This is a genomic window from Actinoplanes cyaneus, assembly GCF_016862095.1.
Lineage (GTDB): Bacteria > Actinomycetota > Actinomycetes > Mycobacteriales > Micromonosporaceae > Actinoplanes > Actinoplanes cyaneus.
The window spans coordinates 1-49,833 of the sequence record NZ_BOMH01000032.1; the positions used below are offsets into that span (position 1 = coordinate 1).

General features: G+C 70.7%; 42 protein-coding genes. 16 read left to right on the forward strand and 26 right to left on the reverse strand.

Annotated features, from left to right (window positions below; all coding sequences use genetic code 11):
- Positions 1–79 precede the first annotated feature (79 nt).
- Together Acy02nite_RS20910 and Acy02nite_RS20915 are read right to left on the reverse strand one after the other, a co-directional pair.
- Entirely contained in the window at positions 80–1,336 is a 1,257-nt protein-coding gene (locus tag Acy02nite_RS20910) for an amidohydrolase (RefSeq protein WP_203743013.1), read from the reverse strand.
- A gap of 227 nt (positions 1,337–1,563) precedes the next feature.
- On the reverse strand, positions 1,564–3,129 hold the full coding sequence (locus Acy02nite_RS20915) for an acyl-CoA mutase large subunit family protein (protein WP_203743015.1): 1,566 nt from the start codon (positions 3,127–3,129) through the stop codon (positions 1,564–1,566).
- Positions 3,130–3,303: 174 nt separating this feature from the next.
- Here Acy02nite_RS20915 and Acy02nite_RS20920 point away from each other — a divergent pair, with 174 nt between their 5' ends.
- Both Acy02nite_RS20920 and Acy02nite_RS20925 read left to right on the forward strand, forming a co-directional pair.
- Complete coding sequence (locus Acy02nite_RS20920) at positions 3,304–5,172, forward strand: serine/threonine-protein kinase (protein WP_203743017.1); 1,869 nt, start codon at positions 3,304–3,306, stop codon at positions 5,170–5,172.
- A gap of 23 nt (positions 5,173–5,195) precedes the next feature.
- Positions 5,196–6,845 carry a phospho-sugar mutase gene (locus Acy02nite_RS20925; protein ID WP_203743019.1) on the forward strand — a complete coding sequence of 550 codons (1,650 nt, stop codon included), beginning with the start codon at positions 5,196–5,198 and terminating at the stop codon, positions 6,843–6,845.
- Between the two features lie 50 nt (positions 6,846–6,895).
- Here the strand turns inward: Acy02nite_RS20925 and Acy02nite_RS20930 are convergent, their stop codons facing one another.
- Positions 6,896–7,585 (reverse strand): GOLPH3/VPS74 family protein, encoded by a 690-nt coding sequence (locus Acy02nite_RS20930; RefSeq protein WP_203743021.1) that lies wholly within the window; start codon positions 7,583–7,585, stop codon positions 6,896–6,898.
- A 350-nt stretch (positions 7,586–7,935) separates the two neighbouring features.
- Here Acy02nite_RS20930 and Acy02nite_RS20935 point away from each other — a divergent pair, with 350 nt between their 5' ends.
- A complete protein-coding gene (locus Acy02nite_RS20935) occupies positions 7,936–8,460 on the forward strand; it encodes an acyltransferase (protein ID WP_203743023.1) in 525 nt (174 codons plus the stop codon).
- A 54-nt stretch (positions 8,461–8,514) separates the two neighbouring features.
- Here the strand turns inward: Acy02nite_RS20935 and Acy02nite_RS20940 are convergent, their stop codons facing one another.
- On the reverse strand, positions 8,515–9,798 hold the full coding sequence (locus Acy02nite_RS20940) for a nucleotide sugar dehydrogenase (RefSeq protein ID WP_203743025.1): 1,284 nt from the start codon (positions 9,796–9,798) through the stop codon (positions 8,515–8,517).
- Between the two features lie 271 nt (positions 9,799–10,069).
- Between Acy02nite_RS20940 and wecB the strand changes: the two genes are divergently transcribed.
- Positions 10,070–11,158: a non-hydrolyzing UDP-N-acetylglucosamine 2-epimerase gene (wecB, locus tag Acy02nite_RS20945; protein ID WP_203743027.1), complete on the forward strand. Its 1,089-nt coding sequence runs from the start codon at positions 10,070–10,072 to the stop codon at positions 11,156–11,158.
- Positions 11,159–11,220: 62 nt separating this feature from the next.
- Here wecB and Acy02nite_RS20950 read toward each other — a convergent pair whose 3' ends face one another.
- Entirely contained in the window at positions 11,221–11,808 is a 588-nt protein-coding gene (locus tag Acy02nite_RS20950) for a hypothetical protein (protein WP_203743029.1), read from the reverse strand.
- Complete coding sequence (locus Acy02nite_RS20955) at positions 11,801–13,180, reverse strand: glycosyltransferase (protein WP_203743031.1); 1,380 nt, start codon at positions 13,178–13,180, stop codon at positions 11,801–11,803. The genes Acy02nite_RS20950 and Acy02nite_RS20955 overlap by 8 nt, the downstream gene beginning before the upstream one ends.
- Before the next feature lie 426 nt (positions 13,181–13,606).
- Between Acy02nite_RS20955 and Acy02nite_RS20960 the strand changes: the two genes are divergently transcribed.
- The 3 genes from Acy02nite_RS20960 to Acy02nite_RS20970 are packed head-to-tail and all read left to right on the forward strand — an operon-like array spanning position 13,607 to position 16,925.
- Positions 13,607–15,220: a glycosyltransferase family 4 protein gene (locus tag Acy02nite_RS20960; RefSeq protein WP_203743032.1), complete on the forward strand. Its 1,614-nt coding sequence runs from the start codon at positions 13,607–13,609 to the stop codon at positions 15,218–15,220.
- Positions 15,217–16,413 (forward strand): glycosyltransferase, encoded by a 1,197-nt coding sequence (locus tag Acy02nite_RS20965; RefSeq protein WP_239175054.1) that lies wholly within the window; start codon positions 15,217–15,219, stop codon positions 16,411–16,413. Before Acy02nite_RS20960 ends, Acy02nite_RS20965 begins: the two co-directional genes overlap by 4 nt.
- Entirely contained in the window at positions 16,410–16,925 is a 516-nt protein-coding gene (locus Acy02nite_RS20970) for a hypothetical protein (RefSeq protein ID WP_203743034.1), read from the forward strand. The genes Acy02nite_RS20965 and Acy02nite_RS20970 overlap by 4 nt, the downstream gene beginning before the upstream one ends.
- Before the next feature lie 149 nt (positions 16,926–17,074).
- Here Acy02nite_RS20970 and Acy02nite_RS20975 read toward each other — a convergent pair whose 3' ends face one another.
- Together Acy02nite_RS20975 and Acy02nite_RS20980 are read right to left on the reverse strand one after the other, a co-directional pair.
- Complete coding sequence (locus Acy02nite_RS20975; protein ID WP_203743036.1) at positions 17,075–18,079, reverse strand: Gfo/Idh/MocA family protein; 1,005 nt, start codon at positions 18,077–18,079, stop codon at positions 17,075–17,077.
- On the reverse strand, positions 18,076–19,179 hold the full coding sequence (locus Acy02nite_RS20980) for a DegT/DnrJ/EryC1/StrS family aminotransferase (protein WP_203743038.1): 1,104 nt from the start codon (positions 19,177–19,179) through the stop codon (positions 18,076–18,078). The genes Acy02nite_RS20975 and Acy02nite_RS20980 overlap by 4 nt, the downstream gene beginning before the upstream one ends.
- Positions 19,180–19,382: 203 nt before the next feature.
- Between Acy02nite_RS20980 and Acy02nite_RS20985 the strand changes: the two genes are divergently transcribed.
- The gene (locus tag Acy02nite_RS20985) at positions 19,383–19,871 is read left to right on the forward strand and encodes an NUDIX hydrolase (RefSeq protein ID WP_203743040.1); all 489 of its coding nucleotides are present in this window, start codon (positions 19,383–19,385) and stop codon (positions 19,869–19,871) included.
- 29 nt (positions 19,872–19,900) lie between these two features.
- Here Acy02nite_RS20985 and upp read toward each other — a convergent pair whose 3' ends face one another.
- Positions 19,901–20,533, reverse strand: coding sequence for a uracil phosphoribosyltransferase (upp, locus tag Acy02nite_RS20990; RefSeq protein ID WP_203743043.1), 633 nt, complete (start codon positions 20,531–20,533; stop codon positions 19,901–19,903).
- 60 nt (positions 20,534–20,593) lie between these two features.
- Between upp and deoC the strand changes: the two genes are divergently transcribed.
- The 5 genes from deoC to Acy02nite_RS21015 all read left to right on the forward strand — a co-directional run bounded on the left by deoC (position 20,594) and on the right by Acy02nite_RS21015 (position 27,453).
- Positions 20,594–21,523 (forward strand): deoxyribose-phosphate aldolase, encoded by a 930-nt coding sequence (gene deoC, locus Acy02nite_RS20995; RefSeq protein ID WP_203743045.1) that lies wholly within the window; start codon positions 20,594–20,596, stop codon positions 21,521–21,523.
- 5 nt (positions 21,524–21,528) lie between these two features.
- Entirely contained in the window at positions 21,529–22,953 is a 1,425-nt protein-coding gene (locus Acy02nite_RS21000) for an aldehyde dehydrogenase family protein (protein WP_203743047.1), read from the forward strand.
- A gap of 61 nt (positions 22,954–23,014) precedes the next feature.
- On the forward strand, positions 23,015–23,827 hold the full coding sequence (locus Acy02nite_RS21005; protein ID WP_203743049.1) for an aldehyde dehydrogenase family protein: 813 nt from the start codon (positions 23,015–23,017) through the stop codon (positions 23,825–23,827).
- Between the two features lie 112 nt (positions 23,828–23,939).
- Complete coding sequence (locus Acy02nite_RS21010) at positions 23,940–24,824, forward strand: SatS C-terminal domain-containing protein (protein ID WP_203743051.1); 885 nt, start codon at positions 23,940–23,942, stop codon at positions 24,822–24,824.
- Positions 24,825–24,840: 16 nt separating this feature from the next.
- A complete protein-coding gene (locus Acy02nite_RS21015) occupies positions 24,841–27,453 on the forward strand; it encodes a transposase (RefSeq protein WP_438820865.1) in 2,613 nt (870 codons plus the stop codon).
- Between the two features lie 660 nt (positions 27,454–28,113).
- Here the strand turns inward: Acy02nite_RS21015 and Acy02nite_RS21020 are convergent.
- From Acy02nite_RS21020 to Acy02nite_RS21040, 5 genes are all read right to left on the reverse strand, one after another.
- Positions 28,114–28,704: a GTP-binding protein gene (locus tag Acy02nite_RS21020; protein ID WP_043512997.1), complete on the reverse strand. Its 591-nt coding sequence runs from the start codon at positions 28,702–28,704 to the stop codon at positions 28,114–28,116.
- A 1-nt stretch (position 28,705) separates the two neighbouring features.
- Positions 28,706–29,086 (reverse strand): DUF742 domain-containing protein, encoded by a 381-nt coding sequence (locus Acy02nite_RS21025; protein WP_203743089.1) that lies wholly within the window; start codon positions 29,084–29,086, stop codon positions 28,706–28,708.
- A gap of 89 nt (positions 29,087–29,175) precedes the next feature.
- Positions 29,176–29,580, reverse strand: a complete 405-nt coding sequence (locus tag Acy02nite_RS21030) for a roadblock/LC7 domain-containing protein (protein WP_014447580.1) — start codon at positions 29,578–29,580, stop codon at positions 29,176–29,178.
- On the reverse strand, positions 29,577–33,092 hold the full coding sequence (locus Acy02nite_RS21035; RefSeq protein WP_203743055.1) for a sensor histidine kinase: 3,516 nt from the start codon (positions 33,090–33,092) through the stop codon (positions 29,577–29,579). The genes Acy02nite_RS21030 and Acy02nite_RS21035 overlap by 4 nt, the downstream gene beginning before the upstream one ends.
- Before the next feature lie 471 nt (positions 33,093–33,563).
- On the reverse strand, positions 33,564–34,685 hold the full coding sequence (locus Acy02nite_RS21040) for an adenosine deaminase (RefSeq protein ID WP_203743057.1): 1,122 nt from the start codon (positions 34,683–34,685) through the stop codon (positions 33,564–33,566).
- Positions 34,686–34,753: 68 nt separating this feature from the next.
- On the opposite strand from Acy02nite_RS21040, the gene Acy02nite_RS21045 reads away from it, so the two are divergent.
- A complete protein-coding gene (locus Acy02nite_RS21045) occupies positions 34,754–35,605 on the forward strand; it encodes a putative RNA methyltransferase (RefSeq protein ID WP_203743059.1) in 852 nt (283 codons plus the stop codon).
- A gap of 15 nt (positions 35,606–35,620) precedes the next feature.
- Here Acy02nite_RS21045 and Acy02nite_RS21050 read toward each other — a convergent pair whose 3' ends face one another.
- The 12 genes from Acy02nite_RS21050 to trpS form a co-directional block, all read right to left on the reverse strand.
- Positions 35,621–36,301, reverse strand: a complete 681-nt coding sequence (locus tag Acy02nite_RS21050) for a DUF4272 domain-containing protein (protein ID WP_203743061.1) — start codon at positions 36,299–36,301, stop codon at positions 35,621–35,623.
- 6 nt (positions 36,302–36,307) lie between these two features.
- Entirely contained in the window at positions 36,308–37,585 is a 1,278-nt protein-coding gene (locus Acy02nite_RS21055; protein ID WP_203743063.1) for a thymidine phosphorylase, read from the reverse strand.
- On the reverse strand, positions 37,582–38,298 hold the full coding sequence (locus Acy02nite_RS21060) for a cytidine deaminase (protein WP_203743065.1): 717 nt from the start codon (positions 38,296–38,298) through the stop codon (positions 37,582–37,584). Before Acy02nite_RS21060 ends, Acy02nite_RS21055 begins: the two co-directional genes overlap by 4 nt.
- Positions 38,299–38,377: 79 nt before the next feature.
- A complete protein-coding gene (locus Acy02nite_RS21065; RefSeq protein ID WP_203743067.1) occupies positions 38,378–39,646 on the reverse strand; it encodes an ABC transporter permease in 1,269 nt (422 codons plus the stop codon).
- A 4-nt stretch (positions 39,647–39,650) separates the two neighbouring features.
- Positions 39,651–40,901, reverse strand: a complete 1,251-nt coding sequence (locus Acy02nite_RS21070; protein ID WP_203743069.1) for an ABC transporter permease — start codon at positions 40,899–40,901, stop codon at positions 39,651–39,653.
- A complete protein-coding gene (locus tag Acy02nite_RS21075) occupies positions 40,898–42,469 on the reverse strand; it encodes an ABC transporter ATP-binding protein (RefSeq protein ID WP_275407299.1) in 1,572 nt (523 codons plus the stop codon). The genes Acy02nite_RS21070 and Acy02nite_RS21075 overlap by 4 nt, the downstream gene beginning before the upstream one ends.
- Before the next feature lie 67 nt (positions 42,470–42,536).
- Entirely contained in the window at positions 42,537–43,631 is a 1,095-nt protein-coding gene (locus Acy02nite_RS21080; RefSeq protein WP_203743071.1) for a BMP family lipoprotein, read from the reverse strand.
- Between the two features lie 377 nt (positions 43,632–44,008).
- Positions 44,009–44,242, reverse strand: a complete 234-nt coding sequence (locus tag Acy02nite_RS21085) for an SCO4848 family membrane protein (protein ID WP_203743073.1) — start codon at positions 44,240–44,242, stop codon at positions 44,009–44,011.
- Positions 44,243–44,264: 22 nt separating this feature from the next.
- Positions 44,265–44,651 (reverse strand): hypothetical protein, encoded by a 387-nt coding sequence (locus tag Acy02nite_RS21090; protein ID WP_203743075.1) that lies wholly within the window; start codon positions 44,649–44,651, stop codon positions 44,265–44,267.
- Between the two features lie 8 nt (positions 44,652–44,659).
- The gene (locus Acy02nite_RS21095) at positions 44,660–45,580 is read right to left on the reverse strand and encodes a YihY/virulence factor BrkB family protein (RefSeq protein ID WP_203743077.1); all 921 of its coding nucleotides are present in this window, start codon (positions 45,578–45,580) and stop codon (positions 44,660–44,662) included.
- A gap of 21 nt (positions 45,581–45,601) precedes the next feature.
- Positions 45,602–46,132 carry a 2'-5' RNA ligase family protein gene (locus tag Acy02nite_RS21100; protein WP_203743079.1) on the reverse strand — a complete coding sequence of 177 codons (531 nt, stop codon included), beginning with the start codon at positions 46,130–46,132 and terminating at the stop codon, positions 45,602–45,604.
- 4 nt (positions 46,133–46,136) lie between these two features.
- Positions 46,137–47,162, reverse strand: coding sequence for a tryptophan--tRNA ligase (gene trpS / locus Acy02nite_RS21105; RefSeq protein ID WP_203743081.1), 1,026 nt, complete (start codon positions 47,160–47,162; stop codon positions 46,137–46,139).
- 136 nt (positions 47,163–47,298) lie between these two features.
- Here trpS and galE point away from each other — a divergent pair, with 136 nt between their 5' ends.
- Together galE and galK are read left to right on the forward strand one after the other, a co-directional pair.
- Entirely contained in the window at positions 47,299–48,273 is a 975-nt protein-coding gene (gene galE / locus Acy02nite_RS21110; protein WP_203743083.1) for a UDP-glucose 4-epimerase GalE, read from the forward strand.
- Positions 48,274–48,337: 64 nt separating this feature from the next.
- On the forward strand, positions 48,338–49,483 hold the full coding sequence (gene galK, locus Acy02nite_RS21115; protein ID WP_203743085.1) for a galactokinase: 1,146 nt from the start codon (positions 48,338–48,340) through the stop codon (positions 49,481–49,483).
- Positions 49,484–49,833 lie beyond the last annotated feature (350 nt).

Sequence of the window (49,833 nt, forward strand, 5' to 3'; positions counted from 1 at the left end):
CGACGATCTGGACCACAGCGGAGGCAGGACATGAAGATCTTGACCTTGATCTTCATGTCCTGCGCGGTGATTCCAGGCGTCAGAACGTTCCGGCGGAGAGGGCTGCCAGCGCGGTGTGGGCCATGACGCGGATGCCGTGGCCGATGCAGCTCTCGTCGACGTCGAAGTCGCCCTGGTGCAGGTCGTGGCGGACGGCCGAGCCGGGGGCCGCGGTGCCGAGGCGGATCATGGAGCCGGGGACGTGTTCGAGGTAGAACGAGAAGTCCTCGCCGCCCATGCTGATCTCGGCCTCGACGACGCGGTCGGCGCCCAGCGCAGCGCCCGCCGCGCCCGCGACGATGGCGGTGGCCATCCGGTCGTTGATCACCGGAGGGACACCGCGGGTGTATTCCACCTCGACCTCGGCGCCGGTCGCGGCGACCACGTCGCGGATCAGCTTGGTGACCATCTCGGGGGCCTCGCGCCAGGCGTCCCTGTTGAGGACCCGAACCGTGCCGCTCAGCTCGCCCGAGCCGGGGATCGCGTTGAACGCCTGGCCCGCGTGGACCGAGCCCCAGACCAGGGAGACGCCGGCGCGCGGGTCGACACGGCGGTCGAGCAGGGCCGGCACGTCCACGATGACCCGGCCCAGCGCGTGCACCAGGTCGGCGGTCAGGTGCGGGCGGGCGGTGTGCCCACCCGGGCCGGAGAGCTTGACGTGGACCGTGTCGGCGGCCGCGGTGAACGGGCCGGAACGGACGCCGACCAGGCCGGACGGCAACTGCGGGTAGCAGTGCAGCGCGTAGATCGCGGCGACGTCCTTGAGCCCGCCGGCGGCGATCACCTCGGGCGCGCCGGACGGGATCGCCTCCTCGCCGGGCTGGAACAGCAGCCGCACCCGGCCGGGCAGCTCGCCGCGCTCGTGGAGCTGGGCCAGCGCCAGGCCGAGGCCGAGCAGGATGGTGGTGTGCACGTCGTGGCCGCAGGCGTGGGTGACCTTCTCGACGGTGCTGCGGTACGGCACGTCCTTGAGGTCGTGCAGCGGCAGCGCGTCCAGGTCGGCGCGGAACGCGATGGCCCGGTCACCCTCGCCGATGTCGCAGATCACGCCGTTGCCGCGGGGCAGCAGCCGTGGCGCGAGCCCGGCCACGGTCAGCTCGCGGGCGATCAGCGCGGCCGTCTCGAATTCGGAGTGTGACCGTTCCGGGTGGGCGTGGATGTGCCGTCGGATCGCTACCAGCTCGGCTCCCCGGGCAGCGAGCCAGCGGTCGAGCCGGCCGGGAAGGGGGTCGGCGCCGGGTTGGGGTTCCGGCCACGCCGTTGCAGCGCCCTCGGGCGCCGTCAGAGCAGTAGTCACGTCGGATACCAGATCACTCTCGTATTTCGTCGGATTTTGCGACGCGCGACAGCTTAATCCGATTTTGGTCACGCTGTGTAACGGTCGGGTAAACATGGCCGGCCCCGATGGTGCGGTGCTGCGGACGGATTCGCGGGACCCGCGGGAGATCGTCCCGGGCCGCCGCCTCCATCAACGGGTAGCGAATCACGGAGGTGACGCGACACACCACCAGTACGTCAGCCGGATCAGAACCGCTCGACCGGCCGGTAGACGCCCCACACCCCGCGCAAGGTGTGGCAGACCTCACCCACCGTTGCACGAAGACGCAACGCCTCCTTCATCAACGGTAGGACGTTGATCGTCCCGGCGGCGGCCTTCGCGAGATCCGCCAGGGCCGCCTGCACCGCAGGGTCGTCGCGCTCGGCGCGCAGCGTCGCCAGCCGGGCCGCCTGGGCCGCCTCGATCGCCGGGTCGACGCGCAGCGGCTCGTACTTCTCCTCGGCGTCGGAGGTGAAGCGGTTGACGCCGACCACCACCCGATCGCCGTTGTCGATCTCGTTGGCGATCCGGTACGCCGACTGCTCGATCTCCGACTTCTGGAAGCCCTGCTCGATCGCGTCGACGGCGGAGCCGTACTCGAAGACGCGCTCGATCAGCGTGGTGGCCTCGTGCTCGACCGCGTCGGTGAGCGCCTCCACCGCGTACGACCCGGCGAACGGGTCGACGGTGCCGGTGAGGCCGCTCTCGTACGCCAGGACCTGCTGGGTCCGCAGCGCGAGCCGAGCCGACTTCTCGGTGGGCAGGGCGATCGCCTCGTCGTACGAGTTGGTGTGCAGCGACTGCGTCCCGCCGGCGACCGCGCCGAGCGCCTGGATCGCCACCCGGACCAGGTTGACCTCGGGCTGCTGCGCGGTGAGCTGCACCCCGGCGGTCTGCGTGTGGAAGCGCAGCATCAGCGACTTCGGATCCTTGGCGCCGAAGTCGTCGCGCATGATCCGGGCCCACATGCGGCGGGCCGCGCGGAACTTGGCGATCTCCTCCAGCAGGGTGGTCCGGGCGACGAAGAAGAAGCTCAGCCGGGGCGCGAAGTCGTCGACGGCGAGACCCGCGGCGATCGCGGCGCGCACGTACTCGATGCCGTTGGCGAGGGTGAACGCGATCTCCTGCGCGGGCGTCGCCCCGGCCTCGGCCATGTGGTAACCGGAGATCGAGATGGTGTTCCACTTGGGGATCTCGGCCCGGCAGTACGCGAACGTGTCGGCCACCAGGCGCAGCGACGGCTTCGGCGGGAAGATGTACGTCCCCCGGGCGATGTACTCCTTCAGGATGTCGTTCTGGATCGTGCCCTGCAGAGCCGACCCCGGGACTCCCTGCTCCTCGGCGACGAGCTGGTAGAGCAGGAGCAGCACCGAGCCGGGCGCGTTGATCGTCATCGAGGTGGAGACCTGGTCGAGCGGGATGCCGGCGAAGAGCTGCCGCATGTCGTCGATCGAGTCGATGGCCACGCCGACCTTGCCGACCTCGCCGTGGGCGATCGGCTCGTCGGAGTCGTAACCCATCTGGGTGGGCAGGTCGAACGCCACCGACAGGCCCATCGTCCCGGCCTTCAGCAGCTGGTGGTAGCGGGCGTTGGACTCGGTGGCGGTGCCGAAGCCCGCATACTGCCGCATGGTCCAGGGGCGCTTGGTGTACATCGTCGGATAGACGCCACGGGTGTAGGGGAATTCACCCGGCTGGTCACTCCCGGCGCTCGACGGCACGTCCTGCGGGCCATAGACCGGCTTGACAGGGAAACCCGACTCTGCGTTCACGAGGTGATCCTAAGGCTCGTCAAGGCTGACCGGGGCGTCCACCGTCGGCCACTCTGCCGCTACCCTGGGTCGTTTCCCGGTGAACAGTCAGGTCGTGACTTTCGTTGCGGCAGGCTTCCGGGCAAGATAGCTGCGTTGGCCCGGCCCCCCTAGACCCCCTCGGTGGCATCCTCAGTGACTCAGATTCCGACGTGGAGCAGCGGTGACGCCGCTTCCCTAGGTGGACGCGCTGCCCCCGGCACCCTGATCGGCGGGCGGTACACGCTGCGCGCCGCGGTGGGTCACGGGGGTATGGGCACGGTCTGGCGCGCGGCGGACACGCTGCTGCGCCGTGACGTGGCGATCAAGGAGGTCATCCTCCCGCCCGGGCTGGCTCCCAGCGACCGTGACGCGATGTACGAGCGGACCATGCGCGAGGCCCGGGCCGCCGCCGCGCTGCAGCATCCCGCCGTCGTCCAGGTCTACGACGTCGTGCACGAGAACGGCCGTCCCTGGATCGTGATGGAGCTGCTGGACGCGCGCAGCCTCGCCGACATGGTGATCGAGGACGGGCCGGTCAACCCGCGGGTGGTCGCCAAGATCGGCATCGCTCTGCTCGGCGCGCTCGAGGTCGCGCACGCGCACGGCGTGCTGCACCGCGACGTGAAGCCGGCCAACGTGCTGATCTGCAACGACGGCCGCTGCGTGCTGACCGACTTCGGCGTCGCGCGGATGCCCACCGACGTCCAGCTCACCACCCCCGGCATGGTGCTCGGCTCGCCGCACTTCATCTCCCCCGAGCGCGCCATGGGTCAGGATTTCGGGCCGCCCAGCGACCTGTTCTCGCTCGGCGTGACGCTCTACACGGCGATCGAGGGGCGTCCGCCGTTCGACAAGGGCGACCCGATCGAGACCATGCACGCCGTGGTCGAGGACCCGCCGGCCCCGGTGCAGCGGGCCGGCTCGCTCACCCCGGTGCTGATGGGCCTGCTGGAGAAGAACCCGGCCCAGCGGATGGACGTGCAGACCGCGCGCACCATGCTGCGCCAGCAGCTCGCCGGGGTGCTGGCCAGCAAGAACCCGCCGCACATGATGACCGACCCGTACTCGGTGGTCACCTCGCCGCGTCCGGTGTCGCCGCCGCCCGCGGCCGAGACGCAGGCGATCCCGCCGTCGGGTCAGATCGGCGGGCGGGCCATGCTCTCGCCCGGCGAGTCGCTCACCGACCACCTGAGCAAGCTGGAGCAGCAGAACTCCGGTGCGGGCCGTCGTCGGGCCCCGGAACCCGAGCCGGCGTTCCCGACCGCGGCCACCAGCGTCATCCCGCCGCAGAACACCTGGCAGCCGCAGAACACCCGGCCGGGCCGCGTGGTCACCAGCCCCGCCGCCAAGCGCCGGATGATGCTGCAGAACGCGACGCAGGCGGTGAAGGACACGACCGGCCGCGCCGCCGAGACGTTCCGGGGCTGGCCGCGGAACAAGCAGCTGGCGGTCGGCGGTGGCGGCGTGGCCGCGCTGCTGGCGATCATCCTGATCTTCTCGCTGACCGGTGGCGACGACAAGACGCCGCAGGCGCAGACCCCGGTCGGCGGGCAGCCCAGCGCCACGCCGGCGGGCGACGTGCAGACGCAGGACTACAAGGGCAACAAGGCCATCTCGGTGAAGGTGCCCGCGGGCTGGAAGCGGACCGCGAACGGCAACTACGTGGACTACATCGACCCGGCCGACAAGCTGCGCAAGGTGCGCGTGCTGGCCGAGCCGGGCAAGGCGACACCGGAGAAGTTCGTCACCGAGATCGCCCCGGCCGGGCTGAAGAAGTCGTCGAACTGCCCGGCCCCGTTCAAGTCGGTCGGGACGAACACCGAGGTGCAGGTCGCCGGGCGCGGCGCCGCCGAGCTGGAGTACACGTGCGGCGACGGTGACGCCATGCGGCACGGGGTCTGGCGGATGACCCAGGTCGACGGGACGATGTACTCGTTCTTCCTGACCACTCCGGCGGCCGAGTTCGCCGACAGCAAGAAGTATTTCGACGCCATGGCGGAGAGCTTCCAGCTCAACCTGTGACGGCTCTGTGCTATCAATCCGTAATGGCACCAGAAGTTGATATTGAGCTGAGGGCGACGGCCGAGGCCTGGCTCGCGGACGATCCGGATCCGGCGAGCCGGGCCGAGCTGCGTGAACTGATCGACGGGCTCCCGGCCACCGCCGCCGAGCTGCGCGACCGGTTCGCCGGCCCCCTCACCTTCGGCACGGCGGGGCTGCGCGGGCGGCTCCGGGCCGGGCCGAACGGGATGAACCTCGCGGTGGTCACCCGCGCCGCGGCCGGCCTGGTCACCTGGCTGGCCGAGCAGGGCGGGCAGGGGCCGCTGGTGATCGGGTTCGACGCCCGGCACGGGTCCCGCGAGTTCGCCGAGCAGACCGCCCGGGTGGCGACAGGCGCCGGCCGTGAGGCGCTGCTGATGCCCGGCGTGCTGCCGACCCCGGTCCTGGCGTACGCGGTGCGTGCCCTGGACGCGGTGGCCGGCGTGATGGTCACCGCCAGCCACAACCCGCCCCAGGACAACGGCTACAAGGTTTATCTCGGGGCTCGGCTGGGCGGTCCGGCCGGCGACGGTGCGCAGATCGTGCCGCCGGCCGACGCGGGCATCGAGCACGCCATCCGCGCGGTCGCGAGCGTCGACGCGGTTCCGCTGGGCGAGGCGGGCACGGTTCTGGATCAGGAGACGGTCGAGGGGTACGTGCGGAGCGCCGCCGCCGTCCTCACTCCGGACGGCCCCCGCGATCTGGCCGTCGCGTACACCCCGCTGCACGGCGTGGGCGGCGAGACCCTGGTCACGGCGTTCGTGGCGGCGGGTTTCGGCGCACCGGCCGTCGTCGCCGACCAGGCCGAGCCGGACCCGGAGTTCCCCACCGTCGCCTTCCCCAACCCGGAGGAGCCGGGCGCGATGGACCACCTCCTCGCGCTGGCCGGCACGACCGGGGCCGACCTGGCGATCGCGAACGACCCGGACGCGGACCGGTGCGCCGTGGCGATTCCGGAGGCGGGCGGCTGGCGTCCGTTGCGCGGGGACGAGCTCGGGGTGCTGCTCGCCGACCATCTGATCCGGCGTGGCGTGCCGGGGACGTACGCCACCACGATCGTCTCGTCGTCGCTGCTGGGGCGGCTGTGCGCGGCGCGCGGCGTGCCGTACGCGGAGACCCTGACCGGCTTCAAGTGGATCGTCCGCGCCGCGCGGGAGCTGGCGTTCGGCTACGAGGAGGCGCTGGGCTACTGCGTCGCCCCGGCCATGGTCCGCGACAAGGACGGCATCACCGCCGCGCTGACCGTCGCGGAGCTGGCCGCCGGGCTGAAGGCCGAGGGCCGCACGCTCGGTGACCGGCTGGACGAGCTGGCGGTCGAGTTCGGGGTGCACGCCACCGACCAGTTGTCGGTGCGGGTGGAGGACCTGGCCGAGATCGGCGCGGCGATGACCCGGGCCCGCAACGCCCCGCCGGCCACACTGCTCGGCGCGCCGGTGACCGAGGTGCTCGACCGGCTCCCGGAGAACGACGTGCTGACGTTCCGCACCGGGGCCGTCCGGGTCGTCATCCGCCCGTCGGGGACCGAGCCGAAGCTCAAGGCGTACCTCGAGGTAGTCGAACCTGTCGGCGACGGTGACGTGGCGGCGGCCCGGAGCCGCGCCTCCGGCGGGCTGACCGCCCTGCGCGCGGAGATCGCGGCCGTGCTCGGCGTGTGATCATCCCAGGGCCTGTCCGCCGAGGCGTGACAGGCCCTGGACTCCTCCAGTCAGCTGTTGGCGACCTTGGGGGTGCCCAGGGCCGCCGAGATGGCCTTGCCCAGAGTGAGGACGACCAGCGCGACGCTGGGACGCACGATCGAGTCCTCCAGGTTGGCGCCACCGGCGAACCCGGCACCGGCCGAGATCGCCTCGAGCCGCTGGTGGGCGCGCTCGGCCTCCTCCGGCGGGAGCTTCAGGGCCGGCTCCATGCGGGCCGCGCAGAGCAGGGTGGCCAGCGCCGCGGTGCGCTCGTCCGGCGGCGCGTCGGTGGTCAGCGCCGTCGTGAGGCGGCCCCGGATCTCGGCCTCGAACGCATGGTCGGTCGTCGGGTAGCGGTGCACGTGGATGTAGTCGAGCTGGGTCTCGTCCACGTCCTTCACCACGCCACGGGCGCACAGGTCCTCCAGGACCCGGGTGCGCAGCCGGTGCCGCAGGCGCTGCAACCACTGGGCGGGGGTGTGCGGCGGGTCGCCGGCCACCTTGGTGAGGACCGCGTCGGCGATCGTGTCCCCGATCGGCGACGAGTCCTTGACCTGCAGGTAACCGTCGACGTAGGCGACCCGGCCCGCCAGCGCGAGATCGATCAGCACAGCCGCGGCCATGCCGAGATCGAGCCCGATCCGGGAGCCGGTCGCCTTACCCGTCTGATCGTCGTACGCGAGAAGTAGGAGTTCCTCAGCGAGCGGAATGGAGGTCATGGACAAAACATAACGGCTCAGCGCCCGCTCGCCAGCAGCCAGTCGACCAGGTTCCCGGACGTCCCCCGGCCGACGGGCGGAGAGCGGGACTCACGGTAGCCGCCGAATGATCCGCAGTGACCGTTTCCCAACTCGGCAAATCCTCCGCCGCCTCGCCGGATGTGCGCGGCGGCGGTCCCGGAGCAGGCGGCTCGACGCCGGAGTTGAGGCGCGGGGAGGATCGGAAATCCGCCAGTTCGGTCACCGGGAGACGGACCGATCGGGTGGATGCCCGTGCGCGGGGCGCCCCGGACGTCAACCGAGGCGGTCCGGTTACCCGGCGATAATCGGCGGGCGCGACACTTGCCAGCATGAACTCCAACTCAACCGAGCCGTTCATCCACCCGTCGGCGGACGTGGAGGACGGCGCCCGGATCGGGGCCGGCAGCAAGATCTGGCACATCGCCCACGTGCGCGGGAGCGCCGTGGTCGGCGACGAGTGCGTGATCGGCCGCAACGTCTACCTCGACGCCAACACCGTGGTCGGCAACCGGGTCAAGATCCAGAACAACGTCTCGGTCTACCAGGGCGTGACGATCGAGGACGAGGTCTTCGTCGGCCCGTGCGTGGTCTTCACGAACGACCTGCGGCCCCGCGCGCAGAACCCGGACTGGACGATCACTCCGACGCTGGTCAAGCGCGGCGCGTCGATCGGTGCGAACGCGACGCTGGTCTGCGGCATCACGATCGGCGAGGGCGCGATGATCGCGGCCGGCTCGGTGGTGACCAAGGACGTGGAGCCCTACCAGCTGGTCCGTGGCAACCCGGCGCGGCCGGCGGCCTGGGTCGACGAGAAGGGCGAGATCGTCAGCCGCGACCCGTCCACGCGTCCCTGAGGATGCGCAAAGGCCCCTGGAGCTCATCCAGGGGCCTTTTGCTCGGGTACGGCGTCAGCCGCCGATCACCACGCGGCGGATCGAGCCCAGACGCTCGGGGTCGGTGACCCGGCGGCCGTCGACGACGACCTCGACGCCCGGCAGCTCGGCCGGGGTGAGGCTGCGGTACTCCGCGTGGTCGGCCTGCACGATCGCCGAGTCCACCGCCTGGCCCTCCCACGCGGGCAGACCGTGCGCGACCAGCTCCTCGCTGGTGTACATCGGGTCGGAGACGTACGCCGTGGCGCCGCGCGCCTTCAGCTCCTCGACGGTCGGGAAGACGCCGGAGAACGCGGTCTCCTTGACGCCACCCCGGTACGCCGCGCCGAGCACCAGCACGCTGCGGCCCTTCAGGTCGCCGACCGCGGCGGCGAGCAGGTCCACCGCGTACGACGGCATGCCGGCGTTCGCCTCGCGGGCCGCCCGGACCACCGTGGCGGTCGGGTCGTTCCACAGGTAGAGCCGCGGGTAGACCGGGATGCAGTGCCCGCCGACCGCGATGCCGGGCCGGTGGATGTGGCTGTACGGCTGGGTGTTGCAGGCGTCGATCACCAGGTTCACGTCGATGCCGAGCGTGTCGGCGTAGCGCGCGAACTGGTTGGCCAGGCCGATGTTGACGTCCCGGTAGGTGGTCTCGGCCAGCTTCGCCAGCTCGGCCGCCTCGGCGTTGCCCAGGTCCCAGACGCCGTTGCCCTGCGGCAGGTCGGCGCGCTCGTCGAAGTCGAGGACGGCCTGGTAGAACTCGACGCCACGCTTGGCGGACGCCTCGTTGATGCCGCCGACCAGCTTCGGGTACTTGCGGAGGTCGGCGAAGACCCGGCCGGTGAGCACCCGCTCCGGGCTGAAGACCAGCAGGAAGTCCTCGCCGGGGACCAGGCCGGAGCCCTCCTGCAGCAGCGGCGCCCAGCGGTTGCGGGTGGTGCCGACCGGCAGCGTGGTCTCGTAGCTGACCAGCGTGCCCGGGCGCAGGCCACGAGCGATGTCCTTGGTGGCCGACTCCATCCAGCCGAAGTCGGGCTTGCCGTCCGCGTCCACGAACAGCGGCACGACCACGACGACCGCCTCCGACTCGGCGACCGCGGCCGCGGTGTCGGTGGTGGCGGTGAGCAGACCCGCGTTGACCGCTTCCTTCAGCTTGACGTCGAGGTCGGCCTCACCCGGGAACGGCACCTCACCGGCGTTCACCTTGCGCACGGTCGGCTCGGACACGTCCGCGCCGATCACGGTGTGCCCCTTGGAGGCGAACTGGACGGCGAGCGGCAGCCCGATCTTGCCCAGGGCCACGACACAGATCTTCATACGGGAGTGTTCCTCCTATGCTGAGGGCCGGCGGCGCAGCGACCGGTCGTCCACCTTGACGGTGACCGTGTCAAAGAGTAGGCCACCTCGCCCCGGTGCCGAACCTGTGCCCGACACTTGCGCCGCGGCCGGACACTCCGTGTTGCGCACCGACACGCAAGGTAGATGAATCCGGCCCGTGAACAGGTCTGCAACACCGAGCAGGTGCGGAAGCCGGTCAGCGGCTAGGGTATCGGGCGACCCCCAGAGACAACTCCTGGAGCACACCATCATGAAGGTCCTGAGCGTAGTCGGCGCTCGTCCCCAGCTGGTCAAGTTGGCGCCGATCGCGGCCGCCTTCGCCGGCACCGCGCACCAGCACGTCATCGTGCACACCGGTCAGCACTACGACCACAACCTGTCTGACGTGTTCTTCTCCGGCCTCGGGATCCCCGACCCGGACGTGCACCTGGGCGTCGGCTCGGGCAGCCACGGCGTGCAGACCGGCGCGGTGCTGAGCGCCATGGACCCGGTGCTGGAGCGGGAGAAGCCGGACTGGGTGCTGGTCTACGGCGACACCAACTCGACGCTGGCCGGCGCCGTCTCCGCGGTGAAGCTGCACATCCCGGTCGCGCACCTGGAGGCCGGGCTCCGCTCGTTCAACCGGGCGATGCCCGAGGAGCACAACCGGGTGCTCACCGACCACGCGGCCGACCTGCTGCTGGCGCCGACCGAGGAGGCCGTGCGGCACCTGCGCGGCGAGGGCCTGGGCGAGCGCACCCACCTGGTCGGCGACGTGATGGTCGACGTCTGCTTCAAGGTCCGCGACGACGTGCTGGCCGGTCGTGGTCAGGCGCTGGAGCTGCCGGAGGGCATCGACCCGTCGCAGCCGTACCTGGTGGCCACCCTGCACCGGGCCGAGAACACCGACGACCCGGCGCGGCTCGCCGCCCTGGTCGGCGCGCTGGCCGACCTGCCGGTGCCGGTGGCGCTGCTGGCTCACCCGCGTCTGCTGGCCCGGGCCCAGTCGCAGGGCCTCAAGCTGGCGCAGGGCGCGGTGCACCCGGGCCAGCCGCTGCCGTACTCGGCGATGGTGGCCGCGGTGCTCGGCTCGGCCGGCGTCGTGACCGACTCCGGTGGCCTGCAGAAGGAGGCCTACCTGCTCGGCAAGCCGTGCACCACGCTGCGCACCGAGACCGAGTGGGTGGAGACCCTGGCCGACGGCTGGAACCACCTCGTGCCGAACCCGGCCGAGCTGGACGCCACCGCGTGGCGTGAGCTGGCCACCCGCCCGGCGCCGTCGTTCGAGCGCGGCGAGCCCTACGGTGACGGCCGCGCCGCGCAGCGGGTCGTCGAGGTCCTGGCGGCGAACGTCCGCTGAGCCACTGACAGCACGAAAGGGGGCGGCCGGCGGCCGCCCCCTTTCGTTCACGTCCTACCTGGTCACTTCACCCAGGGCTTGCCGTTCAGCGCGGTGGTCGCGTGAACGCCCGGGTACCGCTTGGCGAGCCGCCAGGCCAGCGGCACGACCGCCGAGTCGGCCGCGATGATCCGGTCCGCGCCGGCGATGTCGATGTTCTTCAGGGTGATCTTCTTGGCCCGCGAGATCAGCAGCAGTGGCCGCGCCCGCTTGTAGACCGGCCAGAAGAGCCGGTGGTGGATGCCCTGCGACACCGCCGCCTGGCCCCGCCGCGCCTTCAGGGCGGCCCGGTCCAGCACCCTCAGGCGCTCGCCCTCGCGGGTGAGCTCACGGGTCTTGGTGAAGACCTTGGTCGGCACGTCGAAGAGCACCCGGCGCTCGACCCAGCGCAGGGGGTGGCCGTACATCTCGCTCTTGTCGAACACGTGGTGGACGTTGACCAGCTCGTCGTCCAGCTCCACGTCCTCGACCGTGCGGCGCTCGGTCACCAGCAGGTCGACCTGCACACCGGCCTTGGTCAGGTCCGAGATGAAGGTCTGCAGCCGGTCGCTGAGCTTGTAGGTCAGCGTCAGCAGCACGACGCGCGGCTGGCGCGTGGCCGGCTCAGCCATGGTTCACCTCCACAGCGGGCAGCGGCCGGCGCACCATGGCCCGGATCGCTGTCTCCAACGGGTCGAGCAGGTTGTCCCGCTGGAAGCGGTCCGCGTACGCCCGGGCCTCGGTCTGCTGCTGCGGCGTGAGCGCGCGGGCCGCCCGGCCCGCCTCGACCATCGCCTTGGCGACCAGACCCGGCTCCAGGCTGTCGGCCGTGAACCAGAGCGGGTAACCCTCCAGCACCTCACGGGCGGCGATCTCCGGCGCGTGCACCGAGACGATCGGCTTGCCGGTCGCCATGTACTCGAAGATCTTGCCGGAGGTGACGTACTTGCCGCCGGCGGCCAGGAAGACCAGGACGTCGTTGTGCTCGTAGACCCCGGCGACCTCGGTCTTGGAGACCGGGCCGCGCAGGCGCAGGCCGTGGTCCAGCTCCGGGTCGGGCTCGCCGTTCAGGTCCAGGCCCAGCAGCGGCAGGAAACCGGCGTGGCTGCTCTTGAAGAAGCCCAGGTGGCCGTGGATGTTGAGCTCGGCGCCGGCCAGCTCCGGGTACTCCCGGGCCAGGTTGAACGCCTCGGCCAGCTCGACGACCGGCTGGTTCTTGGTGACGGTGCCGAGGTAGCCGAACCGCAGCGGACGTTCCTCGTCCGACGCGCCCTTGGCCGGCCCGACGTCGAGCAGGTCGGGGTCCCAGCCGTTCGGGACGACCATCATCCGCTCGGCCGCCTTCGGGTACTGGTCGGCGTGCCAGGCCCGGAGCGCGTTGTTCACGAACACGGTGTGGCTCGAGTCGCCGATGATCCGCTGCTCCCAGCCCCAGGCCGGGTGCTTGGGCGGGAACGCCGGCTGGTCGCTGAACAGGTCCAGCGTCCAGGAGTCGCGGTAGTCCGCGACGTACGGGATGCCGGCCGCCTTGTTGATCTCCCACGCCGCGGCGAACGCGGCGAACGGGTTACCGGTGGCCAGCACCGCGTCGAACGGCTCGCGGCGGTGCGCCTCCAGCGCGGTCGCCACGCAGTTGCGCGCCCAGGACACGTACTGCTCGGGGAAGTACCGCTCCTCGCGCCACCGGTGCAGCTTCAGCGCCGCGCCCGGAACGGTGCCCTGCAACCAGCTCATGCTGTGCAGGTCGCCTTCCCAGCGGGTCAGGTCGAGGTCGGGGCGTTCCACGTGGATCCGCGGGTCGACGGTCTCGGAGAGCTTCTCGTCGACCGAGCCGATCACGTCATAGAGGAAGCGCAGCGGCGCCGCCAAGACCGTCACGTCCCAGCCGGCCGCGGCGAAGTGGTTGGCGGTCGCGCGAGCCCGGTATACGCCACTGGCCCGCGAGGGCGGGAAGTAGAAGGCGATATAGAGCAGCCGCGGTGCCTTCGGTCTGCTGAAGGTCATACCCTTCCTTTACGATCCGTAGGCTGGGGGGAGTCAGCCGGCGTGAGCAACTGGTCGATCAACTCCGGGGTGCCCTGGAGCCCCGGGAGCCACGCCGGGTCAGTCACCACAAAAGCATCGTAGGACCCTAGCCCTCGAAGGGCTGTGATCGAGGCTCCCTTCGGCCGGTTCGGCCAGCCCTTCCGGTACGCGGGGACCAGCGGGCAGCATGGGGTGTGGCCGACGCCACAACTTGCGTCGTCCCGTGTGGTCGGACGCGACGTAACCGTAACGACCACCCGGTAGGGTTCTGCGGGCGCCCCCGGCCAGGTCAGCCGACTGTTCTCGCGGCCCCGGCGCGCACGCCCTGCCCCGCCGTCCGGGCTGCCGCGAAGCGGTACCATTCGCGCCAGTCGCGCCGGACCGTGTTCACCAGGAGGATCACCTATGCCCGCCGATCACCCCCCGACCAAGCGTGGCCGCGTTGTCATGCTCGTCGACAACGATGTGCGGGGCGATTCCCGGGTGCAGAAGGAAGCGCGGTCGATGGCCGCGGCCGGCTGGGAGGTGATCCTGCTCGGCGAGCGCCGCGACTCACCGCTCGAGACCTGGATGATCGGCGACGCCGAGGTCCGCCTCGTGCCGATGGACGACAAGCTCTCCGTCAAGCCGACCGCGTGGCGCAAGAGCTGGCGCCGGCCGCTGTCGTACGCGCCGGGCAAGGAGATGCCGTACCGGCTCGAGATGATCAAGGTCCGCCAGGCCGAGCTCGCCACCCGCTTCGCGGAGCTGAACGCCAAGCGCCGCAACGGTGACTCGCCGGCCGCGCACGCCCTGGGCAAGGCCGCGCTGCTCCCGACCCGGGTCACCCACAAGGTCCTGAGCCTCTGGACCCGCGGGCGGGCCCGCGAGACGATGAAGCTGCGCGCCGCCCGGCGGGACACCAACGCGCTGTTCACCAAGTTCCCGGCCTGGTTCTGGAAGACGACCATGGGCAACCGGGCCTGGCGCCGGCTCGACCCGTCGCTGTGGCAGTGGGAGCTGGCCTTCCGCAACACCATCGACAAGCTCGAGCCGGACATCATCCACGCCAACGACTTCCGGATGCTCGGGGTCGGCGCGCGCGCCAAGCTCCGGGCCCAGGCCAAGGGCCGCAAGACCAAGCTGGTGTGGGACGCCCACGAGTACGCGCCGGGCCTGGTCCCGAAGTTCCACCGCCTCTGGTTGCCCGCGATCACCCTGCACGAGGCGGAGTACGCGCCGTACGCGGATGCCGTCGTGACCGTCTCCCCGTCGCTCGCCGACCTCCTCAAGGAGGAGCACAAGCTGGCCACCCGGCCCGGGGTCGTGATGAACGCGCCGGTGCAGGCCCCCGCCTCGGACGAGAGCGCCGCCGCGGTCCCCGACCTGCGCGCCGACTGCGGCATCGGGCCGGACGTGCCGCTGCTCGCCTACGTCGGCGGCATCACCCCGGTGCGCGGCGTCGACATCATCATCGACGCGCTGCCGCACCTGCCGGAGGTGCACCTGGCGATGGTCTCGGTGCACCCGAACGGCAAGAACCCGGCCGTCGAGCAGATCATGGCGAAGGCCGAGTCGCTGGGCGTGGCCGACCGGGTGCACGCCCTGCCGTACGTGCCGCACTGGCAGGTCTCCGAGTACCTGAGCCCCGCGGACGCGGCGGTCAGCCCGCTGCACCACCTGCCCAACCACGAGATCGCGCTGAGCAACAAGTTCTTCGAGTACTCGCACGCCCGGCTGCCGCTGATCACCAGCGACATCCGGACGATGGCCGAGATGGTCCGCTCCACCGGCCAGGGCGAGGTCTTCAAGGCGGAGGACCTGGACGACTTCGTCCGCGTCGTCCGCCTCGTGATGGCCGACCCGGACAGGTACCGGGCCGCCTACGACCGGGACAACCTGCTGCTGAGCTGGACCTGGGAGGCCCAGGCCGCCGTGCTGGACAGCGTCTACACCGCGCTGCTGCCGGCCTCCGCCCCGGTCGCGAAGCCGGCGCCCGCCGTCCCGGCGGCACCCGCCGAGCCGCAGGCCGCCCGATGACCGTGGCGCCGGGCGACCGGCACGTCACCGTCGTCACCCCGTGGTACCCGACCCAGATGTTCCCGTTCCGCGGCGCCTTCGTGCGGACCATGGTGGAGGCGACCGCGCCCGGCTGCGACTCCATCACGGTCATCCACGGTGACCGGTGGTCCTCCCGGGTCTCCGACGCCGAGGACGCGGCCATCGTCGAGGCGCACCTGAAACTGCTGCCCCGCTCCAAGCGGACCTCACCGACGTTCGGCGGCGCCACGCTCAACTACCTGCCGGTCCCCATGCCGGTCGGCGGCGACTTCGCCTACGTCGCGAAACGGCACGCGGCCACGCTGAACGCCGCCTTCGCCGGCAAGCCCATCGACGCGGCGGTGGTCCACGTGCACGAGGCGCTGCCGAGCGGCTGGGCGGTTCTCGACAACCTGCGGCCGGAGACGAAGCTGTTCGTCACCGAGCACGCCAGCTTCCTCGAGACGCTGCTCGACGAGCCCGAGGCCCGGGAGATGTACGACAAGGTGCTGGAGCGCTGCGAGCACCTGTTCGTGGTCGGCGACGGCACCCGGGACGTGCTGCTGAAGGCGCTCCCCCGGCACGCCGCCAAGGTGAGCCTGGTGGCCAACCCGATCAACTTCGGCCTGCCCCGGGCGGAACCGGTCACCGAGCTGCGCCGCTGGTTCTACGCCGGCAGCCTGATCCCCCGCAAGGGCGTCACCTGGCTGCTGGAGGCGTTCGCGAAATGCCACGCCGAGCACCCCGAGCTGACCCTGACCATCGTCGGCGACGGTGAGCTGGGCGATCAGCTGCACGCCCGGGTCGAGGAGCTCGGCCTGCAGACCGCTGTCACCTTCCTGGGATCGGTCGACCCCGAGATCGCCCTGCAGCTGATGCGCGAGCACGACCTGCTGGTGCACGCCAGCCGGTGGGAGAGCTTCGGCGTGACGATCGTCGAGGCCGTGGCCGCCGGAATGCCGGTGCTGGTCACCCGCTGCGGCGGCCCGGAGGAGACGCTCGCCGGCATCGAGGAGGCCGCCGGCGAGCTGGTCGCCGTCGAGGAGGACGACACCGCCCTGGTCGAGGGCTATCGGCGGCTGCGTGCCCGTTTCCCGCACGGGCTCGACCTGGCCAAGGCCCAGCGGGTCCTCGACGAGCGCTACGGCTACCCCGCCGTGGCCAAGATGCATCACGAGGCGTGGTTCGAGTGAATGTTCTGTTCCTGGCCCTGGGCGCCGGCCGCCGGCGAGCCGTGGTGGAGGAATCCGCCAAGGTCGTCGCCAACGGCGGCGCGGCCACCGTCGTGATCGCGATGGCCAAGCAGTGGAAGAACGAGACGTTCGCCCCGGGCGTGACAGTGCTCGACTCCTCGCTCCTGCACCAGGGCGAGCTGCTCTGGCGGATCGAGCGCCTGATGGTCTACCGCGGCCCCGAGTTCGTGCTGAAGCGGGCTTTCGGCCGCCGGGGCGGCTCGGCCGTCCGCGCGTACCGGAACAAGGTCGCCGACCGCTTCCACAAGCGCGCGTTCCTGCCGGTCCACAAGCGACTGCGCAAGGACGTGAGCAGCAAGCTGCTCGCCCACCACATCAACCGCGCCCCCCGGCCGTACGAGTGGATCGTCGTCACCGACACGCGGTCCATGCCGGAGGCGGTGGACGTGCTCGACGAGCTCGGCCCGGACAACCGCATCGGCCTGGCCTGGAGCGCCGAACACCTCTCCTGACCTCTTCGTCGCAGCGCCGGCGTGCGGGAACACCGCGCGGCCACCAGGTGGTCGCGCGGCCGGGCGTCAGCGTGCCGGGCTGGTTGCACCTACGAGAACACCCGGGGCTGCGCTGAGCGCGACCCCGGGTGTTCGTCGTTCGACAGGTGTCAGGAAGCGGTGCCGGAGACGTCCACCGTGCCGCCGTCACGCGCCGAGCGCAGCACGGCCGCGGCCACCTCGACCGTGCGCATGCCCTGCTGCAGGGTGACGATGTCGCTCTGCTTGCCCTCGACCGCGTCCCGGAAACGCTCGTGCTCGACGAGCAGCGGCTCACGCTTCGGGATCGCGTAGCGCACCATGTCGCCCTCGGCCACACCGCGGAACGCGCGCAGCGCCTCCCACTCGGTGCCGATCGCGCCGTTGGCGTAGAAGGTGAGGTCGGCGGTGAGCGTGTCGGCGACGAAGCTGCCCCGCTCGCCGGTGATCACCGTGGAGCGCTCCTTGAACGGGCTCAGCCAGTTCACCAGGTGGTTCGCCATCAGGCCACCGGAGAGGCCGGCGACCGCGGAGACCATGTCCTCGTGCGGGCGGCCGCTGCGGGACGCGGTGAACGCCGCGACCGTCTCGTACGCCCGGCCGGTGACCCACGCGGTCAGGTCGATGTCGTGGGTCGCCAGGTCCATGACCACGCCGACGTCCGCGATGCGGCCCGGGAACGGGCCCTGGCGGCGGGTGACGATCTGGTAGATCTCGCCGAGCTCGCCGGCCTCCAGACGGGCCCGCAGGCTCTGCAGCGCCGGGTTGTACCGCTCGATGTGGCCGACCGCGCCGACCAGGCCCTTGGCGGCGAACGCCTCGACCAGGCGGCGGGACGCCTCCAGCGAGGGAGCCAGCGGCTTCTCGATCAGGGCGTGCACACCGGCGTCGGCCAGGCGCAGGCCCAGCTCCTCGTGCAGGCCGGTGGGCGAGGCCACGACCACGTAGTCGACGCCGATCCTCAGCAGCGCCTCCAGGTCGGGGACGACCGGGACGCCGTGCGGGGCGACCGCGTTCGGCGACGGATCGGCCGCGCCGACGAGGTCGACGCCGCTCAGCAGGTTCAGCACGCGGGCGTGGTTGCGCCCCATCGCGCCGAGCCCGATAAGACCCGCGCGCAGGACCGTGTCGCTCATGCGCCCGCCACCTCGTTCACCGCGGCGACGATGCGCTCGAGGTCATCGTCGGTGAGGCTCGGCATGATCGGCAGGGAGATGACCTCACCGGCCGCCTTGTCGGTCTCCGGCAGTTTCCACGGGCCGACGCTGCCGTCGGAGTTGAGGAACGGCTTCAGGCGGTGGATCGGGATCGGGTAGTAGACGCCGCTGCCGACGCCACGCTCCTTGAGGCCGGCCTGGAACTCGTCCTGACCGCCCTGCACGCGGATCGTGTACTGGTGGTAGACGTGGTGCGCGCCCTCGTCGACCGGCGGGACGGCGACACCCTTGAGGTTCGCGTCCAGGTAGGCGGCGTTCGCGCGGCGCTTCTCGGTCCACCCGGCGAGCTTGCCCAGCTGCACCCGGCCGATCGCGGCGGCGACGTCGGTGAGCCGCATGTTAGCGCCGACGATCTCGTTCTGGTAGCGCTGCTCCATGCCCTGGTTGCGCAGCAGCCGCAGCTTGCGCGCGAACTCGGCGTCACCCGTGGTGATCATGCCGCCCTCGAGCGAGTGCATGTTCTTCGTCGGATAGAAGCTGAAGCAGCCGGCGATGCCGAACGCGCCGACCGGCGTGCCGTTCACCGCGGCGGCGTGCGCCTGAGCGGCGTCCTCCACGACGGCCAGGCCGTGTGCCTGCGCCAGCGCCATGATCTGTTCCATCTTGGCCGGGTGCCCGTACAGGTGGACCGGCATGATCGCCACGGTGCGCGGTGTGATCGCGGCGGCCGCGGCGTCCGGGTCGATGCAGAAACTGCCCGGCTCGATGTCGACGAAGACCGGCGTGCCGCCGGCCAGGCGAACCGAGTTGGCCGAGGCGGCGAACGAGAACGACGGGACGATGACCTCGTCACCCGGCTTCAGGTCGAGCGCCAGCAACGACAGCTGAAGAGCCGACGTGCCGGAGTTGACCGCGACGCAGTGACGTCCGTCGACCAGGGCGGAGAACTCCTGCTCGAAGGCGGCCACCTCGGGCCCCTGGACCACCATGCCGCTGCGCAGCACCCGGACGGCGGCTTCGATCTCTTCCTCGCCGATCACGGGACGGGCCGGTGGGATAAACGCACGGGAGCCCGTCATGGGCTTTCCTCCTGCACAGAGAGTTACAACACGATGACTTGGTCGTTGTTTCTCGCATACGGCCGGGCATTCCACGACAGCGCGGCGATCGACCCACCGTATCCAACGTTCAGCGCAGGCCACAGTACAGCATCGTGGGATTAGCGTCCGATTACTCTCGCCTCTGCCCGATCACAGGATGCCCGACATCGAGGAGACGACACGTGAATGCAATCCTGGCTACGCTCGGTTACGTCCTCTCACCGGATGGTTCCCGCGTCCTGATGATCCGGCGGGACACCCGGCCCGACGACCTCCACTTCGGCTACTACAACGGCCTCGGCGGCAAGCTGGACCGCGGCGAGGACGTGATGGCCGGGATGCGGCGGGAGATCGCCGAGGAGTCCGGCCTGGAATGCCACCGGCTCGATCTGGCCGGGACGATCTCGTGGCCCGGCTTCGGCCGCGACGGGGAGAACTGGTTCGGCTTCCTGTTCCGGATCACCGAGTGGTCCGGGACGCCGTTCGACGGCAACGACGAGGGCTCACTGCACTGGGTCGAACGGGCGGACCTGCTGGCCGGCCGGCTGCCCATGTGGGAGTCCGACCGGCACTTCCTGCCACTGGTCTTCGCCGAGAAGCCCGAGGTCTTCCACGGAGTCATGCCCTTCGACTCCGGCAAAGCCGTGAGCTGGAACTTCTCGACCCATTAGACCCTTGTCGCCGTACGGCGGAATCGGGTCTAGAAGCGGCGCATGCCGCCGAATTGGCGGTCGCCGGCGTCACCCAGTCCCGGCACGATGTAGGCCTTCTCGTTGAGCCCGTCGTCGATCGAGGCGGTGATCAGGCGCAGCGGCAGGCCGGAGTTCTTCAGGCGCTCGACGCCCTCGGGCGCGGCCAGCACGCAGCAGACGATGATGTCGGTGCAGCCGCGGTCGGCCAGCAGCTTGCAGCAGTGGATCAGCGAGCCGCCGGTGGCCAGCATCGGGTCGAGGACCAGCACCGGCTGGCCGGCGAGGTCGGCCGGGAGCGACTCCATGTACGCCCGGGGCTCGTGGGTCTCCTCGTCGCGCGCCAGGCCGACGAAGCCCATCGACGACTCGGGCAGCAGCGCCAGCGCGGCGTCGGCCATGCCCAGGCCGGCCCGCAGAACGGGCACGATCAGCGGCGGGTTCGCCAGCCGGGTGCCCTCGGTCGGCGCGACCGGGGTCTCGATCGCGAACTTCTCGACCGCGAAGAGGCGGGCTGCCTCGTAGACCACCATGGTGGTGAGCTCGTGCAGGGAGGCGCGGAAGACGCCGGACTCGGTCTCGGTCCGGCGCATCGCGGTGAGCCGCGTCTGGGCCAGCGGGTGATCTACTACAAGGACGTCCACGACGATCAACCTACCGTTCACCCAAGATCAACAGTCGCCAGGTCGCATAGAATCGCCTTCATGACTGCGACAGCGCCCATCGGGCTGTCCGATCTCCGCTCCTACCTGCACGGCCTTCCCGGGGTCGACAAGGTGGGGGTCGAGGCGAGGGCGGCCGCGCTCGGCACCCGATCGGTGAAGACGAGCAGCAAGGCCAAGGCCATCGACCTGGCGATCCGGATGGTCGACCTGACCACGCTCGAGGGCGCCGACACGCCCGGCAAGGTGCGCGCCCTCTGCGCCAAGGGCCGGCGACCGGACCCGGCCGACCCGAGCGTCCCCTCGGTCGCCGCGATCTGCGTCTACCCCGCCATGGTCCCGGTCGCCGCGGCCGCACTGGCCGGCTCCGGGGTGCACCTGGCCAGCGTGGCCACCGCGTTCCCGTCCGGCCAGGCGCCGCTCGAGGTGAAGCTGGCCGACACCCGCGCGGCGGTCGCGGCCGGCGCCGACGAGGTGGACATGGTGATCAGCCGGGGCGCGTTCCTGGCCGGGGACTATGCCCGCGTCTTCGACGAGATCGTCGCGGTCAAGGAGGCGTGCGGCAGCGCGCACCTCAAGGTGATCCTGGAGACCGGCGAGCTGGCGACGTACGACAACGTCCGCCGCGCCTCCTGGCTCGCGATGCTGGCCGGCGCCGACTTCATCAAGACCTCCACCGGCAAGGTCGCGGTCAACGCCACCCTGCCGATCACGCTGGTCATGCTGGAGGCGGTGCGCGACTTCCGGGCGAAGTTCGGCCGGCAGATCGGCGTGAAACCGGCCGGTGGCATCAAGAACACCAAGGACGCCATCAAGTACCTGGTGCTCATCAACGAGACCGTCGGCGACGACTGGCTCGACCCGGCCTGGTTCCGGTTCGGCGCGTCCTCGCTGCTCAACGACCTGCTGATGCAGCGCACCAAGCTCACCACCGGGCATTACTCCGGCCCTGACTACTTCACCCTGGACTGAGGCCGATGTTCGAATACGCTCCCGCACCGGAATCGCGCTCTGTCGTCTCCATCGACTCCTCCTACGGGCTCTTCATCGACGGGGAGTTCGACGCGGCCAAGGAGGGCGGGGTCTTCAAGACGGTCAACCCCGCCGACGAGGAGGTCCTGGCCGAGGTCGCCTCGGCCGGCCCGGAGGACGTGGACCGCGCGGTCGCCGCCGCCCGGCGCGCCTTCCCCGGCTGGGCCGCCCTGCCCGGCGCGGAACGCGCGAAGTACCTCTTCCGCATCGCCCGGATCATCCAGGAACGATCGCGCGAGCTGGCGGTTCTCGAGTCGCTGGACAACGGCAAGCCGATCAAGGAGTCCCGCGACGTCGACCTGCCATTGGTCGCCGCGCACTTCTTCTACTACGCGGGCTGGGCCGACAAGCTGCCGTACGCCGGCTTCGGTCCCGCCCCCCGGCCGATCGGTGTGGCCGGGCAGATCGTCCCGTGGAACTTCCCGCTGCTGATGCTGGCCTGGAAGATCGCGCCCGCGCTGGCCACCGGCAACACCGTGGTCCTCAAGCCGGCCGAGACGACCCCGCTCTCCGCGCTCTTCTTCGCCGACGTCTGCCGGCAGGCCGGGCTGCCGCCGGGCGTGGTCAACATCGTCACGGGCGCCGGCGACACCGGGGCGTACCTGGTGGCCCACCCGGACGTGGACAAGGTGGCCTTCACCGGCTCCACCGAGGTCGGCCGGGAGATCGCCCGCACGGTGGCCGGCACCGGTAAGCGGCTCACGCTGGAGCTGGGCGGCAAGGCGGCGAACATCGTCTTCGACGACGCGCCGATCGATCAGGCGGTCGAGGGCATCGTCAACGGGATCTTCTTCAACCAGGGGCACGTGTGCTGCGCCGGGTCACGGCTGCTCGTACAGGAATCGGTTTTCGATCTTGTCTTGGAGTCGCTCAAGCGGCGGATGGCCACGCTGCGGCTCGGTGACCCGCTGGACAAGAACACCGACATCGGCGCGATCAACTCCGCGGCGCAATTGGCTCGTATCAAGCAATTGTCGGAGATAGGGGGACAGGAGGGCGCGGAGCGCTGGTCGCCGCCCTGCGAGCTGCCGGACCGCGGGTTCTGGTTCGCGCCGACGATCTTCACCGGGGTGACCCAGGCCCACCGGATCGCCCGCGAGGAGATCTTCGGCCCGGTCCTGTCGGTGCTCACCTTCCGCACCCCCGCCGAGGCGATCGAGAAGGCCAACAACACGCCGTACGGGTTGTCCGCCGGCATCTGGACCGAGAAGGGCTCCCGCATCCTCGCCGTCGCCGACAAGCTGCGCGCCGGGGTGGTCTGGGCCAACACGTTCAACAAGTTCGACCCGGCGTCGCCGTTCGGCGGCTACAAGGAGTCCGGCTACGGACGCGAGGGTGGCCGGCACGGCCTGGAGGCGTACCTTGCCTAAGACATCTTCATCTTCATCGAAGGTCACGCCGGCGGAGCCGGCCGGGCCGGCAGAGTTACCCGTGTCTGTTCGACTCTCCGTCCGCAAGACCTACAAGCTCTACATCGGCGGCAAGTTCCCGCGCAGCGAGTCAGGACGGACGTTCGTGGCAGACGGCGACAACGTGGCCCTCGCCTCCCGCAAGGACGCCCGCGACGCGGTGGTCGCGGCCCGCGCCGCGCAACCCGGGTGGGCCGGCGCCACGGCGTACAACCGTGGTCAGGTCCTCTACCGGATCGCCGAGATGGTCGAGTCCCGGCGCGACGAGTTCGCGGCGCTCGGGGTGCCGGCCGCCGAGCTGGACGCCACGATCGACCGGTGGGTCTGGTACGCGGGGTGGTCCGACAAGATCGCCCAGGTGGCCGGCGGGGCGAACCCGGTGGCCGGCCCGTTCTTCAACATCTCCGCGCCCGAGCCGACCGGCGTCGTCGCGATCGTCGCCCCGGCCACGCTGCTCGGCCTGGTCAGCGTCATCGCCCCGGCGATCGTCACCGGCAACACCACGGTGGTGCTGGCGGCCGGCCCGCAGATCGCGATCACCCTGGCCGAGATCCTCGCCACCTCGGACGTGCCCGGCGGCGTGGTCAACATCCTCACCGGGAAGTACGCCGAGACCGCGCCCTGGCTGGCCGCGCACGCCGACGTGAACGCGCTGGACCTGACCGGGGTGGAACACGCGGAACTGGCGGCCGAGCTGGAACGGGCCGCGGCCGGGACCTTGAAGCGGGTGCTGCGGCCGGACGCGGGCCGGGCCGATTTCACCGCCGACCCCGGGCTCAAGCCGATGACCGCGTTGCTGGAGACCAAGACCGTCTGGCACCCGAAGGGTTATTAGCGACGCGTGGAGGTTGAGAGGGGACGGGGCCGCTGTCACACAGCGTTGCGGACTAGGGTATGTGCCGGTAGTCACCCGTCCCGCTCAACCCCGATCAACCCGGAGGTCAACCGTGACCAGCCAGTCCGACGAGCCCGAGGCGTCCGCGCCGGTGGCCGAGAAGTCCTCGACGGAAGGACTCAACGGGCGTGAGCTCTGGGAGCAGGTTCGCGTCGAGCCGATCGAGGTCGCGCTCCCGGGTGGCGTCGGTCTGACGCTCCGGGCGTACCGGAAGGTGTCCGAGCTGACGCCGACCGAGCTCGATGTCGAGGAGGAGGACCCGTTCGACTCCCGCAAGCGCGCCGCCCTCGACGAGGACGGCGAGGAGGGCGTCATCGTCGACGAGGAGTATGAGGCGCTCCTCGCCGAGGACGAGGACGAGGACGCGACGGATGAGGACGGCGAGAAGAAGTCCGCCGGGAAAGCCGATGCCGACGACGAGTCGGAGGAGGTGAAGGACCAGTCGGACGACGAGGAAGTACCCATGTTCCTCAGTCACAAGGGCCGCCTGCTCGCCTTCAAGAACGCCGAAGCGCTGGTCTCCTTCATTCGTTCGGGTGCTCCCCACGATCTCGCACAATTGGACACCTGGAGTGACCTCACGGAGCGGGTACAGTCGAGCGACATCGACCCGCTGCCGGAGGAACGCTACGAACTCGACCTCGTGGTGGAGAACCTGCGCGGCGGACACGACACGTGGGATCTGCCCCTGCTCATCGCCGCCGGAGAGATTGCCCGGGATCTCGGGTATGCGCTCCGGCTCAAGCCGGTGATCCTGGCGCTGTCGCCCGGCTCTCCGCTCGATGACCTCGACGACTCCCTCCGTGCCGCGGAAAGCGGTGGGATGGGCGGTTTCTTCGGCCGTCGCCGGTTGAAGAAAATCGGGGCACAACAGGCGAGTCTGGGCTGGCGGTCGGTCATCGGCAAGATCTCTGCTGCTGTGGACTGGCGTGACTGACCGATTAGCAGGGAACATCAGTCCTTGGCCACAGAGAAGCACTCCCGGGGAGGAGGACGACGCCGTGGCGCTCGTGCGCGTGTACTGCGGTCTGGCGTCGGCTGATGATTCGGTGCGTTCGGCCTCGGCCGCGCCACTGACCATCGCCGTGGTGGACGACGCAGGCCGGTTGCTCGGCGTCCACGAGATCAGCGACGACCCGGCCGGTTACGCCCTGCTGGGAACGCTGCTCGTGGAACGGACGACGGGGTTCGGCGACGCGGCCGTGGCCGCCGACAGTGACGACCACGTCGTCACCTCGCTGCTCACCGCCGCCGGTCGCCCGCTGGTCGTGGTCGACGACGACGACGCCGACGACTTCGCCGAGCGTTTCTCGGACGACGACTCCCCGGAGGAGATCTCCGCCCCGGCCGCCGCCCGCCGCGCCATCGGGCTGGCCCGGGCGCTGCAGGCCGGCGCGATCGCCGCGATCAACCTCCCCGCCCCGCGTGAGCTGGTCAGCTACAAGCCGGTCCTGGCCGCGCACGTGGCCATGCTCACCGGGCGCAACTCGGCCGCGGTCGCGCTGCGCGAGGTGCTGCGCGAGCTCTACCCAGCGGCCCTGCGGGCCTACCCGGACCCGGCGCACCCGCTGGCCATGGCCGTCCTCGACGCGATTCCCGAGCCCGGCCGGCTGACCGGCCGGGGCGGTGACCCCGAGCAGACCGCTCAGGACGTCGCCACCGACCTCACCCGGGCCGGCACCGGCACCGAGGACCAGGTGATCGCCGCGGTCACTGCCCTGCAGGTGGCGATCAGCGAGTCGCCGCGCCGGGGCGGGGTCAACAAGTCGCTGGCCCCGGCCGCCGCCGAGGCGGTCAAGCACGCCATCGCCGCCGTCCGCACCTGCGACGCCGCGTGCGCCGCGCTGGTCGGCACGCTCGCCGCCCGGGCCTCCAGCCCGGCCACCGAGCCGAACGTCGGCCGTCGCGCCGGCCGCCGGGCAGCCGACCCGGTCCCGGCCACGCCGCCGGCCGCGAGCAGCGACCTCGGTTCCCGGTTCAGCCGTCGCAGCCGCCCCGAGCCCCTGGCGGGCGGGATCGGCGGGCCGGCCGTCCCGCAGCCGTTGAACGCTCCCCCGGTCGCCCCGGACCCGATCGCCCCGCCGCCGATCGCGCCGGCCGCCGCCAACGGACTTCCCGGGCGGATCAGCAGCACGCCGGGCAACCGCCCGGTGTCGGTGCCGCCGCCCCCGCCGGGGATGACGCCGATCACGCCGGGCACCCGTCCGGTGCCGGGCAGCCGCATTCCGGCCGCGCCGTCGTCGCCCGCGGCTCGCAGCCCGATCTCCCCCGCGGCGCGGAACCCGATCTCCCCTGCCGCGCGCAACCCGGTCTCCTCGGGTGGCCTGGCGAGCAGCCCGGCCGACGCGGGCGAGCCGTTCCGGCCCACGCTCGCCAACGCCGAGCTGAACCGGGCCCGGGCCGAACGGGGACGCACGGTCATCCCGTCGCGGCCCAGCACCCGCCCGGCTGCCACGCCCGCCACACCCGCCGCTACCAACGGCACGTCCGTCGGCCCGACCGACTTCTCCCTGCCGATGCCCACGCAGCGGCCCGCGGAGGAGACGCCGGAGCCCGGCTCTCGCGCCAACTGGCCGCTGCTGAACAACGGCGACGACACCGCGCTCCCGCAGCGTCCGGCCGCCGCTTCGGTGAGCGGGCCCGGCGCTTCGTCGAGCGGGTCCGGTACCTCGCTGAGCAGGCCTGGCGCTTCGCTGGGTGGGTCCGGCGCGTCACTGAGCAGGCCTGGTGCCTCGCTGAGCGGGCCGGACACCTCACTGAGCAGGCCCGGTTCCTCCCTGAGCGGGTCTGACACCTCGCTGGGCAGGCCTGGTTCCTCCCTGAGCGGGTCTGACACCTCGCTGGGCAGGCCTGGTGCCTCGCTGGGCGGGGCCAGCGCTTCGGTCAGCGGGCCCGGCGCTGAGGGACGCGTGCGGCCGCCGTGGCAGGACATGCCGAAGGAACCGCCGGCGCTGCACCTGGTCGACACGCAGCTCAACGGTTCACGGGCCAAGGCGCCCGGCATCGACCAGATCGGCGACCCGCCGTCACTGCGCCTCATCGACGGCGGCGCCCGCACCATGCCGGTCGAGGACCTGCCGCCCCGGATCACCGCGCTCGACCGCAGCACCGCACCGCCGGTCCCGTCCGACGGCAGCGACGGCGACCTGCTGATCTTCGCGGCTGCCCGGTCCGCCTGGTTCACCGGCGGCCCCAGCACCGACTCCGGCAACGTCGACTGGGCCAACCCGAACGACAGCGGCTGGCGTGCCGCGCAGAAGGCGGCCACCCCGGCCGTCGCCGCGGAGACGTCAGCCGGGCTGCCCAAGCGCGTCCCCCAGGCGAACCTGGTGCCCGGCACCACGGTTCGCGAGGAACGTCCGCTGCGGATCGTCCGGGACGCCGCCTCGATCGCCGCGCACACCACGGGATACTTCCGCGGCTGGCGGCGCGGACAGGAGATCGGCGGCTTCGCGATGGGTGGCCGCCCGGGCCGGGAGGCGGCCGGCGGGTGGGACTTCACCCGCGACGGGCAGCCCGCCGACGAGTACCGGAACAACGGGGCGGGGTACAGCGGGAACCGCTGAGGTTCGTCCGGGACGGCCGCAATCCTTCGGGGTTGCGGCCGTTTCGCCTCCAGCGACGCGGTGAGGTCCACGGACGAGGGCTGCGGGGCGGGTGTGGGTCCAACGGTCAGGAGGCTCCCGTTCAACCGCCAGGGCCCAGCCCCGCTGCCGTCACAGCGCCCAGCCGCCACCCCACCCGATGTGCTCACCAGCCAGCCTCGCTGCCATCACCGCCCAGCCGCCACCCACCGGGCGCTCAGACAACGGTGCTCACCAGCCAGCCCCGCTCCCACCACCGCCCAGCCGCCGCTGACGGCCGACTCCAGGCAAGGCGGCTCTGGCAGCACGCCGCGAGCCGGGTCCCGCCGCCGGCTGGCGCTCAGGGCTGTATCGGAGTGCCCGACACACCCCTCAACACCAGCCGACGCCGCCGAGCTGGACACCAGGGGTCCAACGGCACACCCGACACACCCCTGAGCGCCAGCCGACGCCGCTCGGCTGGATGTCAAGGGTGCATGCGACTCACCGCCGAAGGGGCGGGGTACCCGGGAGCCGGCGAGTGCGGGAGTGAACACTTCCGGTCAACAGTTACTCAACGTCAGTGATCCGCTGCGCGCAACACCTGGCTGAAGACGTGCGAAAGCCCCGCTCCGACTATCGGAGCGGGGCTTTCACCGTTCGTCAGGCTGGCGCTACCGCGCGCGTGCGACGCATCGTCAGCACATACTCGACCAGCGAGATGAGGACGTTCTTCGTCGATTCACGGTTACGGGCGTCGCAGCTCACGACCGGCACGTCGCTCGAGATCGCCAGAGCGTCCCGAACGTCCTGCGGGTTGTGATACTGCATGCCGTCGAAGCAGTTGATCGCCACCAGGTACGGCAGGCGACGATGTTCGAAGAAGTCGATGGCGGCGAAGCAGTCGGCGAGCCGACGTGTGTCCACCATGACCACCGCACCGATCGCGCCCCGGACCAGCTCGTCCCACATGAACCAGAACCGCGTCTGGCCAGGCGTGCCGAACAGGTACAGGATCAGGTCGCGATCAATGCTGATCCGGCCGAAGTCCATGGCGACCGTGGTGGTCATCTTCCCCGGCACCTGCCGGTTGTCATCGACGCCCACACCGGCCGAGGTCATGATCGCCTCGGTGGTCAGTGGGGTGATCTCCGAGACCGAGCCCACCAGCGTCGTCTTACCGACGCCGAAGCCACCGGCGATGACAATCTTCGCCGATGTCACGCGTCCGCCCGCAGCGGGACGTTGCGACATGTCAGAGCCTGCGAAGTCCACTCAGCACCCTTTCCAGCAGTTCCGTGCCTACCGCGTCGGTCTCGTCTTCAAGCGAGGTGGGCTCGTACACCGCGAGCAGGCCATCAGAGGCCATATCGGCGACGATCACACGTGCCACACCGAGCGGCAGTTGCATGCGTGCGGCGATTTCGGCGAGCGACTGCACTCGGCCGTTGTCGCACATCTGCGCGATGTACTGATGCTCGCCTCCACCATGCCCACCACGGAGCATGCCGGAACGGCCACGCACGGTTGTCTCGACCAGCGCTTCCAGCGCTATCTCAAGCTTCGGCCGGGTCCGACCACGGGTAACGGCATACGGTCTTACCAGCGCGCCGGTCGGCTCATCGCGTTCAGGCATCGTCACCGTCAACCCTTCCCTCGGCCCCTCGAAGTGTATTGGTTTTCAAGTTTCTGGACAGTAGCCGGATGGGCCGGCTCACTACGCCTTCAGCCCAGCACCCCGGCCGCGGAACGCGGCGCGGGGGTCAGCGCCTCGCCGACGCGGTCGACCAGGAGGGCCATTTCGTAGCCGACCTGACCGACGTCGCAGCTGCGAGCCGCGAGCACCGCGAACGAGGAGCCATCGGAGATGGACATCAGGAACAGGAACCCATTGTCCATCTCCACGACCGTCTGCAGAACAGCGCCGCCCTCGAAGCAGCGCGCGGCGCCCTGGGTCAGGCTGACCAGACCGGACGCGATGGCGGCCAGCTGGTCCGCGCGGTCCCGGGGGAGGTCCCGCGAGGCCGCCAGGAGCAGGCCGTCGGCGGAGACCGCGATCGCGTGCGCGACCCCGGGAACGCGGTCAGCAAAGTTGGCGAGGAGCCAACCGAGATCCTGCGTAGATGTCATGCCTCATGCTCCTTGCCAGCCTGCGAGGGCTGCTGCCCTCCCGGAGTCTCCTCCGGGTTGGTCGATTGTTCCTTGGTGCGACCGCGCGCGACACCCCGGTGGTACGCGGACAGCAGACCGCGAACCCCCTCGGGCGTACGGCGCTGGACGGAGTTACCGCCCCGGTCAACACCGCCGGGGACGAGTTGCGCCATCGGCGTGCGCTTGGGTAGGCCCGCCGTGGTGGTCGTGTCGATGGTGACTTCGGACGCCTTGCGAGCCGCCGACCAGCCGTCGTCAGCCGCGGTGTGCCACGGGCTCGTGCCCGCCGCGCCGCCGCCGTAGGAGCCGGCACCGGCCGCCGAGGCGCCCGCACCGACCGTCGCGGCGTCCAGCTCGCGAGCCTCCGGGGAGATCGCCTGCTGGGGCACCCCGGCACTACGGTTGGGCTCGCCGGTCGGGATCCGCTGGGAGACGACGGCTTCCTCGCCGCTGCCGGTGACGGCAGGGCCGGACGACGCCGCCTGGGTCGTGGTGAACCAGGCCGATTCGAGCTCCCGGAAGATCGGCAGCTCCATCGTCTCGTCGGCGAACGGCACCGCGCCCTCACGGGCGGAGGAGATCTGGGCCGCCGCGGTCGCCTGGTCGGCGGCCGGGCTGCTGACCGGAGCCACCGAGGAGTCGTACGCCGGGGGGGCCGACGCGGGCAACGACGCCATGGGCGGGTTGACCGGACGGGCCACCTCGGGGCGCGGCTCGGCGTTCTCCGGGCGGTAGCGCGGGATCTCGGCGGTCATGTCGAGCGCCGCGGCCAGGTTCTCCGGGACGTGCGGCGTCTCGCGGTCACCGGCGACCGGCGGCCAGGCCGGCGGCGCCGACGCGAACGAAGTCGGCTCGGCCGAGATCGGCGCGGCGGAGACCGGCGGCGCGGACGGCACCGGCGGCGCCGAGGTCACCGGCGGGGCCGACGGAACCGGCGGTGCGGAGACCGGCGGCATGAACGAGCCGCGGCTCTGGTTCTCCGGGTTCGCCGGCAGCTGACGGGGAATGGTCGGGCCGAAGCCGTTCAGATCCCCGTCGGGCCGCTGGTAGTCGTTGCCGTTACGGCGCTGGGCCAGCTCGTCGAGACCGGCGAAGCCCTGCGGGCCGGAACTGACCGGACCGGAGCTGACCGGGCCGGACGGCAGCGGCGGAAGCGGCTCGTTGCTGCGGGGGCCGAAGCCGCCGCTGGGCGTGCCGTTGAAGCCGTTGGCCGAGCCGTTGTTGCCGAGCCCGCCACCGAAGCCGTTCGCGCCGAGTCCACCGCCGAAGCCGTTGGACCCACCGCCGAAGCCGTTCGATCCGCCGCCGAAGCCGCTGGACGGGGCCGCGCCGGTCAGGTCGGACCAGGCCGGGACGGAACCGTTCGAGCCGTTGGTGCCCGGGTAGCCGCCACGGCCGCTCTCCAGGGCGAGGGGCTCACCGAAGGACGGCATCGCGGCCGGCGGCGCGTCGTAACCACCCGGGATCCGGCCGGGCGTTGCGGTGGCCAGGACGGAGACGGGCAGACCCACCTCGGCGACAGTGCCCCGCTCGCGGTCGGCCGGGCGCAGCTCGACGCGCACGCCGTGCCGGTTCGCCAGCCGGGCGACCACGACCAGGCCCATCATCCGGGAGACGGCCACGTCCACCGTCGGCGGGTTGGCCAGGCGCTCGTTCAGGTCGCGAAGCTGCTCGCGGCTGATGCCGATGCCGTGGTCCTCCACGCTGAGCACCGCGTTCTCGCCGACCCGGCGGGCCTCCACCAGAACGTTGGAGTTCGGCGGGGAGAAGGCGGTCGCGTTGTCGAACAGCTCGGCGACCAGGTGGACCATGTCGTTGACGGCGTGCGCCGACACCTCGATGTCCCGGTCGATGACGCCGAACTCGATCCGGGTGTAGTGCTCGACCTCGGACTGCGCGGCGCGCAGCACGTCGATCAGAGCGGCCGGCTCGCGCTGCACACGGGTGGAGTCGGCGCCCGCGAGAACCAGGAGGTTCTCGTCGTTACGCCGCATTCGGGTGGCCAGGTGGTCGAGCTGGAAGAGCTCGGCCAGACGGTCCGGGTCCTCCTCGCCGCGCTCCAGCCGGTCCAGGTGACCGATGAGCCGGTCGACCAGGATCTGCGAACGGCGGGCGAGGTTGACGAACATCGTCGCGACGGAGGCCCGCAGGGCGGCCTGCTCGGCCGCGGTCCGCACGGCTTCCAGGTGGACCGCGTTGAACGCCTCGGTCACCTGCCCGAACTCGTCCCGGCTGCGCACCGGGAGGGGCTCGGCGATCTGGTCGGCGACCTGGGCCGGGGTGAGCGACGCGGAGAGCGCCGGGTCACGCAGCCGGGACACCGCGTGCGGGAGGCCGAACTGGGCGACCGCGAGCGCACCCTGCCGTAGCTCACGCAGCGAGCGGGCCATCGACCGGGCGACCAGCCAGGCGAAGAGGATCGCCAGCAGGAGCATGCCGAGCAGGACGCTGGTCTCGACGAAGACCGTACGGTTCGTCGTGTTCCGGTTGTCCGTCGCCTCGGCGACGATGCTCTTGTCGAGGCTCTGCTCGACCCCGCGGAACGTGTCGTCGTAACCGGCGAGCGCCTTGTCCCAGCTGTCGACGTTCATCGGCAGCGCCGAGATGTCGGTGCCCGCGTTGGCCAGCAGCGGGGTGACCAGGTTGCCGGCGGCACGAGCGGCGTCGTTGTTCTGCGTGGCCTTGGCGAACTGCGTGTCCTCGCCCTTGGTCGCGACCGCGGTGAGGTTGCCCTTGGCCAGGTTGAAACCTGTCTGCGCGGTGAGCAGGGACTGCCGCAGCGACGCGCTGAGCTGGTTGATGCCGATGACCTCGAGCCCGATGTACCGCTGCTGGGACACGTAGTCCTTGGCGCGGGCGACCTCGGCGACCGCCCGCAGGTGGTCGCTCAGCGCGGTGTTGCTGGTCTGCTGGGCAGCCGCGTCACGCACGCTCAGAAGGTCGTTGATCAGGGTGTTGTAGGTCGTCTGCACGGTCGCGACGTCCGCGTTGGAGTTGGTGACCTTGCTGCGGAACGTCGCGAGGTCGGCCAGGTTGTTGTCCAGCCGGGAGAGCATGATCGTGACGCGCTCGGGCTGCTTCTCGACCGCCGACCGCTGCTGCGAGTAGACCGCCCGGGCGGCTTCGACCTTGTTGTGGATGTCGTTGTACTTCGGTGTCGCGGCCTTCGCGACCGCGGTGTTCACCTTGCCGTTGCCGAACCCGGCATCGGTGCCGAGGGCGATCTGGATCGCATACGCCCTCTCGTCCTGGAGCTGGTCGGCGAGGCCGCCTGCAGCTTCGGCCAGCACCGCCAGCGTCCGCGTGTTCTCTGCGGTGTTGGCTTCGTCGATGTGCTCGACCAGACCGTTGACGCCGACGATGATCGTCGCGACGGTCGGCACGAGCATGATCAGACCAAGCTTCGACCAGATGGGTAGGTCTCGCAGCCGACCCGTAGGTCGACGCAGACGCGACATGACGCCGTCCGCCTCACTTGGGCGCTTGCTCACGTCACCGTCCTCCTGATTCGGGCCCGGCATTCGGCTCGCCGGGCACCGCGCACGGCCGACTCGCCGGGTCGGGCCCCCGAGATTCCATCACGACGAGTGTCAAAGAGAAAGAGCATGCGGACACGGACCGGTTGTGTGACGCGATGTTGCAACGTCGCAGTTGGACATCGCCGGTCTGAAATCACTACCTGTAGAGGTGCATGTATCTCAAGGTCACTCGAACGCGGTCGGCGCGGCGTTGGGGGGTGGGGCGCAGGCCGACGGGTCAGATCGTAGTCGATCGCGACAGGAGAACCATGGCTCGGTTACCCGCGATCGGCAAGGCGAGATGCCGGATTATGCCAAGTTTGTAGGCGGCAGTGTAGCCGAACGGTGGAGCCGGAGATCCAGACAGGTGATTTCGTCTGCCGTACGTATGCCCCGATGGGCAGAAAGGCTGACTGCTCCCCACAAAACCCGAAAAGCCGGACTTCAGCCGATCAACTTGGCGTACGCCGGCTTGATCACCTCGTTGATCACGACCAGTCGCTCGTCGTACGGGATGAAAGCCGACTTCATTGCGTTGATGGTCAGCCACTGCAGCTCCGCCCAGCCCCACCCGAACGCCTCGGTCAGCAGTACCATCTCGCGGCTCATCGACGTACCGCTCATCAGCCGGTTGTCGGTGTTGACAGTGACCCGGAAACGGAGATCGTGCAGCAGCTTGATCGGATGCGCGGAGATCGACTCGGCCGCGCCGGTCTGCACGTTCGAGGAGGGGCAGAGCTCCAGCGGGATGCGCTTGTCCCGCACGTACGCCGCGAGCCGCCCCAGCACCGGCGGGGCCGCCTGGGTGCCCCCGGTCGCGGTGACCGTGCTCGGCCCGCCCTGCACCACGGTGATGTCGTCGATGAGCCGGACGCCGTGACCCAGCCGGTCGGCGCCGCACCACTGGATGGCCTCCCAGATCGACGGCAGGCCGAACGCCTCGCCCGCGTGGATCGTGAAGTGGAAGTTCTCCCGCTGCAGGTACTCGAAGGCGTCCAGGTGCCGGGTGGGCGGGAAACCGGCCTCGGCGCCGGCGATGTCGAAGCCGACCACCCCGGCGTCGCGGAACCGCACCGACAGCTCGGCGATCTCCTGCGAGCGGGCGGCGTGCCGCATCGCGGTGAGCAACGTGCCGATCCGGATGGGGGTGCCGTTCGCGGCCGCTTCGGCGCTGCCCTCGCGGAACCCGGCCTCGACCGTCTCGACCACCTCGTCCAGCGTGAGACCGCGCTCCAGGTGCTGCTCCGGGGCGTAACGGACCTCGGCGTAGACGACGCCGTCGGCGGCCAGGTCCAGCGCGCACTCCTTGGCCACCCGGTGCAGGCCCTCGACGGTCTGCATCACCGCGACGGTGTGCGCGAACGTCTCCAGGTACCGTTCCAGCGAGCCGGAGTCGGCTGCCGCGACGAACCAGTCACCGAGCCGTGCCGGGTCGGTCTCGGGCAGCTCGTGACCCACCGCGGCGGCCAGCTCCACGATCGTGGCCGGTCGGAGTCCGCCGTCCAGATGGTCGTGCAGCAGAACCTTGGGAGCCTTGATGATGTCCGAGTGCGCGATGCCAGCCATCAGAGAAGCGTAAGGGCCTGTCCGACCGGCCTGCCCACCACCCGTGAAAAGGAAAGAAAACTCTTCCCATGATCGATGGCGCATTGCCGTACCTGCGGTGCCCGGTTTGCCGGGAGCCACTCCAGCGGCACGACCGGGCCCTGCGCTGCCCCCGCGGTCACAGCTTCGACATGGCGAAACAGGGCTATGCCGATCTGAGCGCCGGCCGCCTGCCGCACACCGGCGACAGCGCCGAGATGATCGCCGATCGTGCCGATTTCCTGGCCGCGGGTCACTACGCCTTCATCGCCGAGGCTCTCGCCCGGGCGGCGGCAGATCTCCACGATCAAGATCCGATTGCGGTACGGCGGGAAGTGCGCGACAGCGAAGTGATCCTCGACGCGGGCACCGGCACCGGCGACTACCTCGCCCACGTCCTGGGTGCCGCCCCCACCGCCGTGGGCCTGGGCCTGGACGTGTCGAAACCAGCGCTGCGCCGGGCCGCGAGAGCCCACCCGCGCGCCGCCGCGGTCCTCACCGACCTGTGGCGTCCGCTGCCGGTCGCGGACGCCTCGGCCACCGTGATCCTGAACGTCTTCGCCCCGCGCAACGGCCCCGAGTTCGCCCGGGTGCTGCGCCCGCGGGGCCGGCTGCTCGTGGTCACCCCGGCCGCCGAGCACCTGGCGGAGCTGGTCGCGGCACACGGCCTGATCCAGGTGGACCCGGACAAGGCGGCACGGGTCGGTGAGACTCTCGATGAACACTTCCGGCCGGTCGGGACGACCACGCTGCGCCACGAGATGCGACTGACCGCCACCGAGGTCCGCACCCTGATCGGGATGACGCCGAGCGCCCGGCACGTGACGGTCGGCGACCTGCCCGCGCGTGACGTGACGGTCACCGCGGCGGTGGTGCTCACGGCGTACGCGAAACGGGTCTGAAAGGCTCTTGAACTCTCAGACCGAAAGGTCGACTTCTTCCCATTCCGGGGGATTGTCGTGATAGGGGCCGTGGAAGATGACCGCCCACTCCAGCGCCCAGCGCCGCTGCCCGATCGCGTTGCTGTCCACCTCGCCGGGCAGCGGCCGACCGGCCTGCTCGGCCTCCTGGAAGGCCCAGTCCAGGCAGTAGTAGAGGTCGAGCAGCACCGCCGCCTCGGCCGCGTCCCGGACCGCGACCAGCGACCGGGACCGCCAGCGGCCGAAGGTCTCGCCCGCCGGCAGATCCGGCATCTGGGCCATCAGGTGATCGTCGGGCGGCACCGTCGGGTCCAGGTGCCGGCCCAGCCCGAGCAGGTAGGCCAGCGCGAAGACCGCGTCGTGGTGCAGCACGAACGAGCGGTGGTCGCCCTTGGCCCCGATCACGAACTGCCACTCGGGCGGGGTGACCAGCTCGACCAGGTGCGACGCGAGCAGCCAGCTCATCGCCGCCTCGGTCGGCATCCCGAAACAGCGGGCCACCACCACGTGCAGCACCGCGGCCCGCGCCTCCAGCTCGGCCACCGGGCGCAGCTCGACCGTGTCGCCCAGCTCCCACACCAGCGGGAACGTGGGCGGCGGCAACGGCAGACCCAGCCTGGCCAACTCGTCCAGGCTGGCCTCGCGAACCGCGCGTGGATCGGGAGCGGCCTTCGTCATGGTGCGTCAGGCTATGCGGTCCAGGAGGAGACCGGCAGAGGCGGGGGCATCGGTCCCGATCATGATCGCGCCGACCGCGTCAGCCCGCGCCGCGGGAATCCGGGACTCCTCGTCCGTGCGCAGCTCGAGCAGCACGTCACCGGCCTTCACCCGGTCGCCGGGCTTCACCTTGAGCTGCACGCCGGCGCCGAAGCTGACCGGGTCCTCCTTGCGGGCCCGGCCGGCGCCGAGCCGCCACGCGGCCACCCCGATCCCGAACGCGTCCATCGTGGTCACCACGCCGTCCGACTCGGCCCGCAGCACCTCGGTGTGCCTGGCGACCGGTAGCGTCGCGTCCGGGTCGCCGCCCTGCGCCCGGATCATCGCCTTCCAGGTGTCCATCGCGACGCCGGAGGCCAGCACCTTCTCCGGGTCGGCGTCGACGCCCGCGGCGGCCAGCATCTCCCGGGCCAGGGCCAGGGTCAGCTCGACCACGTCGGACGGGCCGCCGCCGGCCAGCACCTCGACCGACTCGGCGACCTCGTTGGCGTTGCCGACGGCCAGCCCGAGCGGGGTGCTCATGTCGGTGAGCAGGGCGACAGTGGTGACCCCGCTGTCCTTGCCCAGCCGGACCATGGTGCGAGCCAACTCCTGAGCGCTGGCCAGGTCCTTCATGAACGCGCCGGAGCCGACCTTGACGTCGAGGACCAGCGCGCCGGTGCCCTCGGCGATCTTCTTGCTCATGATCGAGCTGGCGATCAGCGGGATCGCCTCGACCGTGCCGGTGACGTCGCGCAGCGCGTAGAGCTTGCGGTCGGCCGGGGCCAGGCCGTCACCGGCCGCGCAGATCACCGCGCCGATCTCGTCGAGCTGGCGGATGAACTCGTCGTTGCCGAGCCGGGCCCGCCAGCCGGGGATCGACTCCAGCTTGTCCAGCGTGCCGCCGGTGTGGCCCAGGCCGCGGCCGGAGAGCTGCGGCACCGCCACGCCGCACGCGGCGACCAGCGGGGTCAGCGGCAGCGTGATCTTGTCGCCGACACCGCCGGTGGAGTGCTTGTCGGCGGTCGGCCGGGACACCGCTGACAGGTCCAGCCGCTCGCCGCTGGCGATCATCGCGGCGGTCCAGCGGGCGATCTCGGCGGGCGTCATGCCGCGCAGCAGGATCGCCATGGCCAGCGCGGACATCTGCTCGTCGGCGACGACACCCTTGGTGTACGCGTCGACGACCCAGTCGATCTGCTCGTCGGTGAGGGTGTACCCGTCCCGCTTGGCCCGGATGACGTCGACAGCTGCGATACCGCTCATGCTTGTTCCTCTGTCCAGCGCTGCGGGATCCCGTCCGGCAGCTCACCCTCGCCGGCCCAGGACAGACCGCCCTCGGCGTCCACCACCACGACCCGCGGACTGCGGACCAGACCCCAGGCCACCGCGGCGGAGGCGGTCGGGAAGTTCGGCCCCTCCTCCAGGATGCCCTTGTCCTCCCCGGTGCCCGGGGCGCCCGACGAGCGCTCCCAGTAACCGGTCCAGATCGTCTCGCCGCCGGACAGGTCCGGATGCACGAAGACCGTGCCGCGACCGCGCCACTTGGCCAGCTCGGCGGGGACCTCGGGGCCACCGGCCGGGCCGGTGACCTTCTCCATGTCCACCCAGCCGAAGGCGTGCGGCAGCAGCTCGTCCATCCGCAGCGGCCGGGGCAGCGCCTCGACCAGCATGTCCGGGCCGCCGTGCTCCCAGAGGATCTGGCGGCAGCGCCCGCACGGCATGAGCGGCGCACCGGTCGCATCCACGCAGGACATCGCCACCAGCTTGCCGCCGCCGGTGGCGTGCAGCGAGCCGACCATGCCGCACTCGGCGCACAGGGTCATGCCGAGGGACGCGTTCTCCACGTTGCAGCCGACCACCACCCGGCCGTCGTCGACCAGGGCGGCCACGCCGACCGGGAAGTCGGACGCGGGCACGTAGGCGCGCCGCATCACCTCGATGGCGGCTGTTCGTAGCGCCGCCCAGTCGATCTCCATGATCTCGATTCTGCCCCACTGTCCGGGCCGTCAACGACAGATGCCCGGGCCTGACCCGGGCATCTGCGTCAGCGGGATGTCAACTCTTGATGTACGGAAGACCGTCGGCCGCGGGCGCCCGCACGCGGCCGACCAGCCCGGCCACCGCGATGATCGTCGCCAGGTACGGCAGCATGCTCAGGAACTGGTTCGGCACCGGGCTGTTGATCGCGCTCAGGTAGAACGCCAGCTTCTGCGCGAAGCCGAAGAACAGCGCCGCCCCGAACGCCCCGAACGGCGTGTACCGCCCGAAGATCAGCGCAGCGAGCGCGATGAAGCCGGCGCCGGCGGTCATGTTCTTGGTGAAGCTGCCGGTGGCCACGAGCGTGAAGTACGCCCCGCCCAGGCCCGCCACCACGCCGCCGAGCAGCACGTTCAGGTAGCGCAGGCCACGCACCCGGATGCCGACGGTGTCCGCTGCGGTCGGGTGCTCGCCGACCGCCCGGGTGCGCAGGCCCCACCGGGTCCGGTTCAACGCGAAATGGATCACCAGGACCAGGACCAGCGCGATCCAGAGCAGCAGCGTGGCGTCGAAGAACACCGGCCCGAGCACCGGGATGTCGGCCAGCCCGGGGATCTTCCAGGTGGGCATCTGCGGCGGCGCGTTGTACTTCGCCGCGTCGGGCTGCATCAGCCGTTCGTAGAGGAAGCCGGTGATGCCCAGCGCGAACAGGTTCAGCACGATGCCGACCACGGTCTGGTCGACCAGGTAACGGATCGAGAGCACGGCCAGGATCGCCGCGATGATCACACCGCCGACGGCCGCGCTGATCAGCCCGGCCCAGACACTGCCGGCCATCGTGCCGATCAGGGCCCCGGCGAACGCGCCCATCAGGAACTGGCCCTCGATCGCCACGTTCACCACGCCGGAGCGCTCGCCGAGCACGCCGGCCAGCGCGCCCAGCACCAGCGGCAGCGCCAGGTCCATCGTGCCGCTGAGGGTGTCCTCCAGCGACATGAACTGACCGGCCACCTGCCAGCACAGGAACGACAGCACGAACGTCACGATGCCGATCACCAGCAGCGCGTTCGACCAGCGCTTGAGCAGCCCGGCGACGAGCAGCCCGCCGGCCAGCAGCGTCAGCACGCCGAAGAGCACGGCGCCGAACTGGCCGTTGATCGAGAGCGCGGCGCCCTCGGCCTCCTGGGTGAGCGTGAACCGGGCATCCTTGCTCGGCGCGAGCGAGCCGAACACCACGGCGGCCAGCGCGCCCAGCAGGACCAGGGCCACCCCGAAGCGGCGCTGGCGGGTCCAGAACGGTTCCGGCGCGGCGACCTCGGTCGGCGCCTCCACAGTCGTGGTCGACATGTCCTCAGCCCTTCGCCGGAGAGACGCCGAGCCCGGCGGCGCGGGCGGCACGAAGTCGGAAGATCGCCTTCACCAGGGCGGGAGCGGCGATGAAGATGACGATGAGGGCCTGCAGCACGGTGACCAGCTCCAGCGAGATGCCGGTGAACGACTGCATCCGGTTGCCACCGGCCCGCAGCGCGCCGAACAGCAGCGCGGCCAGCAGGGTGCCCCACGGGCGGTTGCGGCCGAGCAGGGCGACCAGCAGGCCGTCGAAGCCGATGTTGCCGGCCACCGACGGGGTCAGCGCGTACGCCGTGCCCAGCACCTGGGTCGCGCCGCCGAGCCCGGCGAGAGCGCCGGCGATCGCCATCAGCAGCGTGTACGTCTTGGCCACGCTGATGCCTGCGGTCCTCGCGGCGTGCGGGTTGGAGCCGACCGCGCGCAGCTCGAAGCCGAACGCCGAGCGGTTGAGCAGCCACGCCACCCCGGCGGTGGTCAGCACCGCGAGCACGATGCCCAGGTGCACCCGGAGCACGCCGCCGAACGAGGGCAGCTGCGCCGACTCGGCGACCACCTTGCTGATCGCGTCGCTGCGGCCGGGCTGCTGGATGCCCTGCTGGATGACCAGCCAGGCCAGGAACAGCCCGGCGGTGTAGTTCAGCATGATCGTGGTGATCACCTCGTGGGCACCGGTCCGGGCCTTGAGCAGGCCGGGCAGGAAGCCCCAGAGCGCGCCACCGAGCGCGCCGGCGATCAGCGCCACGATCAGGTTCAGCACGATCGGCAGGCCGAAGGTGAAGCCGGCCACCCCGGCCGCGACGCAGCCGAGCACCGCCTGGCCCTGGGCGCCGATGTTGAACAGGCCGCCGCGGAACGCCAGCGAGACCGCCAGGCCGGTGAAGACCAGCGGGGCGGCGTAGGTCAGCGTCTCGGAGAGCGGGGCGAACGCGTTCTGCCAGGTGCCGGCGCCGGACATCCAGTCACTGAACGCCTGCGGGTCGCCGAGCGCGCCCTTGACCAGGTCGGCGTAGGCGGAGCTGATCAGCGTCCAGCTGGCGTCGAGCGCGTCGCCGGGCCGGGCCGTGAAGTAGCTGAACTTCGCCAGCACCGCCGAGTCGGAGACCACGATCAGTACCGCGCCGATGATCACGGCGAGCACGATCGACAGCGCCGTGACGGTCACGCTGTTCGACGACCAGAGGTTGCGCAGGAAGACGTTGAGGAACGTCTCCTTCTCGACCGGTTCCTTCTCGGTGGCCGTTTCGGCGGTCACTTCTTCTCCTCGTTGCCGCCGGTGATGCCGGCCATCAGCAGACCGATCTCCTCGCGCGGCGTGTCCGGCGAGACGACGGCCAGGATCCGGCCGCGGTACATCACCGCGATCCGGTCGGCGAGCCCGACCACCTCGTCGAGCTCGCTGGAGACCACCAGCACCGCGGTGCCCTGGTCACGCTCGTGGACGATCTGCTTGTGGATGAACTCGATCGAGCCGACGTCCACGCCGCGGGTCGGCTGCGAGGCGATGAACAGCCGCAGCGGGCGGGACATCTCCCGGGCGATGACGACCTTCTGCTGGTTGCCGCCGGAGAGGGTGCCGACCGCGGACTCCGCCGACTGGGTACGGATGTCGAACTGGTCGACCCGCTCCTGGGCGTTCCCGGCGATCTTGGAGATGTCCAGGCGGAACGCGTTGCCGAAGGGCTCCCGGTCGTACATGTCCAGGATCAGGTTCTCGGCGACGCTGAACTCCTTGACCACGCCGTCGTGGCTGCGGTCCTCGGGGACGTAGCCGACGCCGGAGCGCAGGATCTTCTTCGTGCTCATCCCGGCCAGGTCCTCGCCGTCCAGGCCGACCGTCCCGGCGCGCACCTCGCGCAGGCCCATGATCGCCTCGACCAGCTCGGTCTGCCCGTTGCCCTGCACGCCCGCGATGCCCAGCACCTCGCCGGCCCGGACCTCCAGGTCCACGCCGTCGACCGCGCGGATGCCCCGGTCGTCGTCGACGACCAGGCCGGCGACCTGCAGCACGGCGCGGCCCGGGTCGGCCGGGCCCTTCTCCACCTCGAGGCTGACCGCGCGGCCGACCATCAGGGCGGCCAGCTCGTCCTCGCTGGTGTCCGGGCTGGCGGTGCCGACGATCCTGCCGCGGCGGACCACGGTGATCCGGTCGGCGATCGCCTTGACCTCTCGCAGCTTGTGGGTGATGAAGACGATCGACTTGCCCATCTCGGTGAGCGAGCGCATCACCGCGAGCAGCTCGTCGGTCTCCTGCGGGGTGAGCACGGCGGTCGGCTCGTCCAGGATCAGCAGGTCGACGTCGCGGGTCAGCGCCTTGACGATCTCGACCCGTTGCTGGGCGCCGACCGGCAGGTCCTCGATCAGGGCGTCCGGGTCGACCGGCAGGCCGAACTTCTTCGAGGTCTCGATCACGTCCTTGCGGGCGCGGCGGCGGTCCAGCCAGCCGAGCGGGCCGCCGCGGGTCTCCTCGGCGCCGAGCGCGATGTTCTCCGCCACGGTGAAGACCGGGACGAGCATGAAGTGCTGGTGGACCATGCCGATGCCGGCCGCGATCGCGTCCCGGGGGCTGCGGAAGACCTTGGGCTCGTCGTTGACGACGATCTCGCCCTCGTCCGGCTGCAGCAGGCCGTAGAGCTGGTTCATCAGGGTCGACTTGCCGGCGCCGTTCTCGCCCAGCAGGGCATGCACCTCGCCGGGCTCGACGGTGATGTCGATGTGGTCGTTGGCCACCAGGTCGCCGAAGCGCTTGGTGATGCCGCGCAGTTCCAGTTTCAGCGGAATCTCCCGAGTCTCGGCTGGTCCTGGTGGAGGGGGGTCTAACACGAGCCGCCGCCGGTCACGGATTGGGAACCCGTGGCCGAGCGGCGGCCGACATGCTACTACCGGAAGGTCACTTCGGTGCGCTGGCCGACTCGGCCTTGACCGTTCCGCTGATGATGTCCTTCTTCAGCTGGTCGAGCTCGGTCTTCAGGCCCGCGTCGACCTTGCTGTCGAACTGGTTGAACGGCGCCAGGCTGACCCCGTCGTTCTCCAGGGTGCCGATGTAGCCCGGGGTGGCCGCGAGCTTCTCGCCCTTGGCACCCTTGGCCACGGACTCCTTGACGGCCTCCTCGACGTTCTTCACGACCGTGCTGAGGAAGACGTCACAGTACTGCGCGGCCGACTTGCAGCCGTCCTGGTCGACCCAGATGACCGAGACCTTGCCGGACGAGTCCTTGGCGACCTGGGCGGTGCCCAGGCCGGTGCCGCCGGCGACCGGCAGAACCACGTCGGCGCCCTGCGAGACCAGGGTCTGGGTGATCGTCTTGCCCTTGTTCTGGTCGATGAAGCTGTCGGCGAAGGTGCCGTTCTGCTTCGCCTTGTCCCAGCCCAGGACCTGGACGGTCTTGCCCTTCTTCTGGTTGTAGTAGGCGACGCCGTCGGCGAAGCCGTCCATGAAGATGGTGACCGGCGGGATCTTCAGGCCGCCGTAGGTGCCGACCTTGCCGGACTTCGAGTAGCCCGCGGCCAGGTAACCGGCGAGGAACGCGGCCTGCTGGGTGGCGAACTGCATCGGGTAGACGTTGGCGCCGGAGCTGCCGCTGTCCACGATGGCGAACTGCGAGCCGGCGCTCTCGGTGGCGACCTTCTTGGTCGAGTCGCCCATCAGGCCACCGACCGCGAGGATGTAGTCGCACTTCTGCGTGACGAAGTTGCGCAGGCCCGGCTCGTAGTCGGCCTCGGAGGACGAGGAGACGTACTTCGCGTCGATGTTGCTGGCGCCGGCCTTGGCGGCCTGGATGCCGGCCCAGGCGGAGGCGTTGAACGACTTGTCGTCGATGCCACCGGTGTCGGTGACCATGCAGGCCTTGTAGGCCGCGGCGGCGGCGGAACTGCCGCCCGCGGCCGGGGTGTCAGCCGGAGCGTCGCCACAAGCGGCGGCTGCGAGCGTCAGCCCACCTGCCGCGAGAATCGCCACGATCCGCTTCCCACGTACTGGGCGCAAGACGCCCTCCTTCCACTGCTCACCGACATCCGGTGGGTCTCAGGTCGGCAGCGTAGCTGCGGTCCATGTGGTCGGCGGGCGTTCGGTACGGACTGTTGGCGCACCGTTATCGCGCCGCAATCACCAGGGATTTTGTCTGCCGCTTTAGGTGGGTTCCCAGAGGAATTGCCCGGTCGCCGCGTAACCGGAGATTAATCTTCGCTGCCGGCAACCCCGTTTGGTCACGGTTCGCTTCGGTTGCGGTCACCTTTTGGTCACGGCGGCTTTCCGGCGCGGGCTCAAGGCCTTCCGCGCGTACGGCGGCAGCAAGCTCTCGGGCTTTCCCGCCGCGGCGCGGGTCTGCACTCAGACCTGTCTCGCCACGGCGCGGGTCTGCTTCAGGCTTTTCTGGCCGCGGCGCGCCAGGCCCGGATGCCGAGGACGCCCACGACGGTGCCGATGATCAGCGACGCCCCGATCAGCAGCGCGTGCACCCAGAGGAACGCGGTCGGCGTGCCGTCGTCGAACGAGCGGTCGTCCTTGTAGATGGCGAGGCCGAAGCGGGGCCAGATCACCCACGTCCACACACCGACCGCTGTCAGGAACGCCGCCCACCGTCGTGTGATCACCACGGCGACGAGTATCGCAGCGGGCTCAACGGGTCAGCCGGGCGGCTATCCGACGCCACCCGTCGTGCACCTCCGACAACTCCGGGGTGGGCGGGGGCGGGCCGCCGATGCCCTGCTCGGCGAGCAGCTCGTCGCCGGGGTCGGTGTCCCCGCCGGCCATCGCGCGGGCCGCCTCGATCTCCTTGCGGATCGCGTCCGCGCCGTCCAGCGGGTACATCGGCTCGACCACGGCCATCAGCTCGTCGTCGGCGACCACGGCACGGGCCAGGGCGATCGCGTGGTCCCTTTCGTACGGACCGCAGACGACCGGGTCCCAGCCCTCCCGGTCGTCCAGGGAGCCGATGGTGATCACCCATGGCGCATCGGTCAGTGGCGAACCGGGCGGCAGGTGCAGAGTGACGAGTGTGCCCACGCAGGACATCATCGCGGGCGGGCGTCCCGGATCCAGAGGTTTTGCCCCACGGGAGCGGTTTTATCGTCAGCTGAGAGGTCCACCACACGCCCGTGCGGACTGGTCGCCGCCCACGCCGCGCCGAAGAGCAGCAGCTGGTGGAAGACGTACAGGTAGACCAGGGCGCCCACGGCGGAGCCGACCAGGCCGTACGCCGGATTGCGCTCGACCATCGCGACGAACGACTTGCCCACCGTGTTGAGCAGCATCAGTCCGATCCCGACCTGCAGCACCGGCGGGGCCATCCGCCGCGCGGTCATCCGCAGCCGTGGCACCGCGGCCAGCAGAGCCGCCGCCAGCAGCATGTTCACGCCGAGCGTGAGGATCAGGCTGACCACCGACAGCGTCTTCTGGAACCCGCCGTCGGCCAGCCAGTCCAGCAGCGTCTCCAGGCCGTAGACGGCCGCCTGGGTCAGCGCCAGCAGCAGGAGGACGCCGATCAGCACGCCCAGGTCCACGGCCTGCCGGATGCCGAAGTAGCCGGGCTGCTCGCGGACCCGCCAGATGTGCCGCTGCGAGGAACGGAGAGCCTCGACCCAGCCGATGCCGGTGAAGGTCAGGCCGAGGATGCCGACGATCCCGACCGTCTTCTTGCTGTCCAGGATGGCCTGCACGTCCAGGAACGGCAGGTTCTGCCGGAGGAAGTCGTGCACCGCGTCGAACAGCTGGGTGTTGCTGGTCAGCAGGAACCCGAAGATCGAGTAACCGATCAGCAGCAGCGCGAACACGGCGAAGAAGCCGTAGTACGCGCTGGCCGCGGCGAGCCGGCCGCCCTGGACGCTGTCGTAGCGCAACAGTGCCCGGCACAGGTGGTCGAAGTACCGGGAGCGGTACCGCACCACCATGATCCGGGCTGCGGCCGCGTCATACGCCCGATCGATAGGGTTCACCGCGCGACCGTAACCGAAAGATCAGCCGCCGAGCGGGAAGTCACGCCGTGGCCGCCACGGGCCCTCTCCACCGTGGGAGAACAGCGTGAACGACGAGACCGGGAACCGGCAGGAGAAGCCGGCCAGGTCGTCGAAGACCGCGTCCAGTGCCTCCGGCGCCACGTCCTGCGCGACAGTGACGTGCGGATGGTACGGAAAGCGGCTGTCCCGGCGGATGTCGCCGGATCTGGTGATCGCCTCGGCGAGCAGCTCACACTCACTGATACCCATCGCCAGGCTGACGAACACCACCTCGGTGATCGGCCTGAACGTGCCTGTCCCGCGCAGGTGCACGGTGAACGGCGGCTGGGCCGCGGCGACCGCCTCGAGGTGCTTCTCCACCGCGGGCAGTGCCCCGGTGTCCACCTCGGTCGGCCCGAGCAGCGTGACGTGCGCCGGCGTCCAGGCGGCCTGCGGGTCGCCGGCCTCCGCGCGCCGGCGCGTCAGCATCGTCCCCCAGGGCTCCGGGATGTCGATCGCCACGCCGATGCGCGTCCGGGACGGATCACCCACGGGCTCAGGCCCCGCGGGCGGGGCTGAGGAAACCCACGTTCTTGTACGTCTTGGCGAGCGTCACCGAGGCCACGGCCCGCGCCTTCTCCGCGCCGACGGCCAGGATCTTGTCGAGCTGGGCCTTGTCGTCCAGGTAGCCCTTGGTCTTCTCCTGGATCGGCTTGACGAACTCGACGAGCACCTCGGCGAGGTCCTTCTTGAGGTCGCCGTAGCCGCGGCCGTCGTACTGCTCCAGGAGCTCGTCGATGGTGCGCGTGGTGAGCGCCGCGTACATCGTCAGCAGGTTGCTGATGCCGGGCTTGTTCACCTCGTCGTAGAGGATCTCGCGACCCGTGTCGGTGACCGCCGACTTGATCTTCTTGGCCGAGCGGGCCGGGTCGTCCAGCAGCTCGATGATGCCGTTCGGCGAGGACGCCGACTTGGACATCTTGATCGTCGGATCCTGCAGGTCGGTGATCTTCGCGGTGTCCTTGACGATGTACGCCGACGGCATCGTGTAGGTCGGCGCGAACCGGGTGTTGAACCGCTGCGCCAGGTCGCGGGTCAGCTCCAGGTGCTGCCGCTGGTCCTCCCCCACCGGGACCTGGTCGGCCTGGTAGAGCAGGATGTCGGCGGCCTGCAGGATCGGGTAGGTGAACAGCCCGACAGAGGTGCTGTCCTGCCCGGCCTTGGCCGACTTGTCCTTGAACTGGACCATCCGGCTGGCCTCGCCGAACCCGGTGATGCAGCTGAGCACCCAGCCGAGCTGCGCGTGCTCCGGCACATGGGACTGGACGAAGAGCGTGCAGCGCTCCGGGTCCAGGCCGACGGCGAGCAACTGCGCGACGGAAACCCGAGTACGGTTACGAAGCGCGACCGGATCATGACCCATCGTGATCGCGTGCAGGTCGACCACGCAGTAGAACGCGTCGTGCGTCTCCTGCATCGCCACCCAGTTGCGCACGGCGCCCAGATAGTTGCCGAGGTGGAAGGAGTCGGCGGTCGGCTGGATGCCGGAGAGCACTCGCGGGCGGCGGGCAACGTCGGACATGAGGGCCATTGTGTCAGTCTCGAACCGGATACCGAAAACCCCCTCACCGCCGTCGAGTGATGTTCGAACCTGTTGACTTATGAGCGCTTCCGCGTGATTCTATGATCGCCATCCCCGCCAGAAAGGTCCCTCAGCCGTGAAACTGCTCGTCACCGGCGGTGCCGGTTATGTCGGAAGTGTGACCAGTCGGCTGCTGCTGGACGCCGGCCACGAGGTCGTGGTGCTCGACAGCCTGCGCACCGGCTTCCGCGAGGCGGTCGCACCCGACGCCTCGTTCGTCGAGGCCGACATCGCCGACGCCGCCCGGGTCCTCACCCCCGAGGCCGGCTTCGACGCGGTGCTGCACTTCGCCGGGCTGATCGCGGCCGGTGAGTCGATGGCCAAGCCGGAGCTCTACTGGCACGAGAACGTGGTGAAGTCGCTCGCCCTGCTGGATGCGATCCGCGCCGCCCGGGTCCCGCGGGTGATCTTCTCGTCGACCGCCGCGGTTTACGGCAACCCGGTCGAGATTCCCATCAGCGAGACCGCCGCCAAGGCCCCCACCAGCACGTACGGGTCGACCAAGCTCACCTTCGACCTGGCGCTGACCTCCGAGACGTTCGCCCACAACCTGGCCGCCGTGTCACTGCGCTACTTCAACGTCGCCGGGGCGTACATCAGCGAGAGCCACGAGATCGGCGAGCGGCACGACCCCGAGACCCACCTGATCCCGATCACGTTGCAGGCCGCCGCCGGCAAGCGGGAGAAGCTGCAGCTGTTCGGCGACGACTACCCGACGCCGGACGGGACGTGCGTGCGCGACTACATCCACGTGCAGGACCTGGCCCGGGCGCACCTGCTCGCGCTGGAGGCGGCGACGCCCGGCGAGCACAAGATCTACAACCTGGGCAACGGCAACGGCTTCTCCAACAAGCAGGTCGTCGAGGCGGCCCGCGAGGTCACCGGCGCGGCCATCCCGGTCGAGATCGCCCCGCGCCGCGACGGCGACCCGGCCACACTCGTGGCGTCCTCCTCGCGCGCCCGCGAGGAGTTGGGATGGGTTCCCGAGAAGAACACCCTGCAGGAGATGATCGGCGACGCCTGGGCGTTCTACCGCAAGCACGTGGCATGAGCGACCGGTGTCACCACGGCCGCGCGGGCGGCCGCCGGGAACGCGGGCCGAAGAGAGGCACAGCATGAGCGACATCTCCGTCAAGGCCACCGAGGCCTTCACCGCGGCGTACGGGGAGGAGCCGGCCGGTCTGTGGGCGGCGCCCGGCCGGGTCAACCTGATCGGCGAGCACACCGACTACAACGACGGCTTCGTGCTGCCGTTCGCGTTGCCGCAGCGCACCGTCGCCGCGGTCGCCCCCAGCCCGGACGGCACCTGGTCGGTCTGCTCCACCCTCGCGCCCGAACCGGTGAGCTTCGGCGTCACCGAGCCGGGCGAGGTGACCGGCTGGGGGGCGTACGTCGCCGGGGTGGTCTGGGCGCTGCGCGAGGCCGGCTTCGAACCACCCGCCGTGCGCATCGCGATCGACTCCGAGGTGCCGCTCGGCTCCGGCCTGTCGTCCTCCGCCGCCCTGGAGTCGTCGGTGCTCACCGCGCTGATCGACCTGGGCGGGCTGGACGTGCCGCTGGAACGGCGCCCCGCGATCGCCCAGCGCGCCGAGAACCTGTACGTCGGCGCGCCCACCGGCATCCTCGACCAGTCCGCGTCGATCCGCTGCGAGGCCGGCAAGGCGCTGTTCCTGGACTGCCGGTCCTACGAGATCGAGCAGATCCCGTTCGACCTGGCCGCCGCGGGCCTGGCCATCCTGGTGATCAACAGCAACGCGCCGCACCAGCATGTCGACGGTGAGTACGGCGCCCGCCGCAAGAGCTGCGAGGAGTCCGCCGCGATCCTCGGCGTTCCCGCGCTGCGCGACGTCAGCGTGGCCGGCCTGCCGGACGCCCTCGACCGCCTCGGCGACGACGTGCTGCGCAAGCGCACCCGGCACATCGTCACCGAGAACCAGCGGGTCCTGGACACCGTGGCCCTGCTCCGCGACGGACGGGTCCGCGAGATCGGCCCGTTGCTGACCGCGTCGCACGCCTCGATGCGCGACGACTTCGAGATCACCGTGGCCCAGGTGGACGTGGCCGTGGAGGCCGCCCTGGCCGCCGGGGCTCACGGCGCCCGGATGACCGGTGGCGGCTTCGGCGGTTGTGTCCTGGCGCTGATCGACGCCGCCGAGGCCGGCTCGACCGCCGACGCCGTGGCAGCGGCCTACGCCGAGCGCGGCTTCACCGCCCCGACGAGCTGGGTCGCCGTGGCCGGCCCGGGCGCCACCCGCCTCTGACCCACCCGCCGGCCGGTCGCGCGATCCTCGTGATGCCCGCCCGCACGGTGACTCGTGATGCCCGCCCGCGCGGGTGAGCCGTCGCGTCCGCCGGTCGGTCGCGCGGTCCTCGTGAGTCCCCGGCGCGGTGAGCCGTCGCGTTCGCCGGAGCCCGCGACCCGATCCCGGCCCGGGCCAGCGACGCGACTCACGCTTCCGGCTGGTTCTCATGGGCGTTATTCGTGCCTCATAACGCCCATGAGAACCAGCCGGGACAGCGGGTCGCGCCGCGGCCTTGACCGGCCGCGGCCTCGCGGGGTTCTTTTGACCGCGCCCACCCACGGACGTCGCCCTTGCGGGCTTTGCGTTCT

What these genes read in the sequence shown, in the direction of transcription:
- Acy02nite_RS20925 (WP_203743019.1), top strand. Translation starts at nt 5,196, where the DNA reads ATGGCACCAGAAGTTGATATTGAGCTGAGGGCGACGGCCGAGGCCTGG.
- Acy02nite_RS20930 (WP_203743021.1), bottom strand. Translation starts at nt 7,585, where the DNA reads ATGACCTCCATTCCGCTCGCTGAGGAACTCCTACTTCTCGCGTACGAC.
- Acy02nite_RS20935 (WP_203743023.1), top strand. Translation starts at nt 7,936, where the DNA reads ATGAACTCCAACTCAACCGAGCCGTTCATCCACCCGTCGGCGGACGTG.
- Acy02nite_RS20940 (WP_203743025.1), bottom strand. Translation starts at nt 9,798, where the DNA reads ATGAAGATCTGTGTCGTGGCCCTGGGCAAGATCGGGCTGCCGCTCGCC.
- wecB (WP_203743027.1), top strand. Translation starts at nt 10,070, where the DNA reads ATGAAGGTCCTGAGCGTAGTCGGCGCTCGTCCCCAGCTGGTCAAGTTG.
- Acy02nite_RS20950 (WP_203743029.1), bottom strand. Translation starts at nt 11,808, where the DNA reads ATGGCTGAGCCGGCCACGCGCCAGCCGCGCGTCGTGCTGCTGACGCTG.
- Acy02nite_RS20955 (WP_203743031.1), bottom strand. Translation starts at nt 13,180, where the DNA reads ATGACCTTCAGCAGACCGAAGGCACCGCGGCTGCTCTATATCGCCTTC.
- Acy02nite_RS20960 (WP_203743032.1), top strand. Translation starts at nt 13,607, where the DNA reads ATGCCCGCCGATCACCCCCCGACCAAGCGTGGCCGCGTTGTCATGCTC.
- Acy02nite_RS20965 (WP_239175054.1), top strand. Translation starts at nt 15,217, where the DNA reads ATGACCGTGGCGCCGGGCGACCGGCACGTCACCGTCGTCACCCCGTGG.
- Acy02nite_RS20975 (WP_203743036.1), bottom strand. Translation starts at nt 18,079, where the DNA reads ATGAGCGACACGGTCCTGCGCGCGGGTCTTATCGGGCTCGGCGCGATG.
- Acy02nite_RS20980 (WP_203743038.1), bottom strand. Translation starts at nt 19,179, where the DNA reads ATGACGGGCTCCCGTGCGTTTATCCCACCGGCCCGTCCCGTGATCGGC.
- deoC (WP_203743045.1), top strand. Translation starts at nt 20,594, where the DNA reads ATGACTGCGACAGCGCCCATCGGGCTGTCCGATCTCCGCTCCTACCTG.
- Acy02nite_RS21000 (WP_203743047.1), top strand. Translation starts at nt 21,529, where the DNA reads ATGTTCGAATACGCTCCCGCACCGGAATCGCGCTCTGTCGTCTCCATC.
- Acy02nite_RS21020 (WP_043512997.1), bottom strand. Translation starts at nt 28,704, where the DNA reads ATGTCGCAACGTCCCGCTGCGGGCGGACGCGTGACATCGGCGAAGATT.
- Acy02nite_RS21025 (WP_203743089.1), bottom strand. Translation starts at nt 29,086, where the DNA reads ATGCCTGAACGCGATGAGCCGACCGGCGCGCTGGTAAGACCGTATGCC.
- Acy02nite_RS21030 (WP_014447580.1), bottom strand. Translation starts at nt 29,580, where the DNA reads ATGACATCTACGCAGGATCTCGGTTGGCTCCTCGCCAACTTTGCTGAC.
- Acy02nite_RS21040 (WP_203743057.1), bottom strand. Translation starts at nt 34,685, where the DNA reads ATGGCTGGCATCGCGCACTCGGACATCATCAAGGCTCCCAAGGTTCTG.
- Acy02nite_RS21045 (WP_203743059.1), top strand. Translation starts at nt 34,754, where the DNA reads ATGATCGATGGCGCATTGCCGTACCTGCGGTGCCCGGTTTGCCGGGAG.
- Acy02nite_RS21050 (WP_203743061.1), bottom strand. Translation starts at nt 36,301, where the DNA reads ATGACGAAGGCCGCTCCCGATCCACGCGCGGTTCGCGAGGCCAGCCTG.
- Acy02nite_RS21055 (WP_203743063.1), bottom strand. Translation starts at nt 37,585, where the DNA reads ATGAGCGGTATCGCAGCTGTCGACGTCATCCGGGCCAAGCGGGACGGG.
- Acy02nite_RS21060 (WP_203743065.1), bottom strand. Translation starts at nt 38,298, where the DNA reads ATGGAGATCGACTGGGCGGCGCTACGAACAGCCGCCATCGAGGTGATG.
- Acy02nite_RS21065 (WP_203743067.1), bottom strand. Translation starts at nt 39,646, where the DNA reads ATGTCGACCACGACTGTGGAGGCGCCGACCGAGGTCGCCGCGCCGGAA.
- trpS (WP_203743081.1), bottom strand. Translation starts at nt 47,162, where the DNA reads ATGTCCGACGTTGCCCGCCGCCCGCGAGTGCTCTCCGGCATCCAGCCG.
- galK (WP_203743085.1), top strand. Translation starts at nt 48,338, where the DNA reads ATGAGCGACATCTCCGTCAAGGCCACCGAGGCCTTCACCGCGGCGTAC.